Raw genomic sequence first — 57,671 nt, forward strand, 5'->3', positions numbered from 1 at the left:
TGGCAACGGAATTCTTTTTATAAAATTCCTTACTTTTTCAAATGAAAAGCCCTTAAAATTGATTCTTTTAAGTATAAAGAATAATACAGAAAATACAATAACCGCTATAAGTAAACCTTTTAAAATGAGAGGGAAATCAACTTTAATTTTATGGTTAAAAATAAAATAACTGAAACCGATGCATCCCAAAAATAAGGTGATAAACATTTGATAAAAATTACCAACTAAATTTAAACCTACTATTTGTGTTCTGTGTTTTTTATTAAAATACATTGCTTTTGCTCCGTATTCTCCAATTCTATTGGGGGTAACTAAAGAAGTTGTTAAAGAAGAAAGTGATTGTTGTGAGGCTTCTATAAATGAAATATCTTTTACAAAACCGACTAAATATTTCCATTTTAAGATTTCTAAAAACCAATTGAAAACTGTAAAAACTGTTATAAAAAATATGTTTTCGATGGAGAAAAGATCATTTTCAATTAAATTTTTATAAAAGACAGTAAATTTTAACTGTTCGTTATCAACCAGTTTTGCATAAATAAAATATCCGCAACCAATTACAATCGATAGTTTTATTATCAACCAAAAGAATTGTTTAGATTTGTATGAAAGCGAATTATACATGGTTTGCAAAGTAACAAATAATCATCAGTAAGTTTGATGATAAAAACAAAAACAATCTACCACTTTGGCGATAGAAAAAATCATTTTAGGTATTGACCCTGGAACCACAATTATGGGGTTCGGTTTGATAAAAGTTGTTGGTAAAAAGATGGAATTTATTCAAATGAATGAATTAATGTTGCAAAAATACGACGATCATTACCTGAAGTTAAAGCTTATTTTTGAACGAACGATTGAATTGATTGATACGTATCATCCAGATGAAATAGCAATTGAAGCACCTTTTTTTGGGAAGAATGTACAATCGATGTTAAAGTTAGGTAGAGCGCAAGGAGTTGCGATGGCTGCAGGTTTATCAAGAGAAATTCCGATTACAGAGTATTTGCCAAAGAAAATTAAAATGGCAGTTACCGGAAGCGGAAGTGCAAGTAAAGTGCAAGTAGCTTTGATGTTAAAATCTTTATTGAATTTAAAAACTTTACCTAAAAATTTAGATGCTACAGATGGTTTAGCTGCTGCAGTTTGTCACTTTTACAATTCAGGTATAGTTGTTGGTGGAAAAAACTATACAGGTTGGGCTAGTTTTGTAAAACAAAATGAAAAACGGGTTAAAAAATAAATTTTCAATGAACATTTATCAGTAATCAATTATCAGAAATAATGAAATTACCCAATAATCCGTTACAGAATAAATCTTATGACCTTGCATTGTTAATTGTAAAACTTAGCAAGAAGTTAATGGCAGAAAAGAAAGAATACGTTTTGTCAAAACAGATATTAAGAAGCGGAACTTCAGTTGGAGCCAATATCGTTGAAGCTAACGGTGCTATTTCTAAGGCAGATTTTTCTGCTAAAATGTCAATTGCTTATAAAGAATGTTTAGAAACAAAATATTGGTTACATTTATTAAAAGATAGTGACGATTTAGATCTTGTTGATTTTAATATTTTATTTGAAAAAGCTGATGAGATTGGGAGAATTCTTTTTTCAATTTTAAAGACGACTAGAATTAATAAGCAATCGTGATAATTGATAAAAGATAACTGATAACTGAATTTATGTCCGGAATTTATATACACATACCGTTTTGTAAACAAGCATGTTTTTATTGCGACTTTCATTTTTCTACTTCGTTAAAGAAGAAAGAAGATATGATTTTGTCTTTAATTAAAGAGATAGAAATTAGAAAAGACGAGTTAAAAAATACCATTATAGAAAGCATTTATTTTGGAGGAGGAACACCATCTGTTTTAAATACGGAAGAAATTCAAACTTTAATTGATGCTGTTTATAAAAATCATACAGTAGTTGAGAATCCAGAAATTACGCTAGAGGCAAATCCTGATGATTTATCAGAAGAAAAAATTATAGAACTTTCTAAATCACCAATAAATAGACTGAGTATTGGTGTTCAATCTTTTTTTGAGAAAGATTTAAAACTGATGAATCGTGCGCATAATTCATCCGAAGCAAAAAAATGTCTTGAAATAGCGACTCAATATTTTGATAATATTTCTGTCGATTTAATTTACGGAATTCCAGATTGTACAAATGAGGAATGGAGAGAAAATATACAAACGGCGTTGAGTTTCGGAATTCCACATATATCTAGTTATGCCTTAACGGTAGAACCAAAAACGGCTTTAGACACTTTAATTAAAAAAGGTGAAATTAAAAATGTTGATGAAGAAAAAGCGCAAGAGCAATTTTATATTTTAATTGAAGAATTAAAGAAAGCCAATTTTGTGCATTACGAATTATCAAACTTTGGTAAAGAAGGATTTTTTAGTCAAAATAATTCGTCTTATTGGTTGGGTAAATCTTATTTAGGTATTGGTCCTTCTGCACATTCGTTTGATGGAGTTCAAAGGAGTTGGAATGTTAGAAATAACACAAAGTATATTAAATCTATTCAAGAAAATAAACTTCCAATAGAAAGAGAAACATTAACCAAGATGGACGGTTATAATGAATATATTATGACGGGTTTAAGAACCATTTGGGGTGTTTCTTTTGATAAAATAGAAAAGGATTTTGGAGAGAAATATATAAAATATTTAGAAAAACAAGCTGAAAAATATTTGGAAAAAGAATTACTAATTCTTGAAAACCGAGTTTTAAAAACAACTCAAAAAGGGAAGTTTTTATCAGACGGAATTTCTTCAGATTTATTTATGGTTAACTAGTTTTTTAGCTGTTAATTCTTGTTAAATATTAAGATTGAATACTGTTAAAATGCCCAAAACAAATTTAAAAACTTATATTTGATCTTGTGGTAAAAAACTAAAATTTACTAAAATAAGTACGGCAAATATGAAAGCGGTTATAGAGTATAATTCAAGAAAAATAGAAATAAATGTATCGGAACCTATAGATATTTCGATTCCTATAGATGTTACTAAAAAAAATATAAATGCTTGGGGAATTGAAGACCCTAAAATTGGGCCAGCATCTTTTGATGGTTACGAAGTTAGTGTGGCTAATGGCGCGGTTGTAAATTTTAATAATATTCAATTCAACCCGCATTCACATATTACCCATACCGAGTGTGTTGGTCATATTACAAAAGAAGTACACTCTGTAAATCAAAATTTAAAACATTATTTCTTTTTAGCTGAATTGGTAACCGTGGCTCCTGAAAAAATAGGAAATGATTTTGTAATTTCTGAAAAACAGTTAAAAACAGCATTAAAAAATAAAAAGAGAGATGCCATTGTAATAAGAACTTTACCAAATTTATCTGACAAAAAAGAAACCAGATACTTTAATACAAATCCTGCTTATTTATCTAATGAAGCGTCTAGTTATTTAGTAGAAAAAGGAATTAAACACTTATTGATAGATTTACCTTCTGTAGATAAAGAAAAAGATGGCGGAAAATTAGAAGTTCACAATATTTTCTGGAATACTTCTGGTGATTTAAGAATGAATGCTACTATTACAGAGTTTATATTTGTGCCAAATGATGTGGATGACGGTGAATATTTATTAAACTTAATGATTGCACCATTCGAAAATGATGCAACACCTAGTAAGCCTATTTTATATAAAATTATAAAGTAGATTTAGCAAAAAACAGCGATGTTATTAGATGAAAAAAGTTAATTTAAAACTTTTTAAGGTTTTAGGATTATCTGTGTTGTCTTTTGTTTTTTATTTTGTGATATCGAATTCTGACAAGATAAATTCTATTATAAATACACTGCTAAAAAGTAATTCTAGCAAAGGATTTGGAGTTTATATAGTCATTTATTTGGTGAAATGGTTTTTGTTGATTTTCGGTGTAATATCTTTAATTGTAGTTATTTCTAGATTTTTTATTAAAAAAGAGCATTAAAACCACTTTTTACGTTTAAAATACCAAACTGAAACTATGGTTACTAATGCCATAACGCCAAGTAGAATAAAATAACCGTATTTATATTTTAATTCAGGAATATTTTCAAAGTTCATTCCGTAAATTCCTGCTAAGAAAGTTAAAGGTATAAATATAACAGACAAAATAGTAAGTGTTTTCATTACCTCATTTAAACGGTGCCCTTGAATACTAAAAATAAGGTTTATTTTACTCTCTAATTCTTGTAATTCAAAATCTATATTAGACACTAAGTTGTTTGTTTGCTCTTTTAATTCATTAAAGTATTTTATATTAAAATCTTTAATTTCTACCTTTTCTAATTTTATAATAGTGTCTCTTAAACTTAACGTTGCTTTCTTAAAGTTAAATAATTCTTGTTTTCTTTTTTCTACTAAAGAGGTAAACTCTGGTGTTGGTTTTATATGTGTAGAATTTAGTTTATCTGCACTTAAATCGGCATTAACTTCATAAGTGTTTTGGTAATTATCAATTATAGATTCTAGAATCAAATACAGTAAATAATCTGTTTTTTTCTTTCTAACAATGCCTTTATTACCTTCTAAACGCTCACGGATCCAACCAAAATAATCTCCAGATTTTTCTTGAATAGACCATAAAAAATCAGAAGAAACAACAAAAATCATTTGTTCAGAATCTAATTTCTGACTTTGGGTAATTAAAACCCTGGTAGTTACAAATAGTAAATTATCTAATAAAATTACTTTGTTCGGGTGCTCTTCATCCCCTAATAATTTTATTAAAAAATCGTCTAATTTATTCTGATGAATTACTTTTTTATAGGCATCATGAAACTGTATTCCATACGTGTTTAACCATTTAGTGCTAGCCGAATTTTCCGAAAACACAATCTCAGAAATTGCATTGTAGGTTGTTTTTTCGTAGTTCTTTGCAGAATAACTAATTATAGAGGTGTTGTCTAAAAAATCATTTTCAGTCATAAAAAAATTGTAAATTTGGTTTATAAAGATACTTTTTAAATTGTAATAAAAAAGATTATTTTAATAACTAAACGGATGCACATAGAACAATTGAGAGATTTTTGTATTTCTAAAAAAGGGGTAACAGAACATTTTCCTTTTGATGATGTAACGTTAGTTTTTAAAGTGATGGATAAAATGTTTTTATTAACAGGTTTAACTTCTTGGGAAAAAGGCGATCCTAAAGTCAACCTAAAATGCAACCCAGAAAAAGCAATTGCATTAAGAGAAGATTTTGAGGGCATTACAGCAGGGTATCATATGAGTAAAAAACATTGGAACACTGTTTTACTCAATTCGAGTGATATTTCAGACGATTTAGCAAAAGAACTCATTAATCATTCTTATGATTTGGTTGTGCAAGGTCTATCAAAAAAGCTCCAAAAAGAATTAGAAGAATTGTAGATTTCTAAAATGATAAAAATTAAGAAAGAAGAGATTGTAAAAAAGCATTGCTATACAAAGTTGGTTTACGAAAGGATAAACAAGAAATTGAAAACCAATTTTTCTACTGATGAAAGCCAAATACTGATTAAAAAAATATTAGAAGAAACCACTTTAGAAAACTATATTAAAAAAGGAAAGAATTTTTATATTTCTAATAAGCAACATGCAATTAGAGTTACTGTTAATTCGAATACTTTTAGAGTGATAACAGTAGATAGAATTACAAATAAACTTAGATAATTTGTAAAATGAAAAAGCAAGAACTTAGAAAAATTTACAAGCAAAAACGTGCCGACTTAACCCTAGATGAAATTTTAGCATTTCAAGAAAATATCTATGAACAAATTTATGATTTAGATACTTCTGGCGTTAAAAATGTGCATTTGTTTCTGTCGCTAACTAAGTTTAAAGAAATAGATACGCAGCCAATTATTAATTTTTTTAGAAAACGACATAAAAAAATTGTAGTAAGTACCTGTAATTTCAAAGACAATACACTTTCTCATTTCTATTTAGAAGAAGATACCGTTTTAGAATTGAATAAATTTGGAGTTCCAGAACCTGTAAATGCAGTACCAGTTGATGAAAAAGAGCTAGATCTTATTTTTGTTCCGCTTTTAATATCCGATGAATTAAATTACAGAGTTGGTTACGGAAAAGGGTTTTACGATCGGTTTTTATCAAAATGTACAGAAGAAGCACAATTTATTGGTTTAAACTTTTTTAAACCTATTTATCAAATTGAAGATTCAGATGAATTTGATATTCCTTTACACCAAGTAATCTATCCCAAATAAACTTTAAGACACCTATTATTCTTTGTAAATTTGCTTTAGAAACAGAAAGCAAATGATTGTACAAGGAAATATTGTAGACATACAAAACAAACGAATTTACAAAGGAGAAGTAGAGGTTATCAACGGAAAAATTTCTTCTATTAAAGAAGTAAATCACCACCAAGAAAATTACATTCTACCTGGTTTTATAGATGCGCATATCCATATAGAAAGCTCTATGTTGGTGCCATCTGAGTTTGCTAAAATTGCTGTAAAACACGGTACCGTTGCAACTGTTTCCGATCCGCATGAAATTGCCAATGTTTTAGGCGTAAAAGGTGTGGATTTTATGATTGAAAACGGAAAGAAAGTTCCGTTAAAATTCAATTTTGGAGCACCAAGTTGTGTGCCTGCAACTTCTTTTGAAAGTGCTGGTGCAATTATAGATGCAGAAGATATTAAATTGATGATGGAAAACCCAGACATTAAATATTTGGCAGAAATGATGAATTATCCTGGTGTTTTGTTTGATGATGCTGAGGTTTTAAAGAAAATTCAACATGCTAAAAACAATAACAAACCAATTGATGGTCACGCTCCAGGTTTAAGAGGAGATGATGCAACCAAATATATTGCAGCCGGAATTTCTACAGATCACGAGTGTTTTTCTTATGATGAAGCTTTAGAAAAGCTACAAAAAGGAATGAAGGTTATTATTAGAGAAGGTTCTGCAGCCAAAAACTTCGAAGCTTTAATAGATTTATTACCAACACATTTCGAAAACATGATGTTTTGTTCGGATGATAAACATCCAGATGATTTATTGTTAGGTCATATCAATCAACTTTGTGAAAGAGCCGTTGCCAAAGGAATCGATGTTTTTAAAGTATTGCAAGCAGCGTGTATCAACCCTATAAAACATTATAATTTAGATGTTGGTTTCTTACAAAAAGGAGATGATGCCGATTTTATTTTGGTAGATAGTTTAGAAAAATTCAATGTTTTAGAGACTTATATTAATGGAGAATTGGTTGCTAAAAACGGAGAGTCTTTTGTAGAATCTGTTCCTTTTGAAGTTTTAAATAACTTTAATACAGATAAAAAAGAAGTATCAGAGTTTAGGTTTGATTCATCTTCAGAAAAAATTAGAGTTATTGAAGCTTTAGATGGCGAATTAGTAACCAACCAAATAGAAGCAGCTTCTTTAATTGTTGATGGAAATTTAATTTCAAATACAAAAACAGATGTTTTAAAAATGACGGTTGTAAATCGTTATAAAAATGATACGCCTGCAATTGCATTCATCAAAAACTTCGGATTGAAAGAAGGTGCAATAGCAAGTTCTGTTGGGCACGATTCTCATAATATTATTGCCGTTGGAGTTTCTGATGAAGATATATGTAGAGCCGTAAATCTTATTATAGAAAATAGAGGAGGAGTTTGTGCTGTAAATGCAACGGAAGAAAAAATAGTTTCGTTACCAGTTGCCGGAATCATGTCTGATAAGTCTGCTGAGGTTATAGGGGAATCTTATGCAGCCTTAGATACAATGGCTAAACAAATGGGTAGTAAATTAAGAGCACCTTATATGAGTTTATCTTTTATGGCGTTATTAGTCATTCCGTCTTTAAAATTATCCGACAAAGGTTTGTTTGATGGAACTTCTTTTAAATTTACTTCTTTAGAAATAGAGTAATGAACTGTCATTGCGAGTTTACGAAGCAATCTCATTTTATAGATAGCGGTTATTCGTCTATATAAAATGAGATTTCTCAATCGCTAAAAAAGCTCATTTCGAAATGACAATATGTTTACGAACAGGTCTATTCCTGACTGAACCTTTCGCCTTCGCTCAAGTCAAGCTCTCTGTTTGAGCTCTTTTTTTAGTCCCTTTTGGGATAAAAAAAGCGAGTAGTGAAAGCAGGAAATAGCTTCGAGTTAAAATTTTATCAAATTCTTAATTTTTGGAGCACTTCTTTACAAATTAATTAGCATTTTTCAATTAAAAATGTACTTTTGTGCAACAAAAAATATATTATGAGTTTACAACAAGATTTAGAAAATAGAAGTGGAAATAAATGTGAATTATGTACTTCAACAACTAATTTATCAATTTACGACGTAAAACCAACCATAACTGGTGGAGGTGGAGTAGATGGTAGTGTATTGGCTTGTGAAACTTGTATTACTCAAATAGATAATCCAGAAGAAACGGATGCAAACCATTGGCGTTGTTTAAACGACTCTATGTGGAGTGAATATAGAGGTGTAAAGGTAGTTGCTTGGAGAATGTTGTCTCGTTTAAGAGCAGAAGGTTGGCCGCAAGATTTGTTAGATATGATGTATTTAGAAGACGATGATTTACGTTTTGCTAAAGAATCTGGAGATCATTTAGATGATAGCGAAAAGATTATTCATAGAGATGCAAATGGTGCAATTTTAGAAGCAGGAGATTCTGTTGTTTTAATTAAAGATTTAAAGGTAAAAGGATCTAGTATGGTTGCTAAACAAGGAACTGCGGTACGTAGAATTTCTTTAGATCATGAAAATGCAAAATATATAGAAGGTAAAGTAGGGCCAACGCAAATTGTAATTATTACAGATTACGTTAAAAAAATGGCAGAAAAAGAGTAATCTTCTGTTGTTTTTAGCACAGTAGAGTAGTTGGGCGTTCCTTTCAGGTCGCGCTTTACACTATATCTTTTTTCTGAAAAAGAAAAAAGGATGCCGTTTCAATCGCTAACGCGCATTTTTGCTAATAAATAGCGTTTAAGTTTTCTTATTTAGAATTTTTAAGAAATTTGATTTTTACATAAAAAAAACCTCGATATATCGAGGTTTTTTTATGTCTATATTATTCTAACTTTAGTTCTTTTTACTAATTATATATACAGCACCAGATCCATCTTTGTTTTTCTCTACGTTAACCCTTTCTATAGTAGTTGGTTTTATTTGTTCCATTTCTTTTTTAGAAATAATTTTTCCGTCTAAATAATAGATCGGCTCTTTTTTCTTTTTTATAGAAATTGTAGAAGTTCCGTCTTTTTGTTTCATAACGTTTACGCTTTCTATATTTTCAGAATCTACATTATTAATTTCTTCCTTTGTTACCGTTTTTCCGTCTATTGTAAAAGTTGTTTCTTTCTTATTTGTTTTAGAAACAGAAGGTTTAGAAGTAGGTGGTGGAGGTGGAATAATTTTATCAGTTGTACTCTTTTGTAAGTTTTTATACGCATCTGGTGTATTGTCTTTAAATTCAGAAACTATTTCACCGTTATCATACACCTTTGTTATAAATTGTCCTTCTATAATATCGCCTGCATTTACTTGCTGAGATGAAATTACTTTTCCATTTTGGTCTGTTAATTTACCTTCTCTATTATAATATTTGTAATTTTTATCTTTTAAAACATAAAAATACTTTTCTCCTTTTATGATTTTAAAGCCTGTTGTTGGAAAATTACTTTCTGTAGTAATTTCATGTTTACTTACTGATATTTGTTTCTCTTGTGCTTCAACTCTTTTTGCAAAGAGGAAAATAAAAGCTGTTAAAAGCGGAATTACCGCCAGTTTTTTTAACAACATGTTTGTTGGTGAGCTTTGTTTTGTCATCATTTTTAATCTTTTTTTAGTTAATGAATAATTCAAATTACTGGCCAAGTAATATTCGTTGTTCCATGCAGCTTTGTTTACTAAAATGTGCTGATATTGAAACGTGTTATTATGTTGATGATTCACCTTTTCGTCTGCTAAAAATTCGTGATTTAATTGTATTGCTTTTTTTAAGAAGATAAATAATGGGTTTATCCAAAAAATAATTTGAAGCAATTCAATTAATAGAACATCTAAGGTGTGTTTTTGTGTTGCATGTGTTAACTCATGTGTAAAGAGTTCTTCTTCTATTTTCTCTTGCTTATAGTCTTTTTTATTGATGAAAATGTAATTCCAGAAAGTATGAGGTAGTATTTCATCCTTTACTAAAACTAATACTGCTTTTTGATATTTGATAGTTTCGTTTTTTCTTATCTTCTGTATAATTCTAACAAGGTTGACAACAAATCGTACTAAAAATAAGGTTGCTATAATTAGGTAGGTTACCATTAATAATTGACTGTAATTAAAAGTTTCATAGCCTGTTGTTGAGGTTGTGTTTCCCATAAAAATAGGTTCTCCGTTAGTTTCTATTGCATCCTTAGCCTGAATAGTAATGGTTGTTAATGGTACTAAAAAAGAAATGATGATACCTGTTAAAAGATAAAAGCGATTAAAGGTGTGCATTTTTTCTTTTTCTAATATAAAATGATAAAAGAAGAGTAATAATGCTAAACAACTTGCAGATTTAAGTAGGTAGATAATCATTGTTGCTGTTTTTTAATTTGACCATCAATTATCTTTTTTAAATCTTCTAATTCTTCTGTAGAAAGATTGGTTTCTTTTGTGAAAAAAGAAGCAAACTGACTGGCAGAATCGTTGAAGAAATTTTTAATTAATCCGTTAACATGTTTAGAAAAATAATCTGTTTTTTTTATTAACGGGAAGTATTCTCTCGATTTTCCGAATAACTTATAATCTATAAAACCTTTGTCTGCAATTCTTTTTAACAAAGTAGCAACGGTTGTTGTTGCTGGTTTTGGTTCTGGAAAATCTTCTAACAATTCTTTTAAAAATGCTTTTTTACGTTTCCATAAATATTGCATTAATTGTTCTTCTGTTTTAGATAATTGCATCGTTTATGTTTTTTTGCTCTACAAACATAGAATAAAAATATATATTCTACAAATGTAGAGTTGAAATAGTTTTGTTTTGCTGTTTAAATAATGAAAATTAATAGTTCTACTTAGGGTAGGTAAGTATGCTTGCATTAAGGATTGTAGCATTTGTTTGAGCTCTTTTTTGTTTTTACAAAAAAAGCGAGTGCGAAAAGCCTGACGCAATTATTTTTTTCAAATAATTGGGGAATGCCCAAAAAAAAATCCGCTCATTGCTGAACGGATTAATTATTTTATTTAGACATCTCTGTAAAATATTTATAGAAATAAGGAATCGTTTCAATCCCTTTTAGGTAATTCCACACCCCAAAATGTTCGTTTGGTGAGTGAATGGCATCAGAATCTAAACCGAAGCCCATTAAAATAGTCTTGCTTTTTAAATGTTGCTCAAATAAAGCAACAATAGGAATACTACCACCACTTCTTTGAGGAATAGGCGTTTTACCAAAGCTGGTTTCATAGGCTTTGCTAGCTGCTTTGTATGCCGTATTATCTATTGGAGTTACGTACCCTTGTCCGCCATGATGTGGTTTTACAAGTACCGTTACAGATTTAGGAGCTATGCTTTCGAAATGTTTTTTGAAGAGCTCTGTAATCTCTTTCCAATCTTGATTTGGCACTAATCTCATAGATATTTTAGCAAATGCTTTGCTTGCAATTACTGTTTTTGCACCTTCGCCAGTATAACCACCCCAAATTCCGTTTACATCTAAAGTTGGTCTAATTGCATTGCGCTCGTTGGTAGAATAACCTGCCTCTCCGTGAACATCACCTATTTTTAAGGCATCTTTATATTTCTCTAAAGAAAAAGGAGCTTTTGCCATTTCTGCTCTTTCTTCTGTAGATAATTCTTCTACGTTGTCATAAAAACCAGGAATGGTAATGTGGTTGTTCTCGTCGTGTAACGAGGCAATCATTTTGGTTAAAATATTGATAGGGTTTGCAACTGCGCCTCCGTATAAACCTGAATGTAAATCTCTATTTGGTCCTGTAACTTCTACTTCTACATAACTTAAACCACGTAAACCTGTTGTAATAGAAGGGATGTCGTTGGCAATCATACCTGTGTCAGATATTATAATAACATCATTGGCTAATTTTTCTGTATTTCTTGGTACAAACCAAGCTAAACTTTCAGAACCTACTTCTTCTTCACCTTCTATCATAAATTTTACGTTACAAGGTAAGTTTCCGGTAGATGTCATGTATTCTAATGCTTTTACGTGCATATACATTTGTCCTTTATCATCGCAAGCACCACGAGCAAATATTGCTCCTTCTGGATGAATTTCTGTATTTTTAATTACTGGTTCAAATGGTGGAGACGTCCAAAGTTCTATTGGATCTGCCGGTTGTACATCATAATGACCGTAAACTAATACGGTTGGTAAGTTTTTGTCGATGATTTTTTCTCCATAAATAATAGGATATCCTGGAGTTTCACACATTTCTACGTTGTCGCAACCTGCTTTTTTTAAACTTTCTAAAACAAAATCAGCCGTTAGTAAAACGTCTTTCTTATAAGCCGAATCTGCACTAACAGAAGGGATTTTAAGGAGTTCTATGAGTTCGTTTAAGAAGCGTTGTTTGTTGTCTTTTATGTAAGATTGAATGGTATTCATAAGATATATATTTATTTCTACATCAAAAGTAGAAAAATTATTATGAACTGCTTTGCAGTTTGCAAGGATTGTTTATATTTGCAGCCCAATTAAATGGGAAAAGTTGCAGGCGTGGTGGAATTGGTAGACACGCTAGACTTAGGATCTAGTGCCGCGAGGTGTGAGAGTTCGAGTCTCTCCGCCTGTACAATAAGAGAAAACCTCAGCTTTTAGCTGAGGTTTTTTTATTTTTAGGTAAGATGTTAGTGGTATCTTATGGATGATTTTTATTTATCTAGAATTAATGGTGTTCGTACTATATGATTAGTGTAGATATGCAATTTTAGTTGCTAAATTTAAATGTATTTTCATAGAACATAAGTATTCTTCATTTAACTGACATTCATTTTGAATCGTTAAATAGTAAAAATTTATTCATGTAATTTTCTGTTTTAAAAATCAACTGATTTTTAAAATGAGCTTTTGCGGAAGGCTTCATGTATCGCTTGTGCTTATGTCTAAATTAATTTTATTGAAAAAATAACATTGATAAACCTACAACGGGTAAGAATTTTAAAGACAAAATTTTTATTTACTTAACCTAATATTTATATTAAGGTAATCTTAAAAGTATACTCTTGTGGGGTTAAATGTACACTATGACAAGAGTAGTATTATTCTTTTTTTTTATAACATTACAAACTTTTAGTCAACAAATTAAATTTGATAATTTTTCGATATACGAGGGGTTATCTAATAATTCTGTAAAAGATATCGAAAATGATATTAATGGAGGTTTATGGATTGCAACTTGGGATGGCTTAAATTATTTTGATGGTTATACATTTACTTCCTTTAAACATGACATTAACAACAATCATTCGATTGCTGGTAATTACATCAGCAAAGTTAAACAAGATATAAAAGGTACAATTTGGATTATTACAGAAGATACTAAAATAAGCAGGTATTTAGGTAATAAAAAGTTTAAAAATTACACTTTTAAGAACAAACCAATTGATATCTCTGTTACAAAAGATGGTAATATTTTAGTTCACACTAAAAATAACTGTTACGAATTTGTTGCTGGTCAATTTCAAGAAACCAATAGGATAATCTCAAAAACAAACAACAACGCTTTAAACAATATTCTTTTAACAAAATACCCAAACATTATTATTAACGATGTTTTAAAAGATAAAACAGGTAATATTTGGTATGCCACACGTAAAAATGGTTTATTCATCATTAAAAATATATTAGACAAAGCCAATAAATATCATATAGAAAATTACACAAAAGACCCTTATTCTAAAGAAAGTTTTAAAAGTAATGAAGTAGAAACTTTACACGAAGATTATTTTGGAAACATTTGGCTTGGCTTAAAAGATGGTGGAATTAGTATGGCTTACTCCAATTCTGATAAGATAGCATCTATTGTACCTCACCCAATAAATTCTCCAAACATTCCTAATGAAACTTTACGTGCAATAACCAAAGATTTAGAAGGTAAACTGTGGTTAGGTTATTACACAAAAGGACTTTATAATTACAATTCTACTTCTAAAAATTACAAAGAATTTATAATTAAAGAAGCTACCAATGAACCAGATTGGAAACGTATAAGGTCTTTGTTTACTGCTTCTGATGGGACTATTTGGGCAGGAACTTATGCTGGAATAATCAGAATAAAAAAAAATGGAGATTATAACTTATATAATTCTAAGAATAATATAAACATACCTAACAATAGAAATTATTCTATTTATGAAGATAATAATAAACAATTATGGGTTGCTTGTTGGGGTGGGGTTGCTAAATTTAATTTAATCACAAATAATTTTGAGTCTTTTATTGGTCAAGATTTAATTCGTAAATATCATATTAGAAATTTAAAATTTATAGATAACGAGCTTATTCTTGCTACAGAAAATAATGGGCTGCAATTATTAGATATTAGTAAAGGAAAATTAAAAACAATAGAGACCCAAAATAATCTTTCTCATTATCATAAAGAGCAAAAAAGCAACTTAAAATCTAATAATAAAGGTTTAAAATTAATTGATATTAAAAATGGCGAATTACAATCTATAAATACTAATAAAGGCCTTTTAAGTAATAGTATTTACGCTGTTTATAAAGATGAAAAAACAAATTATTATTGGATTGCATCGCTTGGTGGATTAAGTGTTTTTAGTAAAGAAAAAGGTATTATTAAGAATATTACAGAAAAAGAAGGTTTACCTAGCCAATTAATTTACGGTGTTTTAGATCATAAAGAGCAAGTTTGGTTAAGTACCACAAAAGGAATTGTTGTGATTGATAAAAAAAGTTTTGAAGTAAAAACTTTTCATCCAAAAGGAGGTTGGCAGGTTTCTGAATTTTCTGAAGGCGCTTATTATCAGGATGCTAAAGGTGATTTGTTTTTTGGCGGAATTAATGGTTTAAATTATTTTAATCCTAGCAATATTCAGTTTAACAATACTAAAGCAAAAATTAAATTACTGGTTGATGATAATGAAAACTACTCTCCAAAGATTATAAAAAGTCATAATAAAAATCAAATTAGTATTGATTTAATTCCGATTAGATTCCCCAAAAAAACAGAAAAAAATATCTATTATAAATTAGAAGGCTTAGATAGTATTTGGACTTTATTAGATATCAATAACAAGATAAATTATCAAAATTTAACTTCTGGAAATTATAATTTTTTACTTAAAGAAGGAAAAGAAAACGATGAAGAATTATTTTTCTCCTTACAAATAAAAAAAGCTTTCTATAAAACAAACTTATTTTATGTGCTCTTATCAGTATTTATATTAATTACAGCAATAATACTTATCTATCTTAAGAATTTAAGAACAAAATCACTTCAAAAAGACCTAGAAAAAAAGATCTTAATTCGTACAAATGTCATCGAAAATCAAAAAAAAGATTTAGAGGTTATTAACAATCAATTGGATGAAAAAAATAAAGAAATTTTACGTCAAAAAGAGACACTTTTAAAATTACATAACAATCTTAAAAATGAAGATTTTGAAGTCGAAAAATTTAAAACATTTGTTTTATCAGAGTTTCAAGAACCAGTTTCTAAAATTTTAAAAACTGCAAATTGTTTGTCAGAAAATTCTCATGATAAAAAAACTATTTTAGAAGAGACTAACAAAATGGTAAACCTAATTTCTGAATGGAATTATCTAAGCCACGTAAAAGAAATTGGAGCTATTAAGACTTCTGTAATTAATTTGTTTCCGGTTTTAAAAAACAGTATTAATAAGTTAGAAGAATCTTTACAAAACAATAAAGTAGATTTTAATTTTAATATAGACACCTCTATTAATTGGGTAGAAATAGATGTTTTACGTTTTCGTTTAATGCTACAATATTTTTTTAATGACATTAATAAATACTCAGATAATAGCAGTAAGTTAAACTTAAAAATCAATTATAAGAATTCTTTTGTAGTTGTAGAAATTTCTTCCAATAGTGATCTTTTAAAAAATAATTGGTACAGTGTTTTACATTACAGCCCTTATTTTAAAGCATTACAAACTCTTTTGGTTGATTTAAAAGGAAAACTTATCAATTATAATTTAGACAAAGAATTTAAGATAGCATTACAAATACCAATTACCAAAATAAACCCGAAGGATAAGTCTATAGAAACCATTTCTTGGAAACATTTTAATCAACAAGAAAATTTATCTGCAGACAAAAAAAATGTATTAATTTTTAGTGATGAAGAAAATTTTGCGGCTGCAAATCAAATTTTAGAACATAATAATTATAATTTAATCTTTGAAAACTCTGCAAATAACTTAAACTCGATTACCAAACAAATTCAGATACATATTGTTGTAATCTATCAAGTTTCTTTCTCTAAAGATCTTTTATATTTTATTAATAATTCTGATGTAACAAAAAATAAGAAAATTGCTATAATTTATATATCAGAAGAGATTAATTACGAACTAAGAGAACAATCGATTGAGTTTGGTGTAGACACTCTTATTCAGCTTCCTGTAAGTGAATCTTTTATTCTAAAAAAAATAGACTCTTTAATAAATAGAAAAAATATTTCTATTGAAGAAAATAAATTTCAAGAAAAAATATTCGATATTTTAACAGGTAAAGATCTTGTTTTAACGGCTAATGATAAATTATTAAAAAAGAGTTTAGAGGTTATAAAGAAAGAATTACATAACTCTTCTTTTAATGTAGAAATGTTGGTAGATTTATTAGATGTTTCTAGGGTAAAGTGTTATCGATTATTTAAAGAAAGGTTAAAACAATCTCCTTCAGATGTAATTATGTCTCTTAGATTACAAAAAGCAGAAGCTTTGTTAAAAACTAAGAAATTAAACATCTCTGAAATAAGTTTTGAGTGCGGTTATAACGATCCAAAGTATTTTGGAAAAGCATTTAAAAAGTATTTTGGTAAAAGTCCTAAAGAATTTAAAGATCAATTTAGCTAAGTTGTTTGTTGCTGTAGGATTTTCTTAACGTTAGCTAATTGTTATTGTAACAAAACTACACCTAATCTGCTTCTTTTTCATCCCAATTTGAGTGATTAATACTCTTTGATGAAACAAAAACACCCTAAGCAACACTTTCTGTAAATTAGTTTTACCACAATTTAAAAATCAAACTAGATGAAAAAATATTATTTAATTTTAATACTTGCATTAGGCTTTACTTCCTATTCAATTGCGCAAGTTAACGTGTCTGGAACCGTAGTTTCTGATGCAGATGGAATACCAATACCTAATGTTTCTGTTGTTTTAAAAGGACAGATTAATACAGGAACTGTAACAGATTTTGATGGAGTTTTCTCTATCAATTTAAATGATGAAAATGGCGTTTTAATATTTTCATATTTAGGTTATGAGACTAAAGAAGTTCTTTATTCTGGAAACCAAAAATTAAATATTATTTTAAAAGAAGAAGCAAATTCTTTGGATGAAGTTGTTATAGTAGGTTATGGATCCCAAAAAAGATCTGATGTAACTGGAGCAATTTCTTCTGTAAAAAGTGAAGATTTTAATCAAGGAGTTGTTGCAAATGCTGGTCAACTTTTACAAGGTAAAGTTGCTGGTGTAAACGTATCTTCTTCTAGTGGTGAGCCTGGTGCTACACAAGATGTTGTTATTAGAGGTGTTGGTAGCTTACGTTCTGGTACAACTCCGCTTTATATTGTAGATGGTTTTGCTTTAGATAATTCTGGTAATGGTATTGCTACTAATCCATTAAACTTTATAAACCCACAAGATATAGAAAGTATAGAAGTTTTAAAAGACGCTTCTTCAACTGCAATTTATGGTTCTAGAGCAGCCAATGGTGTTATTGTAATTACTACTAAAAAAGGAAAAAAAGGAAGAAACAAAGTAAACATAAACGTCTCTAGTGGTTTTTCTACGTTAGCAAATAAAGTTGATGTTTTTACTGCTGATGAATTTAGAGCTAATGTAACTGCCGTAAATGGTACTTTAATTGATGGAGGAGCATCTACAAATTGGCAAGATGAATTAACAAGAACTGCGGTGTCAAAAAACATTAACTTTTCTATGAGTGGAGGTACAGAAAATTCTTCTTATGCAGCTTCTGTAGGTGTCGATGATCAAGAGGGTATTTTAAGAAACAGTAACTTAAAACGTTATTCTGGTCGTTTAAATTTAACTCAAAAAGCAATTGACGATAAATTTAATGTTACTTTTAATTTAACAGCTACTAAATTAGACAATACTAGACCTAATTCTGGCAGTGTTGTAAGTGATATGTTAAGTCTTAATCCAACAGACTCTCCTTATGAAAATGGTGAATTAAAAGGAAATTTAAGTAACGATATTTTAAATCCTTTTATTGGAGAAATAATTTATGGAGATTACACAAATAACAACCGTATTTTGGCTAATATTTCTCCTTCTTATAAAATTGCAAAAGGTTTAACTTATAAATTAAATGTTGGTGTAGATTATTCTATTACAGAAAGAGATGTGCAATACATGCCTTATGCAACAGAAACAAATACAACTTTAGGTAGCTTAAATACAGCTACAACTAAAAACAATAATACTCTTATAGAGAATACATTAACATATAATTTTTATAAAAAATTAAGTAGTTTTACTTTTCTATTGGGATATACCTACCAACAAACTGAAGTAAATCAAAAACAATTTTATTTAGAAGGTTTTCCAGATAACGGAGTAGAGCCAAGATATCAAATAGAAACGGCAAACCAGCAAACAACTCAGTCTGCTTACGCTACTAAAAATGAGTTACAATCTTTCTTTGGTAGAGTAAATTATACTTTTAATGATAAATATTTAATGACTGCAACAATGCGTGCAGATGGTTCTTCTAAATTTGGAGAAAATAATAAATACGGATATTTTCCTTCTGTTGCCTTAGGATGGAACATTAATAAAGAAGGTTTCTTAAAAGATTCTGAAAACATCAACAACTTAAAATTAAGAGCAAGTTGGGGGCAAACTGGTAGTCAAGAAATTCCTTCTAAAATAACGCAAGCAAGTTATACAGAAAGTAATACTGACAACAACACATATCCATTAGACTCTAGTGCTTCTGATCTAGGTGGTTACCCTTACGGATCTATATTTACACGTTTGGCAAACCCAGATATTCAGTGGGAAGTTTCTACACAAACCAATATTGGTTTAGATTTTGGTTTATTTCGTAACAAGTTAACAGGTACTGTAGATTATTTTAGTAAAGTTACAGACAATATTTTATTAGAGGTTTCTCCTACAGACCCTATTGTTCCAGTTTCTAGTTATTGGACTAACATTCCTAATATGGAAATTAGAAACAACGGAGTTGAAATTGCCTTAGATTACAACAATACTATCAATAAAGACTTCTCTTATAATATTGGAGGTAACATTTCTATTACTAAAAACGAAGTTGTAAATTCTCCTTATCAAATATTAACAACAGGAGCCGCACAAGGTTCAGGACAAACAGGAGCTACAATTAATGGTGTTTTAAACGGAGAAGCTATTGGTACTTTTTACGTTCAAGAGTTTATCGGAATTGGAGAGGATGGTTTAAATCAATTTACAGACATTAATAATGATGGTGAAATTTTAGATGATGATCGTATTGTAGCAGGTAATGCCTTGCCAGATTATATTTATGCATTCTACTTAAATTTTAACTACAAAAAATTCGATTTAGGTTTAAACTTTAATGGAGCTGGTGGTAATAAAATTTACAACCACGTTGCTATGTCTTCTTTTAACAAAGGGAATTTAGCCAATTCTTTTAACACAACAGGTAGAGCTGTAGAATATTTAGATGAATCAGCAACAAATTCTAACTTAGTTTCTACAAGATATTTAGAAGACGGAGATTTTTTAAGATTAAACAATGCAACTTTAGCATACAATTTTACACCAGAAGCATTAGGTCTTGGAGATAATATTAAAAATCTTCGTTTATCAATTACAGGTCAAAATTTATTTGTGATAACAGATTACAGTGGTTTCGATCCAGAAATTAATACAGGAAGTCCTGTTGGAGGTATTCAAACTTTTGGTATTGACTATTACAGTTACCCAAAAAGTAGAACTATCCTTTTAAGTCTAAATGTAGAATTTTAATAAGACAAAAATGAAAAACATAATAAAAAACACAGTATTTGCAATTAGCATTCTATTAATGTCTAGCTGTAGTGATTTAAAAGAAGAAGTTTTAGATGAATCTTTAACAGGTGCTGGACAAGCAGAAGCAATTAGTGGAGCAATTGCACCTGCGTACGGACAGATTGCTTGGACTTGGAGACACACAAACTATTACGGTTTACAATTAATACCAAGTGATGAGGCAATTTTACCTTACAGAGGAGGAACAGACTGGTATGATGGTGGTAAATTTTTAGCAGCTCATTCTCATTCTATAACTTCTACAAATGATTTGGTAAAAAGTGCTTGGACAGAACTTACAATAAATATTTCTAGAACATTAACAGCTATAGAAGTTCTTACACCAATGGCTGAAGAAGGAAATACAGAAGCAGAAAGTGCACTTTACGAAATGAAAGCGCTTAGAGCTTATTTAAATATGTTAACTTTAGATAGTTGGGGACTTGCATTTAAAAAAGAATCTTCTAGTGAAAATTCAGAAATTCTTAGAGGACAAGATGCAATAGATTATATAGAAAGCGAATTGTTATCTGTTGTTGATGTGATAAATACTGATAAAGGTTCTGGTAGAATGACACAATCTGCCGTTTGGGGATTTTTAGCAAGATTAAATCTAAATGCTGCTGTATATAGAGATCCTTACGGAACTCCTAATTTTACAACTGAAGACATGGATAAAGTGGTAGAATATACAGATAACATTATCAATTCTGGTAAATTTTCTTTATCTCCAGAATATTTCGAATTATTTAATGATAGTAATAGTGATAATGCAGAATTAATTTTTGCTTTAGATCAACGTGGCGTTTTAAAGAATGAACACAGTCGTTGGGCTTATTGGTCTTTACCCGGTTCTATGTTTCCTAGACCAGAATTTACAAGTGCAGATGGTACAGATGGACCTGCAATTACATCAGATTTTTATCAAACTTGGGTAGATGCTTATGGTAGTGTAGATCCTGCTGATGCAGATCCTAGATTTCTTCAAAAAAACACCCAAGAAGTTGCTTATGGTATAGATGATCTTACAGGTCTTTCTCCTTTAAATGATGAGGATAATTACTATTGTGTAGAAGCAGAAGATTTTGAAATAGACAGAGGTATTTTACGAGGCGTAACTTGGGCAGCCAGAAAAGATGAAAATGGTGCATTTTACACTTGTGATGATGGCTACAGAATTTATCCTGTAAAACAAATTAAAGGAAATGGTGTAGATAAAAACGTAGATTATGTAGACCTTACTTTACAAGTAGATTTTACAAATGAAGGTAGAGCACATCATGCTGGTTATCGAGTTTCTAAGTATCAATTTAGTCACACTTCTAATAACGGAAATAATTACAGTAGTGTAGATTTAGTATTAATGCGTTATGCAGAAATTTACATGATGCGTGCAGAAGCAAAATTGAGAAAAGGAGACGCAGCAGCAGCTTTAGCAGATGTAAATATTGTTAAAACTTCAAGAACTGCTCGTGAGCCAATTCCTAGTGCACTTTCATCAATAGATTTAGATGTTTTATACAGAGAGCTTGGTTTCGAATTTTATTGGGAAGGTTTAAGGAGAACAAATCAAATCCGTTTTAGTCATTATGAAGATTCGTGGACAGAAAAAACAGATACAGATGTAAATAATAGGTTATTTCCTATTCCGCAAGTAGCTATAGATGGAGCTTCTAACACGCCAGGGTATTTAGAACAAAATAAAGGATATTAGTTGTTTATTGTTTTATTTTAAGGGAGCTCTTCTAGAAAAATAGCTCCCTTTTTCTATTTTAATATTAATAAAAATATACTTTCAAATTTTTTGAAAAATGAAGAAAATTATAATACTGAGTTTAATTTCTATGTTTTACATAGGATGTGAAAAAAAATCAGAAAAAAGAAACCAAGAAGAACCGTTAAATATCATTTTTATGATTGGTGACGGTATGGGACTTGCCCAAATTTCTACTGCTTTTTATTTTGGAAAAGAAACGCCTAATTTTGAGCAATTTAAAAATATTGGTTTTATAAAAACACCAAGTACAAGTCATACAATTACAGATTCTGCAGCAGGTGCTACTGCTTTTTCAACAGGAGAAAAAACATATAAAAGAGCCATTGGTATGTCTAAAGATAGTTTGCCTTTGCCTACAATTTTAGAAACTTTACAAAAAAAAGATTATCAGACTGGTTTTGTAACTTTAACACCAGTTACACATGCAACTCCTGCTTCTTTTTATGCACATGTAAAAGATAGAGACTTACATGAAGACATCGCTTTAGATTTAGTAAAATCTAATGTAGATTTTTTTGTTGGTGGAGGTTTAAAATACTTAAAACGTAGAACTGATAAAAAAGATTTATATACAGCGTTAATTGCAAAAAACTACAAATTAGATTCTGTGAGTTTATCAAAGTTTGATGTAAACAAAAAGAACGGATATTTACTAGCCGAAGAAGGTTTGCCTTCTAAAACAGAGGGTAGAAAAAGTTTTTTACAAGATGCAACTCAATTAGGTTTAGATTATTTTACTAAGAAAGGAAAACCATTCTTTTTTATGATAGAAGGTTCTTATATAGATTGGGGAGGGCATGCAATGGATGCAGAGTTATTAAAACAAGAAGTCTTAGATTTTGACAAAACAATTGGTGTGGTTTTAAGATACATAAAAAAACATCCAAATACACTTTTAGTGGTTACTGCAGATCATGAAACAGGAGGTGTTAGTATTGGTAAATCTTATATGATAGATGAAGAAACCGGAGAAAAATCTGAAGAAGTAGATAATGTTTCTATTAATTTTAACAACGATCAACATAGTGGAACTTTAATTCCTGTTTTTGCAAAAGGGAAAGGTTCAGAAAACTTTCAAGGTATTTATGAAAATAATGAAATTTACCATAAAATGTTTAAAGCAATCAATAATAAATAACTTAAAATGAAATTAAATATAAAAACGTTATTACTTGTAATTGCAGTCTTTTTGGGAGTAAAAAATAAAAGTATTGCTCAAAATAATGCAATTATTCATTCTCACAACGATTACAATCAATCAGTACCTTTTTGGAATGCTTTTGCAAACGGAGCAACTTCTTTTGAAGCTGACATTTTTCTAAAAGACAACGATTTGTTTGTTGCTCATAATTATGAAGATATTTCCCCATCAAAAACATTAGAAGCTTTATATCTAAAGCCATTAGAAACTGTTTTTAATATGGAGTACAAAAAGGAAGCACAATTAATCCTTTTGATTGATATTAAATCTGATGCTATTAAAACCTTAGAAAAACTTATAGAAGTTCTAAAAAAACATACTTCTATAATTAACAATAAGCAGATTAAAATTGTTGTTTCTGGAAACAGACCAAAAGCTAAAGATTATGTCAACTATCCTGATTTTATCTTTTTTGATTATCAAGAATTAGAAACTTCGGTTTCATCAGAAATTTGGAAAAAAATTGCTATGGTTAGTTTAGATTTTAAACAATTTTCTGAATGGAATGGAAAAGGAAGGTTAACACATGGTGATGAAAATCGAATTGTAGAGGTTTTAGAAAAAGCAAATAAAACGAATAAGCCTTTTCGTTTTTGGGGAAGTCCAGATTCTAAAAGAGCATGGAGAACTTTATCTGAAATGGGAGTTTCAATCATAAATACAGATCATCCCTTTAAATGTGTTAATTATTTTAAATCTTTACCAAGCAGATTGGTAACTTCAACTACTTTTTCTGAAGTTTACAAGCCAAGTTTTAACAACGATCAAAAAGACTTACCTGTTAAAAACATTATTTTATTAATTGGAGATGGAAATGGTTTGGCTCAAATTTCATCAACAGCACTTGCAAATAATGGCGAATTAACTTTAACTCAATTAAAAAGTATTGGTTTTATAAAAACACAAGCTGCAGACGATTTTACAACAGATTCTGCTGCTGCAGGTACTGCTTTAGCAACCGGAGTTAAAACAAATAACAGAGCAATTGGTACAGGAGTAAATGGAGAGCCTTTAAAAAATATTACAGAAATTTTAAGCGAACAGGGTTTTTCTACAGCATGTATTACTACAGATAATATTTTAGGAGCAACACCTGCTTCATTTTACGCACATGCAAAAGATAGGTCTGATGATTCTACAATTTCTAAAGATTTAATCAATAGTAGACTGAATCTTTTTATTGGAGGTGGAGCTTCTGCTTTTAAAAAGACAAACCTTACTGATAACTTTAAAATAGTTTCATCTTTTAATGATTTAAAAAATACTACGGATGACAAAGTAGGTTTTTTTATGTCTAAACACGGTATGAAATGGATTACAGAAGGAAGAGGTAGTGTTTTAGCTGATGCAACTAAAACGGGGCTTAATTTTTTAAGGAAAAAACAAAAACCTTTCTTTTTGATGATTGAAGCTGCAAAGATAGATCACGCAGGTCATTCTAACGATACAGCAGGAATTTTAGCGGAATCGATAGATTTTGATAAAGCAATTACAGAAGCTTTAATATTTGCAGATAACAACCCAGAAACTTTGGTTATTATAACTGCAGACCACGAAACATCTGGTTTTAGTATTTCGCGAGGAGATATAAAAACACACCAAATTGAAGGTTATTTTGCTTCTTATGATCACACAGCAATTATGGTACCTATTTTTGCTTACGGGGCAAAATCGAACGAGTTTCAAGGAGTTTATGAAAATAACGAAGTGTTTTCTAAAATTCTTAAAGTTTTAAAATAGATAAAATTAATAGCAAATATTTTGGATAAGCTGCTTAGTAGTAATCTTTATGCAAAATAGATTGTCACATAATTATGTATAGCTATAGGTGTATTAAATACATCTATAGCTTTATAAATGCTCCATTTTTTTCTTCCAAAGAATCCTTTTTTTATTTTCTAAATTACTTGCTTTATGTGTATAATTTATCTTTTCTGCCAGATTTAAAGGTTACATGAGGTTTGTCAGTCATTATTTTATGAAGATTATGAGAGTTTATTCATGATATTTCTTCGTGCGATATAATGACAGTTTATAAATAATGGGTTTTGTAACATATTAAAATTAAAAAATCACCTAAAAATTGCTTTTTAGATGATTTCCTTTATTTCTATAAGTCTATAATTCCTACAAACAATCTTTTATCATTTTTACCGCTTGTTCTGCAGTTATATCTCTTTGTGGAGTTCCAAACATTTCGTAACCAACCATAAATTTCTTTACAGATGCACTTCTTAATAAAGGCGGATAAAAACTCATGTGGAAATGCCAATGCTTGTTTTCGTTACCATCTGTTGGTGCTTGATGAATACCGCTAGAATATGGGAAAGAAGTGTTAAAAATCTTATCGTATGCTTTGGTTAATACAGAAATTGCTTCTCCGTATTGTAACGTTTCTGCTTCCGTCATTTCTAAGATATTAGCCAAAGGTCTTTTAGGAACAATCATTGCTTCGAAAGGCCAAATTGCCCAAAAAGGAACTAATACTACAAAACCATCATTTTCAAAAATAATACGTTCTTGCTTTTCTAATTCTTGTGCTAAATAATCTCCCAATAAACTACTATTGTTGTTATTAAAGTAGTTTAATTGTTGTGTGTTTTTTTTATCAACTTCGTTTGGTAAAGAAGATTGACTCCAAATTTGTCCGTGAGGATGTGGATTACTACAACCCATTACAGCACCTTTGTTTTCGAATATTTGAACGTAGTTGATGTTTGGATTTTCAGACAATTCTTTAAATTCTCTTTGCCATGCAAAAACAACTTTCTGAATTTCTGTAGCCGACATGTCTGCCAAACTTTTTGAGTGATCTGGACTAAAACAAATTACCTTACAAATACCCGTTTCACTCTGTGCTTTTAAAAGTCCGTCGTTTACATTAAATGTTGGCGAATCATTTTGTAAAGCAGCAAAATCATTTGTAAAAACAAACACATCTTTATATTCTGGGTTTACTTCTCCGTTAATTCTTGTGTTTCCAGCACATAAATAACAAGATTCATCATGCGTTGGTCTTTTTTCGTTATTAACCTCTTCATTTTGTCCTTGCCAAGGTCTTTTAGCTCTATGAGGTGAAACTAACACCCATTCTCCTGTAAGAATATTAAATCGCTTGTGCGAATAATCTTGTAAATTTGTATTGCTCATTTTCTTGTGTTGTAATTATTGTTTTACGATATGTGTACCTTCAGAAAGTTCAATAAAATATACTGAACATTCATTGTTAAATTCATTTTTATAGGCTTTAGAAGCCGTTTCTGCAAAAGCTTTTGCTTCGCTTTTATCAATTAAATTAATAGTGCAACCACCAAAACCTCCACCCATCATTCTTGCGCCAAGAACGTGTTTGTTTTTCTTAGCTTGTGCTACTAAAAAGTCTAATTCATCACAACTTACTTTGTATTGGTTAGACAAACCTTCGTGAGATTGGTAAATTAAAGCTCCTAATAATTCTAAATCATTATCTTCAATAGCTTTTGCTGCTTTTATAGTTCTGTTATTTTCTTGAATAACAAACAATGCTTTTTGATAATTAGAAGGCGTAACTTTATCTACAATCGTTTCTAAATCTGCTTCTGTAGCATCTCTTAAAGCTTTTATGTTTAATAATTCAGATACGCTTTCACATGCGGAACGTCTGTCATTATAAGCACTGTCTGATAAACTATGTTTAACATTGGTGTTTATCAACATTAATTGATGATTTTCGAAATCTATTTTATAAGGATTCGATGCTACCGTTCTGCAATCTAAATGCAGTGCGTGGTCTTTAATACCAAACATACTTGCATATTGATCCATAATTCCGCAGTTTACACCTACATAATTATGTTCTGCTTTTTGCGATATTAAAATCATTTCGTGTTTGGTTAAACCTAAATCAAACAATTCATTTAAACCAAAAACAACACTATTTTCTAAAGCTGCAGAAGAAGACATACCTGCTCCACCAGGAATATTTCCTTTAAAAATGATATTAAAATCGTCAATAACTTTATTCTTATTCTGAATTTCGGCAACAACACCAAAAACATAGTTTTCCCAACTTCCTTCTTTAGAAGGTTTAATTTTATCTAATTCAAATTTTATGGTACTGTCTAAATCTAAGGCGATGGCTGTAGAGTTACCAGATTCACTTTTTTGAATAGCGGCTGCAATACCTTTATTTACTGCTGCAGGAAAAACAAAACCATCATTATAATCTGTATGTTCTCCAATAATATTGATTCTTCCTGGAGAAAAAATTAATAGTGGTTCCGTTTTAAATTCTTTGATGAATGTTTCTTTAACATCCTTAATTAGTGTTGCACTCATAATTTGCTTCGTTAATTGTTAATTATGTTTATTTTCCAAACAATGGAATATTTGTCATTAGGGTCTAATGTTTGTAATCCTATTTTATTATTAAAGCTATTAGAAACACCTGTTGTAGGTTCTATTGCAATAGTGTTTAATCTTGGAGGAGTATAAGCTTGTAAGAAATTATCTTTAACGGATGATTGAAAGTTTAATTGATATTTAGGTGTTTTAAACTGAACTTTGTCTGAGTTTAATCCCCAACAATCATCTAATTGTTTTTTCTCGATATCTAAATTTATGATAGAATTTACGGTTTCTGATCCTGTGGTAATATTTCGATCACCAATTATTAATTTTTGATCACAATCAAAATTCAGAGAACTTTCTGCTAAATTATCACTGATAAAATAAGGGTGCCACCCTAAAGTAAACGGAAAAGTTTTAGCGTCGGTATTTCTTACAGTAACAGATAAATCTAGCCCATCATTTGTAAAAATATACGTAACTTGAATAGAATATGTATACGGAAAACCATCATTTCGTAGATTTTCATTATACTCTAAAGTTATTTTAGCATTAGTTGCAGATGCTTCTTTATCAATTACTTTAAACGTTTTATTATACACAAAACCATGTAATGCATTTTGCTCTTCTTTCTGATTTTTTTCTAATTGAAAATCTTCATTATTAAAAGAATATTTTCCATCTTTAATTCTATTAGCAAACGGAAATAAAATTGATGAAGCATACGTAGAATCGTAGGTTAATGGATGCAAGTCTTGAATGATGGCATTTCCGCCCAAAGTTAATTCTTGCAAACTAGCTCCTTCGTTTAGGTAAATTTTACCAAAAACTGTGTTTTCAGTATTTTTTACTTCTAAAATATTTGTTTCTGTGTTATGGTTTATAGTATACAATGTGCTGTTATATTGAGTTTCTAATAATTAATTTATTCAGATTTTCTATCTTATCTTGTTCTTTGTTTAATATCATTTTAGCCAACCTTTTTCCCATTTCGTTAAAATCTGTAGTAATGGTTGTAATGCCTCCTTCTACTATTTCTTTAAGTAAAGTATCATTATAAGAGATGACTCCAATATCATTAACTAAAGTCATATTCTGACTTTTCATTTTCTTGATAATTCTCAATAAGCTAATATCATCGAGCAATATGTAAAGTTCTCCTTTTATTAAAGGTTCTTCTTTTACGGCACTTAAAACTTCAAAAGAAATGAAGTTTTTCTCACAAAATTGTATAAACCCTTTAAGTATTCCTTTAGGCTGTTTTTGCTCAGAAAAGATAAGATTAATTTTATTATATTTTGAAATCAATGGTAAAGCCTTATGTAGGTTTTCATAGATTGCTTTTTCAAAATTTTGATAAATTGATGGGTATTCGATTAAGTCTTCGGGAACCTGATCTAAAATATAGACTTTATCATTCGGTAATAATTGAATGCTTTTATTTGTGTTTTCTAAATTGGCCGGCATTATTACATAATAGTTATAACTACCTGCATTGTCTTTTATTAATTTTTGAAAAATAGACTCGTTAAAATGATGAAAGAAAATATCTACTTGAATCGTATCTTCTAGATTTTCCAAAAAAGAATTATATAAATCTTCTTTAAACGAATTTAATTCATCAAAAAGTAAAAATATTTTTTGATGCACATTAATGTCTTCGCTTAAAACATAATATCCTTTCCCTACAATAGATTCTATAATACCTCTGTTTTTTAATTCATTAAAAGCCATTAAAACAGTGTCTCTAGAAAGCTTGTTGTTGTTTTTAATAGTATTAATAGAAGGCAGTTGATCTCCTTTTTTTAATAAACCATTTTCTATAGCATTTTCTATAGCACTAATGATTTGCTTATATTTAGGAATCCCTATTTTTTTTTTAATTTCTATCATAATTGATTACAAATATATAATTTTTTCAACAAAAAAACCTACCTGACCCTACTAGTTGATAAAAATGTACTCAGAGGCACATTTCTTTGGGCTTACAGATACATTTTCTTAAATTATATACATATATTTGACTTGTATAAATAATTAACTAAAACAAAAATAATAATTATGAAAGCAGGTTTTGAAATGTGGGACTATATAGTCTTCATAGCGTATGCCATTTTAATTTTGGGTGTAGGTTTATGGGTTTCTCGAGATAAGAAGGGACACCAAAAAAATGCAGAAGATTACTTCTTGGCAAGTAAATCTTTGCCTTGGTGGGCAATTGGTACTTCTTTAATTGCTGCAAATATTTCTGCAGAACAATTTATTGGTATGTCTGGTTCTGGTTTTGCACTAGGTATTGCAATTGCTTCTTATGAATGGATGGCAGCCTTAACTTTAATAATTGTTGGTAAATATTTCTTACCTATTTTTATTGAAAAAGGATTGTATACCATTCCAGAATTTGTTGAAAAACGTTTTTCTACTAACCTTAAAACCATTTTAGCTGTATTTTGGTTAGGTTTATACATATTTGTTAATCTTGCTTCTGTTTTATATTTAGGAGGTTTGGCTATTGAAACCATTATGGGCGTAGATATGATGTATGCAATTATTGGTTTGGCGTTATTTGCGGCTGCGTACTCTTTGTATGGTGGTTTGTCTGCAGTAGCTTGGACAGATGTTATACAAGTAGTATTTTTAGTGTTAGGTGGTTTGGTTACTACTTATTTAGCTTTAAATACGGTTTCTGGAGGAGAAGGAATGTTAGCTGGTTTTTCTAAAGTATTGGATGCGGCACCAGAAAAGTTTCATATGATATTGGATGAATCTAATGATAACTATGTAAACTTACCTGGTATTTGGGTATTAGTTGGTGGTTTATGGGTTGCAAACTTGTACTATTGGGGTTTCAACCAATATATTATTCAAAGAACTTTAGCAGCTAAATCTTTAAAAGAATCTCAAAAAGGGATTTTATTAGCAGCATTTTTAAAATTGATTATTCCTTTAATTGTTGTAATTCCTGGTATTGCAGCGTATGTAATGGTAAACGACCCAGCTATTATGGCTAATTTAGGAGAAGTAGGTATGTTAAATGTGCCTTCTGCAGAACAAGCTGATAAAGCATATCCTTGGTTACTACAATTTCTACCTACAGGTCTTAAAGGTGTTGCTTTTGCAGCTTTAGCTGCTGCAATTGTTTCTTCTTTAGCTTCGATGTTGAATTCTACATCTACCATTTTTACAATGGATATTTATAAGCAATATATTAACAAAAATGCAAATGATAAAACAACGGTAAATGTGGGTAGAATTTCTGCTGCAGTTGCATTAATAATTGCTGTTATTGTTGCGCCACTTTTAGGGGGTATCGATCAAGCATTTCAATTTATTCAAGAATACACAGGTATTGTAAGTCCAGGTATTTTAGCCGTATTTATCTTAGGTTTGTTTTATAAGAAAACAACTAATAATGCAGCGATTTGGGGAGCTATTTTATCTATTCCAATTGCATTAGCATTGAAATTTATTCCTATTCCTGTATTTGAGCCTTGGATGCATCAAATGGGAATTACAGCTGTCTTAACGCTTATTATCATTATGGTTATGAGTAATATTCAAAACAAAGGGAAAGATGATCCTAAAGGGATTGATTTTGGAACAGATTTATTTAAAACAACTCCGTTATTTAACTTAGGTTCTATTGCCGTTTGTATTTTAGTAACTGTACTATATTGTTTATTCTGGTAAGAGATTATTAAACATAATTTTAACAAAAAAAATCGTCTAAAGAAATTTAGACGATTTTTTTTGTACTAGCTTTTAAAAGTTCTTCTTTTACATTAGAGCGATTATGAATCAAACTGATACTGTTATTAATTTAATTTTGTTAATATCGATTCCTGCTTTTAAGGAATGACAAAATAAATTATAATTTAGGTTCTAGTAAGAGCTATTTCTTCAAAATCTTCACTTTTTATTGCACTGTCAAATAAGCATTGTGCTTCTGCAGGAGGTATGGTTAGTTTTCTTTTAGTTAAATCTATCCAAGCTCCATATACCTTTATAATTGCAGATAACTGACCAGCTTCATTAAAAACTTGATGTGTAATTTTCCAGCGTTCCTTATTTTTAGACAAACCAGAAATTTTAAAATCTACGGAAATGTTTTCACCTAAGTGAATTTCTTTTCTAAAAGAAGTTTCTTCTGTAAATAGAATAGGACCAAGGTTGTGTTTTGTAAATTGTTCTATAGAAAAACCTTGTTCTTTAAAAAAACGCACTCTTACTTCTGCGGCATAATCATTATATGCAGTATGTCGCATGTGTCTATTCGGATCAAAGTCAGACCATTTTGTGTGAAATGTTACTTTAAAGCTCATTTTATATTTATTTAAAAAAGCCTGATAATATTATCAGGCTTTTTGTTGTTATTATTGTTTAAAAGATTATTAATATTTTACTATTTCGTTTTTAGTATTCATTTTTAATTCACTTAAAACGTTTATAGCTTCAAAAACATACACATCTTTAGATAAGTTTTTGTGCCATGCCAATCGTTTATCTGCTAAAGCTGTATCTTTTTTAATTAATGAAAGTTCATAATTTGGTGAATTAAAAGTCAAATTAGATTTATAATCAAAAACAGATTTAAATTTTTCAGCATCTTTTTCATTGGCCACATTACTTTCTTCAAAAAGTTTATAGTTTAAAGAGTAAGAAGTGTCATCTTGTTTCTTTTTTAACCATTTTGCGTATTCATTTATCAACTTAAATTTAGAATCGGTAGCAATTCTTTGTTTGCTATTATTAACAACATCATTAAAGTTTTGGTACGAATTTGTTTGCACATAATCTGCTTGCTTAACCTTGTCCCAAACGAGTGCGCCATCTAAATCTCTTTCTCCAAATTTCATATAACTATATCTGTCTGGCATAGCTATGTCTGAATATACTCCTTCAATTTGAGTAGAACCACCGTTAACTCTGTAGAATTTTTGAATGGTCATTTTTAGTGCTCCTAAATCTTTATCATATTTTGTAAATTGATTAATTGGCAATACACTTTGTACGGTTCCTTTACCATAGGTTTGGTTACCGCCCATAATTACCGCTCTTTTATAATCTTGCATTGCTGCGGCAAAAATTTCTGAAGCAGAAGCAGAAAATTCGTTTACTAAAACAACGACTGCTCCTTCCCATTGAATTTTTGGGTCAATATCTTTTTTTATGATTGGATTTTCACCTCTATATTTTACTTGTACAATTGGGCCTTCATTAATAAATAAGCCACTAATTTCTATTGCTGTTTTTAAAGAGCCACCTCCATTGTTTCTTAAATCTACAATTAAACCACTAACTCCTTCGCTTTTAAGGCGTTCTATTTCTTGTTCCATATCTTTAGCAGAGTCTCTATAGCTTTCCTCGTTAAAATCTATATAGAACTTAGGTAAATCTATAATTCCGAATTTTTTACCATCCTTTTCTACAATACTAGATTTTACAAAAGTTTCTTCTAGTTCTACAACATCTCTAGTAATAGAAATAACTTTGTTTGTACCGTCTAATTTTTTCTTAACTGTTAATTTAACTTCAGTACCTTTCTTTCCTTTTATAAATTTTATAGCATCATCTAAACGCATTCCAACAATATCTAAAGGCTCTTCGTTTCCTTGAGCAACTTCTAAAATAATATCACCAGGTTCTAAGCTACCTTCTTTCCAAGCAGGTCCACCAGAAACTAATTCAAAAATTTCTGTGTAAATTCCTTTTTTTACTAAACGTGCTCCAATACCTTCTAATTTACCAGACATGTCTTGGTCAAAACGTTCTTTTATACTTGGGGCCATATAGGTTGTGTGTGGGTCAAAAGCACCAACAACACTGTTTAAAAAAGTAGAAAACCAATCTTCATGTTCTAATTCTTCAATTCTAACATATAAATCGTCCATGTTTTTAAGCACTTCTGCACGAGCTTCTTTTTCGAATTCGTCAAAACTTTTCGTTTTGTGATTTTTGTCTTTAAGTACGTCTGCTTTTTGTTTATCTAACTTATCTTGAATTCTAATTAAAGTACTTAATTTTAGCTGCTTGCGCCAGTAGTCTATTAGCTCATTTTCATTTTTAGCAAACGGAACTTTTTCATAATCTACATCAATCGTTTCATTCTTTTTAAAGTTGAACGGTTGTTTTAACAAGTCTCCGTAATACGATTTTGCATTTTTAATTTTACTAGAAAAACGATCATAAACCAAGTTATAAAAAGAGACATCTTCTTTTAAAAGTTGATTGTCAATTTCATATTTAAACTTAGAGAAATCTTTCATGTCTTTTTGAGTAAAATACCTTTTACTTGGGTCTAAGCCATCAATAAATTCAGTAAAAACATATTCAGAGAAATCATCATTCATGTCTTTTACAACAAAATGGCTCCTAGTTAGAATATTTCTAAGAATGTATACTAAAATTTTATCTTTCTCAGGATCTGAATTGGTATCCGTATTAGCGGCTTGAGTTTGCAAGCTAGTTGCAAATAGAAGTATTGCTAATAAAAATGTGGTGATTTTATATTTTGTCTTCATATTTAGGTATGTCGTTTTTTTAATTCTAAAATTACTAGTTGTGCTTTGCTAAACTACTAAAATAATGCCAAAATTATTTAGTAACTACTAGTCTTATTCGTTTTTGTGAATGGATTAAACACTATTTCTTCTTTTGGTTCAATTTTTAAATCTCAAAATAGCTTTCGTTTCTACAATATTACGTAAAAAAGAGAAATTGTATTCTTTACAAAATGTTAAAAAAGAATCGTATAAAATCAATTATATTTGCTTAAAATAATTTAGAATTTAAAGTTCAATATTTAAATTGAAAACTACCTTTAATTCTAAATTTTGAACTTTAAACAATGATGATGCAAAACAAACCATTAATTTTAATTACGAATGATGATGGAATTACGGCTCCTGGTTTAAGAGCTTTAATTACAATAATGAATAAAATTGGAGAAGTGGTTGTTGTAGCTCCTGATAGTCCGCAAAGCGGAATGGGGCATGCCATTACTGTTGATAATGTTTTAACTTGTAATGCTATAACTATAGATGATGGACCGCAATTAGAATACACTTGTTCTGGTACACCTGCAGATTGTGTAAAAATGGCGGTAAATGAAATTTTAAATAGAAAACCAGACTTATGTGTTTCTGGTATTAATCATGGCTCTAATGCTTCTATTAGTGTTATTTATTCTGGTACTATGAGTGCTGCAATAGAAGCAGGAATAGAAGGAATACCTGCTATTGGTTTTTCTCTATTAGATTTTAAATGGCATGCAGATTTTAAACAATCTGAAGATTTTATAAAAAACATTACATTAAATGCGTTGTTAAACGGTATTCCAGAAGGAATTGTTTTAAACGTAAATATTCCAAAATTAAAAAAGGAAGAAATAAAGGGAGTTAAAATTTGTAGACAGGCAAATGGATATTGGAAAGAAATTTTTGATAAACGAAAAAATCCAATGGGTAAAGAGTACTATTGGCTTTCTGGTGAGTTTATAAATAAAGATAAAGGCCAAGATACAGATCTTTATGCATTAGAAAGTGGCTATATTTCTGTAGTACCTGTACAATTCGATATGACTGCACATCACATGATTCAAAAATTAAACGCTTGGGAACTGTAAAAAAACATATTTTAATAGGAGTCTTAGTTTCATTATTTGCAACTTTTGGAGGTATATTTTTATATTTAGAATATATTTCGAAATTTGGTTTTTACGAAACTATCGATTTAATTAAAGAAGGAGAATTGTACGGTAAAGTATTGTCTTTAGCAGCAATTCCTAATTTATTTGTATTTTTTGTTTTTATCAAAAAGAAACAAGATCATAAAGCTAAAGGAGTATTATTGGCCACTATTTTATTGGCACTGACTACTTTGGTTTTAAAGTTTATTTAATAGAGATAATGTCTCCTCGAGCGCAGTCGAGAGGTTTAATAAGGTCTCGACTGCGCTCGACCAGACAAGTAAAAACTTATGAAATATTATATTATTGCTGGTGAAGCTTCAGGAGATTTACATGGTTCTAACCTAATGAAAGCTTTGTACAAAGAAGATGCAAACGCAGATATTAGGTTTTGGGGTGGAGATTTAATGGAAAGTGTTGGTGGCACTTTGGTTAGCCATTATAAAGAAAGAGCCTTTATGGGCTTTTTTGAGGTTATAATGAATCTTTCTAAGGTATTGGGTTTTATTAAATTCTGTAAAAAAGATATTGCACAATTTAAACCAGATGTACTTATTCTTATAGACAATTCAGGTTTTAATTTACGTGTTGCCAAATGGGCAAAAGAACAAGGTTTTAAAACGAATTATTATATTTCTCCTCAAGTTTGGGCAAGTAGAGCAAGTAGAGTTAAAGATATTAAAAGAGATATCGATACAATGTTTGTAATTCTTCCTTTTGAAAAGGAATTTTACGAAAAATACGACTATAAAGTAACTTTTGTTGGGCATCCCTTGATTGATGGAATTGCAGGTAGAAAACAAGTAGAAGAAGTTGCTTTTAGAAAAGAGTATGACTTAACAGATAAGCCTATTATTGCATTGTTGCCCGGAAGTAGAAAGCAAGAAATTACTAAAATGCTTTCTGTAATGTTGTCTTTAATTGATGATTTTTCAGATTATCAGTTTGTAATTGCTGGGGCTCCAAGTCAAGATTTTAGTTTTTATCAAAGTATTATTGGTAATAGAAAAGTAAGTTTTATTAGCAATAAAACGTATGATTTGTTGAGTGTTTCTTATGCTGCATTAGTTGGGTCTGGTACTGCAACTTTAGAAACAGCTTTGTTTAACGTTCCGCAAGTAGTTTGTTATAAAGGTGGCAATATTTCTTATCAGATAGCAAAAAGAATCATCACTTTAAAATTTATTTCTTTGGTAAATTTAATCATGGATAGAGAAGTGGTAAAAGAGTTGATTCAGAATGATTTTAATGAGAAGAATTTAAAAATAGAATTGACTAAGATTTTAGACGATACATATAGAGAAAAATTATTTTTAGAATATCTTGACTTAGTAAAGAAATTGGGAGGAAAAGGTGCTTCAGAAAAAGTTGCTAAACAAATTGTAAGTGATTTAAAAAAGGAAGTAAACTAGCTTATATATTATGAATTATAATAATAAGAAATTTAGAGTAGTTCAAAATACCGAGAATGGAGAAACATCAGAAGAAACTATTTTTGAATATAAGCAAAAGGATACTATTCTTACTTGTGAATATAAAGGAGGGAAAATAGTAAAAGGTCATTTAATAGGTCTTGTAGACAAAGATGGAAATATAGAAATGCGTTATCATCAGGTGAATCTTAAAGGAGAACTAATGACAGGTATTTGCAGCTCTAAGCCTAAAATGGAGTCTAATGGAAAAATAAGACTCTATGAAGAGTGGCAATGGACTTCTGGTGATCAAACAAGTGGGAAATCAGTTTTAGAAGAAGTTTAATTGCAGGGCGATAGCCAATAATTTAATTCGCAAAGGCTTGCTTTGAAAGAAAAAACATGTTTAGGAAGCATACCTCGTATCATTGGGACTAAGTTGTTGGTTTAAGTGTATCAATCATCAGTAAAAGAATATTTAATATGAAGAAATGTTTTTTTTTAATAGTTGTATTTTCTTTTGTATTAAGTTCTTGTTCCTCTACTAAAACCGTTGTTAAAAAGACAACAAAACCAACTACAAAAGTAGATAGAATTGTTTCAAATGCTTTAGAATACAAAGGAGTTCGTTATAAATTTGGAGGAACAACTAATAGAGGAATGGATTGTTCTGGGGTTGTTTATGTTGCCTTTGGAAGCGAAAATGTACAATTGCCAAGAATTTCTAGAGATATGGCAAAGAGAGGAAAGAAAATCTCTTTAAGTAAAGTAAAAAAAGGAGATTTATTATTCTTTAGAACCAGTAAAAGTAGACGAAGCATCAATCATGTTGGTTTGGTGGTTTCTCATATAAAAGGACAAATTAGGTTTGTTCACGCAACAACATCTAGAGGTGTTATTGTTTCTACTTTATCAGAAAAATATTGGAATAAAGCATTTGTAAAAGCAACAACTATCTTATAATTAGTTATTAACGTTTTTTTTAGTAACTTTAGCTTGCTATGAAAAGGTTGTACCATTATATACCCTTGCACTTTGTTGTGTTTTTAATTATTGGAATTTGTTTCCAGTTTTTCACTCAATTTTGGAAGTCAGATTTTTTAAAAATTTTATTGTTTTTAGGGGTTCTTGCAATGCTTGTTTTTTTGATAAAGAACAAAGTTATAAGAACCTGTATTGCTTTTGTTCTATTTTTTTTTGTTGGTGTTTCATCGGTTTATTTAAATGATGATAGAAATTACGATTCTTATTATCAACATCATTTAAAGGATAATTTTACGGTTGTTTTACAGATTCATAAAATATTAAAACCAGGGAATTATTATCAAAAATATGAGGCGACTATTATTAAGGTTGATGATCTGAAGACTTTGGGTACGGTACTTTTAAATGTTAAAAATGATAGTATTTCAAATCCTTTAAAAGTTGATGATCGGCTATTTTTAAAACCTATTTTAAAAGAGTTAATTCCGCCTTTAAATCCGCATCAATTTAATTATAAATCTTATTTAGCCAAACAGGGCATTCATCATCAGATATTTATTGATGAAAATAAATTTTTAAGGTTGAATACCAAAGCAAAGACCGTATTTGGTTTGTCGGCTACATTTAGAAATTTAATTCAGAAAGGTTTAGAAAAATATCATTTTAAGCCAGACGAATTAGCAGTGATAAATGCTTTGTTATTGGGGCAGCGACAAGATATTTCTAAAGAATTAATTGTAGATTATCAAAGAGCGGGAGCTATACATATTTTAGCTGTTTCTGGGTTGCATGTAGGTGTTATTTTGTGGATTCTATCTTTTATCTTTAAACCTGTAGAAAGAATAAAATACGGAAAGTTTATAAAAACAGTTATTATTGTTTCTTTACTTTGGATGTTTGCTTTTATAGCTGGTCTATCGGCTTCGGTTGTTAGAGCTGTAACTATGTTTACTTTTTTAGCAATCGGATTGTCTTTTCGTAGAAAAAATGTAGTAGAGTTTTCCTTCATTTCTTCCATGCTTTTTTTATTGTTGATAAAGCCAATGTTTCTTTTCGATGTAGGTTTTCAGTTAAGTTATTTAGCTGTTTTTGGGATACTTTGGACACAACCTAAAATTTATGGAATATGGAAACCTAAGTACAAGATTGTAAATTTTTTCTGGCAATTGTTAACCGTTTCATTAGCCGCTCAAGTAGGGATTTTGCCTTTAAGTATTTATTATTTTCAACAATTTCCAGGGTTGTTTTTAGCATCGAACTTAGTCATCATCCCTTTTTTAGGGGCAATTTTAATAGGCGGAATTTTAGTTATTATAACAGCAGTCTTAGATGTTTTACCTCAATTTTTAGCAGATATTTACGGAGTTGTTATTTCTTGGATGAATGGTTTTGTAAGTTGGGTTTCTCATCAAGAAGAATTCTTGTTTAAAGAAATTTCAATTTCATTTAGCAGCATGCTATTTTGGTATGTATTTCTGTTTTTAGCAGTGTCTTTCTTTTTAAAAAAGTCGTCTAAAGGACTTATTTACTTTTTAATTTCAATTTTATTTTTGCAGAGTGTTTTTCTATTTGAATCGAACGAAAATAAATCTAAAAAAGAATTGATTGTATTTCATAAAAGTAGGTTCTCTATGATTGGAAAAAGAGTAGGAGGTCAGCTATTTATAGAACACAACTTAGATATCGTAAGATTCGAAAATGAAAATAGTATTAAAACGTATCGAATTACAGAAGGTATTGATGAGGTTAAAAAGACCAATTTTAAGAATTTTATTCAATTTTCTAAAAAGAATATTTTATTGATTGATAGTTTAGGTGTTTACAATGTTTTGGGTATGAAAGAACCCGTTGTTGTATTGCAGTATTCACCAAAAATTAATCTAACAAGAATGATAGCAAGCATAAAACCATCACAAATTATTGCAGATGGTTCTAATTATAAAAGTGATGTTATCCTTTGGGAAAAGACTTGTTTAAAACATCAAATTCCTTTTCATTATACAGGTCAAAACGGGGCGTTTATTATTGATTAAAAAAACGTGTAGGTGTTTATGTCTACAAGAGTGTTATTTTAAATTACTTTTAAAATCATTATCAAAGTCTTCCCATTTTTTAGTTTTGTAAAGTTCATCAGAAAAATAGACCAATATTTTTTCCATAATTTCTTTGTCTAAATAACCAGGGATTTTATCTAATAACTGTACATCTTCCGACAAAAAGAGGGTAGTTGGGTAAGATAATTTACCATCCATTAAAGAAGCTGCAAGTTGGTGGTAACCACGTCTACCTTCTTTTTGAAATTTAAACGTATGATCATTAAAAATGATATCCTCTTTGCCTTCACCATCTAGTTTAACAGCGTAAAAGTTTTTATTGATATAATCACCTATTGTTTTATTAGAATAGGTGTTTAAATCCATTTTTTTACAATAGCCACACCAATCTGTATATATATCAACTAAAATAGGTTTTGGGTTTGCTTTGTTTAATTCGATAGCCTCTTCAAAACCAAGCCATTTAATGTTTTCTTGCCCATTTGTATTTATATAAAATAGGGAAACAGCAATAAGTAATATCAGTTTTTTCATAATTATTGAGTCGTAATATTTAGGTCTAATTTACAAAAAAAAAGAGCCTTTAAAAAAGCTCTTTTTTTATTTATTTGGATGAAGTTTATTTTACTCCGTGCATTAGTTTTTTTAATAAAGGCGTTAAGCTCATAATTAAAAGACCTGCAATGATAGGTACAAAAGTGAAAATTAAAAAGAAAGTACTCATAGAGTATTCTGTTGTTATTTTATCAATCATTCCTCCCATCAATCCTGCTAATTTATTTCCCATACCAACTGCAATATACCAAAGACCAAACATCATTGCAATCATTTTTCCTGGTACTAATTTAGATACGTAAGACAATCCTACCGGAGATAAACTTAATTCACCTAGAGTATGAAGTAAATAGGCTAAAATAAGCCAAATAACACTTACAGATGCTGTTTGTGCACCTTGAGGTATACTTGCAGAACCATAGGCCAAAACTAAGAATCCTAGTCCTAATAATATTAATCCAACACCAAATTTTACGGTTGCAGGTGGATTGAATTTGCTTTCCCAAATTTTAGAAAATAAAGGCGCAAATGTTATAATAAAGAATGAATTTAAAATTCCAAACCAAGAAGCAGGTATTTCTGTAGAAACTTCACTAAACTGGTTTTTTAACATGATGATTACTATGATCCAAATTACCGCAAAACTGATTCCTAAGAAAAGATTAGATAATGCATATTTTTTAAAAGTAATTTTAAATAAACTAATTAAAACATAGGTAATAATCATTAAAGGTACAACAGTAAGTAGTGTATTTGCTATTCTAAAAATATTTGCAGCGTTACCTTCTAATACTCTATTGGTATAATCTTTAGCAAAAATAGTCATAGAACCACCTGCTTGTTCAAATGCGGCCCAAAAGAAAATAGTAAAAAATGCTAAAATACCAACAACAATATATCTGTCTCTCTGTACATTGCTTGGTACATCGTCATAACTCTTTTCTTCTTTGCTAGCAACTGCATCAGATAAATCAACAACTTTACTTGGTTTTGTACCAACTTTACCAAAAATGCTTTGAGCAAAATAGAATTGTAACATTCCGAAAAACATAAAAATACCAGCTAAACCAAAACCAAAATGCCAACCATAGGTTTCACCAACATAACCACAAAGCATAATACCTAAAAAAGCACCAGCATTTACACCCATATAAAAAATAGTAAATGCACCATCTTTTTTTTCTTGAGCGTTTTTGTAAACACCATTAATAATTGAAGTAATATTAGGTTTAAAGAAACCATTTCCTGCAATTAATAAACCAATACCAACATATAATGCCCAAGGAGTATCAAATGCCATTGCTGCGTGCCCAAGTGTCATTAATAAAGCACCTATAACAACTGCATTTCTGTAGCCTAAAAACCTGTCGGCTAAAATACCTCCAATAATAGGAGTAAAGTACACTAACATTGTGTAGGTGCCGTATAAACTTAAAGCATCTTCACGACTCCAAGCCCAACCACCATCAGTTAATGATGAAATTAAAAAAATAACTAATAATGCACGCATTCCATAGTATGAAAAACGTTCCCACATTTCTGTGAAAAATAAAATAAATAAACCTGCTGGATGTCCTAGCAATAATTTATTGTTCATTTCTGAACCTTCAAATCTGTACTTAGTGGTATTCATGTATAAAAGTTAAAATTATTTAATTATTACAAACCTCATTAAGGTAAATTTTATAAGGTTGTTATTCTGTTTTTTTACTGATTCGGAATTCAAAACCTTCGGTCTCATCACTTTTAGTTTCTGTTCTATCTTCTGCACCATGCGTCAACCTTTTTAGAGGTTTTAGAATTGCAATCAATAATAAACCAAAAATAGTACATGTTATTGCAATTCCTGTAAACACTTCAAAATCTCCAGCATCTTCAGATAGACCTCCAATAAAACCAGCAACTTTGTTACCTAGACCAGTTGCAGCAAAATAAGCACCCATCATTAAAGAAGCGTATTTTAATGGCGCTAACTTAGTTATAAATGACAATGCAACAGGAGAAGCACAAAGCTCACCAATTGTATGAAAAAGGTATGCCAATATTAACCAAATCATTGCAGATTTTTCTGCTACTTCATCTCCATTCATTACTACCTCAGAGGCAGCTTTACTCATAAAGAAGAAACCAAAAGCCATAATAATTACACCTACTGCCATCTTAAATATAGAAGAAGCTTCTCTTCCTTTACTTTTCCATTTATACCAAAATCCACCAACAGCAGTTCCTAATACAATGATAAAGAATGCATTTACTGATTGAAATACAGCGGCTGGAATTTCATTTCCAATTAAAGGTAAAGAGAAAGATAAAATTCTATTTGTTTTTTGTTCGGTATATAAACTCATTAATCCACCGGCTTGTTCAAAAGCACCCCAAAAAACAATAATTATTAAGAAAGAAAGAAACATTACTAACATTCTATCTTTTTCAATTTTAGTTAAAGGCTTTTTTAGTAATTCTTTATCAGGTGAATCTGCATTACCGATAAAATTTCCAACGCTACCTAAATATTTTAAGCCATACATATATACAATTTGACCAAGTCCCATACCAATACCCGCTAGACCAAAACCATAATGCCATCCATATTTAGCGGCAACTGCACCAACTAAAATAGCTCCTAAGAAAGCTCCTAAGTTAATTCCTATGTAGAAAACATAAAAACCTTTGTCTCGTCTCTCATCTCCTTGTTTGTATAGACCTCCAACCATTGTAGATATGTTTGGCTTTAAGAAACCAACACCAATTACAATAAAAATAAGCCCTGTAAAGAATGCCCATTGCGCATCAATTGCTAAAATTCCGTGACCGATACACAATAAGATTCCTCCGAGCATTACTGCTTTCTTTTGTCCTATAAATTTATCAGCAATCCAACCTCCAGGAATGGATGTTAAATAGACAAACATGGTATATGTTCCGTAAAAAGATAAAGTCTCACCATTAGTCCAACCAAAACCAGATTGTGGATCTCCCATAATAATTGGAGCAGCAAGATATAACGTTAAAATTGCTCGCATTCCATAATAAGAAAAACGTTCCCACATTTCCACAAAAAATAATACGTACAACCCTACAGGATGCCCAAATAACTCTTTTTCATGTGGTTCTTTTATTAAATTACTCATAGTTTATCCTTTTATTTAGTTGATTCTTTATTTAAATTTTCGTCGATAAAGTTAGTCATTTTTGTGTACAAATTTAAACGCATATTTCTTCCTTTATAAATTCCGTGTGCTCTGTCTGGTACAATAAACATATCAAATTGTTTATTAGCTTCAATTAAAGAATTTATCATTCTGTAAGAGTTTTGTACATGCACGTTGTCATCACCAGTTCCATGAACCAATAAATAGTTTCCTTTTAATTTGTCTGCATAATTAAATGGTGAGTTATCATCATAACCGCTTGCATTTTCTTGTGGAGTTTGCATATAACGTTCCGTGTAAACAGAATCGTAAAAACGCCAAGAAGTAACCGGAGCAACTGCAATTGCTGTAGTAAAAATGTCATTTCCTTTTAAAATACAATTTGTGCTCATAAAACCACCATAAGACCATCCCCAAATACCAACATTATTATTGTCGATGTAAGAACGTTCTACTAATTTTTTTGCTGCTGCAATTTGATCTTCTACTTCGTATTTACCCAATTCTTTCTGAGTTACCTTTTTAAAATCGGCACCTTTAAAACCAGTTCCACGTCCATCAATACAAACTACAATAATCCCTTTTTGAGCCAACATGTTATGCCAGTAATCATTACTTCCGTTCCAAGTATTCCCAACTTGTTGAGAACCTGGACCAGAATATTGAAACATTAATAATGGATATTTCTTGTTTTCATCAAAATCTAAAGGCTTAATCATCCACATATTTAAGTCGTTTCCGTTAATGTTAATTGTAGAAAACTCTTTAGGACTCATTTTATATGCCGATAATCTTTCTTTTAAAGCATCATTATTTTTGATCACCTTTAACATTTGTCCTTTAGCTGTGTATAAAGAATAAATAGGTGGTGTTTCTGCTGATGAATATGTGTTGATAAAGTAGTTTAAGTTTTTACTGAATGACGCATTATTTTGTCCGCTTTCATTACTTAATAACTGTTTCTTTTTTCCTTTTATGTTGATAGAATACACACCTCTATTGATAGATCCGTTTTCTACAGATTGATAATAGATAGTTTTCTTTTTTTCGTTAAAACCGTAGTAGTTGGTTACTTCCCAATCTCCTTTTGTAATTTGATTGATTAATTTTCCATTAAAATCATAATGATAAATATGGTTGTAACCATCCTTTTCGCTTGTCCAAATAAAACTGTTATCAGCTAAAAAAGTAAGATTGTCTGTAATATCTACATACGCTTTATCAGTTTCATTTAATAATAAAGAAGCAGTAGTATTTTGAGAATTAACTTTGTGTAGGTTTAAGTTATTTTGATGACGGTTTAAAGTCGTTGCAACTAAAATATCTGAATCATTAGACCATTTTATTCTAGGAATATATTCATAATCTCCCAAAGAAATTGTTTCTGTATTTTTAGATGAAAGCGTATACATATGTAAAGTCACATCTGCATTTTTCTCACCTGCTTTAGGATACTTAAAAACTTGTTGTGTTGGGTATAATTCTGTACCAACAACATCCATAGAAAAAGTAGGAACGTTGGTTTCATCAAAACGTAAAAATGCTAAATGCGTTCCGGTTTTATTCCATTCAAAAGCTCTTACAAAGGCAAATTCTTCTTCGTAAACCCAGTCTGTAATACCGTTAATTACTTCATTTATTTTACCATCGTTTGTAACTTGAGTAATTTTGTTTGATGCTACATTTTTAATGAAAATGTTATTGTTTTTTGCATAAGCAACATTTTTATTATCTGGAGAAAAAATAGGTTCTTGAATAGCTTCTCCAATTAAAGTCAGTTCTTTGGTAGCAATATCGTAGGCATAGTAAGTACCTTTTTTAGAATGACGATAAATTTGCTCAAAGTTAGTACCTAAAATAAGTTTGGTTTCATCATTGTTAAAACTGTAAGAAGAAAAGTTATTTAAGCCTTTTAAATTGGCACTATTTACAATCGTTTCTACTTTTTCTAATGTTTTATAGCTGTATTTGTCTACAGAAACCGATCTGGTTTGTCTATCATAGTCTAAAACAGCATAAAAATCACCATTCATAGAGTTTAAAGAATTCATTCTTTCTGCAGAAAACGTTCCGTTCCAGATTTCTTCTAGTGTAATTTCTTTTAAATTTGATGTTTGTTTTGAGTTTGTTTGTGCTAAAGATATGTAACTAGTTAATAATATAATAGTTACAAAAAAGATTCCTTTTTTCATTGTAGACCTTGGGATTTGATAAAAGTTTGCCAAGTTTACGGAAAAATCCATAAAAAATATCTTAAAAAATCAGAAAACTTGAATATCTCCTAATGTTTTAACAGTTTGACTTATCTTTGTTCTCGATACTTTTATACCCAAATGAATGAGCAAACTTATTTCAGGTTTTTCTAAGTTAACTAAAGATGAAAAGATTACGTGGTTAACAGAAAATTATTTCCATAATCAATCAGAAACTAAAGCTATTATTAAGCAGTATTGGAACGACAATAAAGATTTACAACAACTGCATGATGATTTTATAGAAAACACAATTTCTAACTTTTACATGCCTTTTGGTATAGCACCAAATTTTGTAATTAATAATAGAACCTATGTAATACCTATGGTTGTAGAAGAAAGCTCTGTGGTTGCAGCAGCTTCTTTGGTGGGGAAATTTTGGAGTACAAGAGGTGGTTTTAAAACAATGGTTATTGGTACTACAAAAATTGGGCAAGTCCATTTTATGTATGCTGGCGATAAAACTGAAATTGAAACCTATTTCAATAAAAACAAAACAGAATTATTTGCAGCTACGGCTTCCATCACTAAAAATATGGAAAAACGTGGCGGCGGAATTTTAGATATTAAATTAGTTGATAAAACTGATAAACTAGAAAACTATTATCAATTACATGTAACCTTTGAAACGAAAGATTCAATGGGCGCAAACTTTATCAATTCTTGTTTAGAGGCAATTGCTAAAAAGTTTGAAAAAGACGATATAGAAATTGTAATGAGTATTTTATCTAATTACGTTCCAGAATGTGTGGTTAGAGCAGAAGTGAGTTGTAAAATAGAAGAATTAGGAGGAGAGAATCCTCAAAAATTTGCAGAGAAATTTTATCAAGCTGTAAAAATTGCAGAAATAGAACCTTACAGAGCGGTGACGCATAATAAGGGAATTATGAATGGCGTTGATGCCGTTGTTTTAGCAACTGGTAATGATTTTAGAGCAGTAGAAGCAGGTGCGCATGCGTACGCGTCTAGATCAGGACAATATTCAAGTTTATCTCATTGTTCTATTGATGATGGAGTTTTTAAATTTTGGATAGAAATTCCTTTAGCTTTAGGTACGGTTGGTGGTTTAACAGGTTTACATCCTTTAGCAAAGTTATCTTTAGAAATGTTGCAAAAACCATCTGCAAGAACATTAATGCAAGTTATGGCTGCAGCAGGATTGGCTCAAAATTTTGCAGCTTTAAGGGCGTTAACAACTAAAGGAATTCAGCACGGACACATGAAAATGCACTTGCAGAATATCTTAAATCAATTTAATGCAACAGAAGAAGAAAAAGAGATAGTTACTGCTTTTTTTGATAAGAAAACAGTGACACATTCTGCGGTAGTAGAAAAGATAGATGCCTTAAGAAAACCAAACATTAATTGGATTGATTTTTTGGATAAAAATTTAGTGAGTTCTAAGTTGTATAAGATTGATAAAAATTCAAAACCTATTTTTGGAAAGATGAATGGACAACAAATGATAGAACATTTAAGTTTTTTACTTCAGATTTCTAACGGAAAAGTAGCTGCAGATTATTATGTTTCTGATGAGAAATCTGCAAGAAGAAAACCTTTTTTAAATACAGAAGGTGAATTACAAGTTGGTTTTAAAGCGCCTTTGTTGTCTGAAGAACCAAATGATTTAAAATTTAATTCCGTTGGTGAAGCTATAAATGATTTATTTATTCAAATTGATAATTTTAAAACTCATTTTGAAACAGCGAATGCTGAAAATCATCCTTTTTTTGGGGAATTAGATTATGCTTATTGGCAGAAATTTCATGTAAAACATTTTACACATCATTTTAAACAATTCGGATTGGTTTAAATTTGAATTGCAATGATTGATAAATATATTTTGGCTAATGCCATTTGTATGTAATTTGTTTATGTAATCCAGCTAAAGCTGGATGCAATTGATAAAAGATAATAATGAAGAACTATTATTCCAACGGAAAACTTTTACTAACAGGAGAATACCTGGTTTTAGATGGTGCTAAATCTTTAGCAATACCCACTAAATTTGGACAAGATTTAAGTGTTGAAAAAATAAAAGAACCTCAGATTATTTGGGGAAGTTTTACGCATACAGGAGAATGTTGGTTCGAAGCCGTTTTCGATTTACAAAAACTACGTTTGGTAAATTGTACATTTAATTCTGATAAAGAAGGAAATGCTGATGTAATAGCGGAAACGTTGTTAAGTATTTTGGTAGAAGCAAAAAGCTTAAATCCAGATTTTTTAAAATCAGAAAATGGGTTCATGGTAAAAACAAACCTTACATTTCCAAGAAATTGGGGATTAGGTACATCATCAACTTTAATAAACTCTATTGCTGCTTGGGCAAAAGTAGATGCTTTTCAATTACTTTGGAATTCTTTTAAAGGAAGTGGTTATGATATTGCTTGTGCTCAGAATAATACACCCGTTTTTTATCAAATAGAAAATAAAAAACCTGTTGTAGCACCTGTTGAATTCAACCCAAGTTTTAAAGAGAATTTGTTTTTTGTACATCTAAATCAGAAACAAGATTCTAAAGAAGGAATTGCAAAATTTAGAGAAAGTGATATCAGTTTTAATAAAGAAATAAAAAGAATTTCAGAGATTTCTGATGACTTTTTAAAAGTTGAATTCTTAGAGGAATTTGAGGATTTAATTGTAGAACATGAGCAAATTATTAGTTCTATTATCAAACTAAAACCGGTAAAAGAAAAATTATTTCCAGATTATTTTGGAGCCATAAAAAGTTTAGGCGCTTGGGGAGGAGATTTTGTACTAGTAACAGGAAATACTGAAACACCAACGTATTTTAAAAATAAAGGATTTACAACCATTCTTAGGTATAAAGAAATGGTTTTATAATAAAATTTTAGGTCTCGACTGCGCTCGACCTGACTACTAATATTCTAAATGTCTCATCGAGCGCAGTCGAGAGGTTTTATACAAGTTAAAAAATGAGTAAAGTAATAATTATTGGAGGTGGAGCAGCAGGATATTTTACAGCGATAAACGCAAAAGAAAATAACCCTGAATTAGATATTACGATTCTCGAAAAAGGGAAAGACGTTTTACAAAAAGTAAAAATTTCTGGAGGTGGAAGATGTAATGTAACACATGCTTGTTTTGAACCTAAAGAATTGGTGAAATTTTATCCAAGAGGAGAAAAAGAATTGCTAGGACCTTTTCATCAATTTATGACAGGTGATACTTTTGAGTGGTTCGAAAACAGAGGCGTTCCTTTAAAAATTGAAGATGATAATCGTGTTTTTCCAGAAGCAAATAAGAGTCAGGCTATTATAGATTGTTTTCAGAATGCTGTTGATAACTTAGGTATTAAAGTGTTCACAAACTGTGGTGTAAATTCAGTTTCTCAACAAGATAACAAATGGGTTATCAACACAAAAGAACAAGTTTTTGAAGCTGATAAATTAGTAATTGCAGCAGGAAGTTCTAAAAAAGTGTGGGAATTGTGCGAAACTTTAGACCATGATGTTATAGAACCTGTTCCGTCTTTATTTACCTTTAATATCAATGATAAACGTTTGGTAGATTTATTGGGAACTTCAGTACCAAACGCTACTGTAACGATTGCTGGAACAAAATTAGAAGCATCCGGACCTTTGTTAATTACGCATTGGGGAATGAGTGGACCTGCAGTTTTAAAATTATCAGCCTTTGGCGCAAGAATTTTAGCGGATAAAAATTATCAATACAACGTAGAAGTAAATTGGTTGTCTAGACCAACAGATAAAGTATTAAATGTTCTTTTAAATTTAAAAAAGAAAGAACCTAGAAAAACAGCTATTTTAAAATCTCCATTTGCTGAGGTTTCTAAAAGATTGTGGGAACGTTTTGTAATTGCAGCAGGAATTAAAGCGACTCAGAATTGGGCGGATTTAAATACTGCGCAATTAGAAGGTTTAGCAAATCAGTTAACAAAAGGAGTTTTTAATGCCAACGGAAGAACTACTTTTAAAGATGAATTTGTTACTGCCGGTGGAGTAGATTTAAAAGAAATTAATTTTAAACGTTTTGAAAGTAGAAAGCATAAAAACCTCTTTTTTGTAGGTGAAGTTTTAAATATCGATGCAGTTACTGGAGGATTTAACTTTCAGAATGCCTGGACAGGTGGTTTTATCTGTGCAAATGCTTTGGCAGAGGATTAAAATATAAAAAATGTCATTGCGAGGAATGAAGCAATCTCTTGGTTAAACAACAGATTGCTTCGTAACCTCGCAATGACAAATCAAAAGATAATTATTATGGCAAGAACAGAATCTAACGAGTTTAAAAACGGAACAAAAGCACCAAATTTTACTTTATTAAATACAGTTGATGATTCTTTGGTTTCTTTAAACGAAGCAAAAGGAGAAAAAGGAACAGTAATTATGTTTATTTGTAATCATTGTCCGTTTGTAATTCATGTAAATAGTGAGTTGGTAAAAATGGCAAATGACTATCAGCAAAAAGGAATTGGATTTATAGCGATAAGCTCTAATGATGTTGATAATTATCCGCAAGATTCGCCTGAATTGATGAGGCAATTGGCTAAAGAAGAAAACTATCTTTTTCCGTATTTGTATGATGAAACTCAGGAAGTAGCAAAAGCGTATGATGCTGCTTGTACACCAGATTTTTATGTGTTTGATGCCGATTTAAAAGCGGTTTATCACGGACAATTAGATGCTTCTAGACCAGGAAACGGAAAACCAGTTACAGGTATCGATTTAAGAACTTCTTTGGATTTTTTATTAGAAAATAAATCTGCTTTAGAAAACCAAAAACCAAGTATGGGTTGTGGTATAAAGTGGAAATAGTTTTTTTATTGATGAATTAAATATCATTGTTTACTTCAATCCAATATCCATTTGGGTCTTGAAAATACACTTGTTTAATACCATCTTTTCTAATATAATCTTTATTAGCTGTACCAAGCCAATCGGAATACTCAATTTTTAGTTCTTTTAGATAGCTTACAAATGAATCTATATCTGAAGTAGTTAAAGCAAAATGAACGGCTTTATTTGTTTTTACCTCAAAATCTGGACGCGGAATTATATGAAGTTGTTTGCTTTCTCCAAGTGATAACCATCTCGTTTTTGAGTTAGAAGAAGTATTTTCAATTTCTTTAAGATGAAGTACTTTCTGATAAAATGCTATAGATTCATCTACGTCTTTAACAGAAAGGGCAATATGATTGAATAAAAAAGTACGCATTTATAAAGTTTTATGAGGAGTTTACTTTTCCTAACAACAAAACTAATAAAGAATATTTAACTTCAATTGACGTACCTCTTTTATTTTAATCAAATTCAATATAGTTTTTTATGTCAATTTTAGGAAAACATCAATGAACTATTTGGTGTTGAGTGCTATATAAATAATAACGAACCTTATTTTGTATATATAAATTAGTAAGATCCGTTATTATTTTAAGGGTATTATGCAGCTTTATTTTGTTGCTGATTTTGAAGTAATGAATTAATTATTTTGTTCCATTTTTCTATAGAATCGAACTCGTTAACAGGTTGAAAGCTAATATCTGAATTAAAGAATTCTAGAGTAATACTAGGTTTATTTTTACCGATAACATTCAATTTTAAATTTAATTTATCAAGTGTTGTTTCGTTCTTTCCTAAAGACTTACTGATGTTGTTTATTTCACAGTTTTTAATTGTGTTAAGCTCTATAAATTGAAGGTCAACATTTTCTTTTGTTTTTTGTAAGAAAGAAATAGTGCGTTTTGTTTCGTCTAAACCAATAGCGTAAGATTCGCTAATTTCATAGTCTGTAATTTCAGAATTATGTTGTTTTGCAAAGTCTTTTAGCGAGTTTAATAATTCTTTTTCTTTATTTTTTTTGTTTTTATTTGTTAATACAAAAGGTAATGCACATAATGCAATACATATTACTCCTATTATTATTGTACCTAAATCCATTTTATGTTTTTTAATTTTTTTGATATACTGATTTTTATATGAAACGGTCATCCGTAACATATCAGTGTTTTATTATAACGACCTATTAAAGGTTGTTGTTAGTAAATAAAATAAAGGGTTACCAAAAATTATGGAAAGGAAAAATAAGATCAGACTTTCGCTGTCTAATTAGGGTGTTACTTAAGTAATTCTTATACTGTTTAAACTTAGAATTAAACTCAAGTTTAGTTGTATATGAAATTGCTAATAAATCGTCTGAAGACAATTTAAAATTGGGTAATGAAAATTCTAATACTTCAGAAACTAAGTTTTCTGACTGTTGTGTATGTGCATGAAACACTTTAGAAGCAGTAACTAAATACGCAAGCTGTTCTGTATCTTGTTTAGCATTTTGTTTGCTAAAATAAGATGTAGTATTTGCAGAAAGGTACATCCCAGAACAATAAATTGAAATGAGTAATAGTACTTTTAGTATTTGATGTTTTTGCTTCATTATTTTTTGTCATACAAGTTATGACACTACAAAATTAGTTAATTTTATAATAGGATTAATAAAAATGTTTATTTGTTGTAAAATATTTAACTATTATAAAATGAAACCAGATTACCCAACTTCACCTCGATGAGGTTTTAAGGCATCTCTATAGGTTTTCATGTCTTTTTCATCAACAGTAATAAAAGCAGCAAACAACCTTGGGTTCTTTTCTTCAATATCAATTTCATGAAAAGTTAAGTTTTCTAAAGCTGCAAATTCTTTTAAATGAATGGTATGATGTTTTGCGGTTTCTTGTGCATCAGGACCTCTAAAATCCCATAATAATTTTATTTTTCTACTCATTTTTTTTGTTTTTAATGGTTGATGAAAATGAATAATTCTCCGCTTTCAAAAGTAATTTTTATATCGTTTGTAATTGCCTTGTTTCTTGTGCCAATTCTTTCTCCGAAAGTTAAATCTTCCTTATCTAAAGGATATTGCAATCCTAAAGTACTAATGTTTTTTGTTTTAGGAAAAGGAACTAAAGAAATCGTTTTACCTGCAGAATTAGAAATAGTAGTGCTTTTATCCGCTAAAAAATAACGACTATGATTATCGAAAAAAGTAAGCTTTAATTTGTTTTTCCACTGAATTGTTGTGTGCAGGTTTCCTAAAAAATGGTCTTGTTCTTTTCCGCTTGCACCAAAAACATCAACGTTTTTAAAACCTTTATCGAAAAGAATCTGAAGGATTTTATCAAAATCTGTAAAATCCTGATTTGGAGTATGAATTACTTCAATATTTTCTGGAATGTTTTCTGGAATGTTTTCTATAGAATCAAAATCTCCGCTAATAAAATTGGGCTTGATTTTATTCTTTTCTAAAAATTGATAAGCGCCATCTGTAGCACAAATAATTTCATATTCCTCTAAATTAGGAATTGCTATTGGAGGTTCTCCGTTTAGAAGTAGAAAAACTTTTTTTGTATGCATAGAATGCAAAAATACCCATTTCAGAATTAATGCTACTTTGGTTGTAGATAATCTGTTGTCACTATATCAAAATTCATACAAAAGACACGGTTTTAGTAACTAGAGAAACGATTAGTAATTTAGAAATGAAATTGCCTTCTCAACAATTTTTAAGAATTCATAGGTCTTATATTATCAATTTAAGTAAAACAGATTCTTATACGAATGAATTTATTGAAATTGAAAAAAATGCAATTCCTATAAGTAGAACGTACAAAGAAAATGTACTTAAAAAGTTAAACGGAAATTCTTTGAAATAGTTTTATCTTTGATGTAAATTTTATACGTTTGGATACAGCACAATTTATTTCAAAATCAAAGAACAATTCAGTAGAAAAAGCAAGCTTTACTTGGCAAACACCAAGTAATATTGCATTGGTAAAATATTGGGGAAAGAGTAATCCGCAAATACCAAAAAATGCTTCTATTAGTTTTACTTTAAACAATTGTCATACCATTACTACAATTGATTTCGAGAAAAAAGAAACATCAGAAAAAGTAGATTTCGATTTGTTTTTTGAAGGAAAACAGAAAGATGCTTTTAAACCAAAAATTGCAGAATTCTTTACTAGAATACAAGAATATTGTCCGTATATTTTTGACTATAAAATGACCATTAATTCAGAGAATTCTTTTCCGCATTCTAGTGGTATTGCATCTTCCGCAAGCGGATTAAGTGCCATTGCTATGTGTTTAATGAGTTTAGAATCTGCCTTAAATCCTGATTTGTCAGCAGAGAAAATAAATAAAAAAGCTTCTTTCTTAGCGCGTTTAGGTTCTGGAAGCGCAAGTAGAAGTATAGAAGGACCAATGGTTGTTTGGGGAAAACATCCAGAAATAGAAGGCAGTTCAGATTTATTTGGTGTAAAATTTCCTTACAAAGTACATTCGATTTTCGAGAATTATCAAGATGCTATTCTATTGGTAGACAAAGGCGAAAAGCAAGTTTCTAGTACGGTTGGTCATAATTTAATGCACAATCATCCGTATGCAGAAAGTCGTTTTGCTCAGGCGAATGATAATTTATCTAAGATTTCAGAGATACTACAAAATGGAGACATAAAAGCTTTTATCGGTTTGGTGGAAAGTGAAGCATTAACATTGCACGCAATGATGATGACGAGCAACCCATATTTTATTTTGATGAAACCAAACACGTTAGAGATTATCAATAGTATTTGGGAATACAGAAATGAAAACGATAGTAATATCTGTTTTACCTTAGATGCTGGTGCAAACGTACATGTTTTGTATCCGGAGAATGAAAAAAAAGCTGTAAATCAATTTATAGAAAAAGAACTTTCTAAATACTGTCAAAAAAATCAGTATATTTATGATTCTGTGGGGTTTGGAGCAAGTAAAAAATAGGGTATTAGAATTAAAATAATTTAAATGAAAGTTTTTATAAAGTTACTATCAATTTTATTTTTCTTTTTTACAATAACTATTTCTGCACAAAAAATCACATGGTTAGATTCTGATTTAAAAGAAACAAATAAAACCAATTCTTCTTTTTATAAAGTAGTTTCTACGGATGAAAATGATGTAAAATACTACTACAAAAGTGGTAACATTTTTAGAAAAATAGGCTATTCTAAAGGCAAGTATGACGGCGTTTTTTCTGAATTTTATGAATCGGGTGAATTAAGAACTTCTGGAAGCTATGAAAATGGATTACAAGAAGGTGTTTGGAAGACGTATTATAGAAACGGAAAAAATAAGGAAAAAGGAAAATACGTTAAAGGTGAAAAAGTTGGTGTTTGGAAAACTTTTTACAAGAATATTTAATATTTCTACCTTAATATAATAAGTTGTATTTTTGCAGTACTATAAAAAAGAAAAATGAAAGGACCATTATTTTATGCTAAAATCCTTCTCTTTGGAGAATACGGAATCATCAAAGATTCCAAAGGTTTAGCAATTCCATTTAACGCGTATAGAGGCGCTTTAAAAACTTCGTCTAATTTATCTGGAAACCGCAAGGTGTCAAATGAAAATTTAGAGCGTTTTTACAATCATTTATCTGCTTTAGAAACAGATTTAGTTACTTTTAATTTAATCGATTTAAAGATAGATATAGATAATGGAATGTACTTTGATTCTTCTATACCACAAGGTTATGGAGTAGGGAGTTCTGGTGCTTTAGTAGCTTCTATTTATGATAAATATGCCGCTGATAAAATAACGGTATTAGAAAACTTAACAAGAGAAAAGCTGTTAAAGTTAAAACAGGTTTTTTCTTTAATGGAATCTTTTTTTCATGGTAAAAGTTCTGGTTTAGATCCTTTAAACAGTTATCTGAGCTTGCCCATTTTAATCAATTCTAAAGACAATGTAGAGCCAGCAGGTATTCCTTCTCAAAAACAAGGAAAAGGTGCCGTTTTCTTGTTAGATTCTGAGCAAATTGGTGAAACTGAACCTATGGTAAACATCTTTATGAATAAGATGAAAAACGAAGGTTTTAGAAAAATGATAAGTGAAGAGTTTGCAACTACAACAGACGCTTGTATAGAAGATTTCTTAGGCGGTAACGTAAAATCTTTGTTTGGTAATGTAAAGTCATTATCTAAAATAGTTTTAAAGAATTTTAAACCGATGATTCCAGATGCTTTTCATAAAGTTTGGGAAAACGGAATTAAAACAAATGATTATTATCTGAAACTTTGTGGTTCTGGTGGTGGTGGTTACATTTTAGGTTTTACTGAAGATTATGAAAAAGCTCAAAAAAGTCTTAAAGACTACAAGTTAGAGCTGGTTTATAGATTCTAAATGTATGCTTAGTTTTAAGGTCAAAAAAAATATTTTTAAACTTTTAAGCTTAGTTTCTGTTATCAGGGGGTATAATATCCTTGTTTTAGTTTTAGCGCAATATTTAGCGGCTATCTTTGTTTTTTCGCCTTCAAAATCTCTTAGAAACATTATTTTTGATATAGACTTGCTACATATTGTTTTAGCAAGTATATGTGTTGTGGCGTCTGGTTATATTATTAATAATTTTTATGATGCAAAAGTAGACCGTATCAACCGTCCTTTAAAAGCGGGGTTAGATAATTATGTAAAGCAGTCTACTAAATTAAAACTATATTTTACTTTAAATTTTTTAGGTTTTATTTTTGGCTATTTAATATCTGTTAGAGCCGCTTTATTTTTTGCTATTTATATTTTTGCTATTTGGTTTTACTCTCACAAGCTTAAAAAATATCCTTTTACGGGCTTAGTTTCTGCTACAGTACTTACTATTCTTCCCTTCTTTGCGGTATTTGTGCATTTTCAGAATTTTTCTAAAATCATTTTTGCGCATGCAGTTTTCTTATTTTTAGTCCTTATGGTAAGAGAATTACTAAAAGATTTGCAGAGTATGAAAGGGGCAATAGTAAATAATTATGATACATTTCCTGTAGTTTACGGAGAGGTAAAAACAAAACAATTATCAATATTCTTATTAGTTTTAACGCTGTTTCCTATTGTAGTTTTGTTTAGTTATCCGGCATTAAGTTATATGAGATATTATTTTTATTTTGCCTTGTTTGTTCTAATTTTTCTAGGTTTTTATTTATGGAACTCTTCAGAAGTAAAACAATATAGATTGATGCATAATGTTTTGAAAGTCTTACTTTTAATAGGTGTTTTCTCTTTAATTTTTATTGATACCTCTCTAATTGTAGAAAAAGTAATAGACCGATTGAATTAGGTTTTTTTTTGCTTATTTTTGCAAAAAATATTTTAAGTAATGAATTCAAATAAAAACTCGTCGAGAGGACGACAAGAAGGTAAAAAAAGTACTCCTTTAAGTAGAAAAAGCAAACCTTTAGCTAGAAAAACTCCGAAGAAAACTTTTACCAAAATTAAAGAAACTCCAAAAGCTAATAATGATGCTTCAGGTATCCGTTTAAACAAATACATTGCAAATTCAGGAGTATGTTCTCGTAGAGAAGCAGATACTTATATTGAGCATGGTAGTGTAGAGGTAAATGGAAAGTTAGTTACAGAAATGGGGTATAAAGTTCAACCAGACGATATTGTTCGTTTCGATGGAACTTCTATTACACCAGAACAAAAAAGATATATTTTACTGAATAAGCCTAAGAACTACATTACCACAATGGATGATGATAGAGGTAGAAAAACAGTAATGGAGTTAATTGCAAATGCTTCAAAAGAAAGAATTTACCCTGTAGGTAGGTTAGATAGAAACACAACAGGTTTATTGTTGTTTACTAATGATGGTGATCTAGCAAAAAAATTAACACACCCAAAACATAACGTTCGTAAACTATATCACGCGTCTCTAGATAGAAAATTAGAGTTAAGAGATTTAGAGAAATTACGAGGAGAAGTTATTATTGAAGGTAGAAAAGTATTTATTGATGCTGTTTCTTATGTAGATGGTCAGCCAAAATCAGAAATTGGTATTGAAATTCATTCTGGTAGAAATAGAATTGTTCGTAAAATATTTGAACACGTTGGTTATAAAGTAAGCAAACTTGATAGAGTTGTTTTTGCTGAATTAACTAAGAAAAACTTACCGAGAGGTAGATGGAGAGAGTTAACTAATTTAGAAGTTACCAATCTTCAGATAATGAAATAGAATCATTAAAAAT

General features: G+C 29.9%; 51 protein-coding genes, 1 tRNA gene and 1 pseudogene (1 of these 53 running past the window's edge). 33 read left to right on the forward strand and 20 right to left on the reverse strand.

The window, feature by feature from the left end:
• A protein-coding gene (locus tag WG945_RS12570; protein WP_231874626.1) for a lysylphosphatidylglycerol synthase domain-containing protein crosses the window boundary here: on the reverse strand, positions 1-582 show its 5' portion. The gene continues 336 nt to the left of window position 1, outside the view; the window shows 582 of its 918 coding nt (coding positions 1-582); the start codon lies at positions 580-582; the stop codon falls past the left edge of the window.
• Between the two features lie 106 nt (positions 583-688).
• Here WG945_RS12570 and ruvC point away from each other — a divergent pair, with 106 nt between their 5' ends.
• From ruvC to WG945_RS12590, 4 genes are all read left to right on the forward strand, one after another.
• A complete protein-coding gene (gene ruvC / locus WG945_RS12575; RefSeq protein ID WP_068449524.1) occupies positions 689-1,243 on the forward strand; it encodes a crossover junction endodeoxyribonuclease RuvC in 555 nt (184 codons plus the stop codon).
• Between the two features lie 41 nt (positions 1,244-1,284).
• Positions 1,285-1,650: a four helix bundle protein gene (locus WG945_RS12580; RefSeq protein ID WP_068449523.1), complete on the forward strand. Its 366-nt coding sequence runs from the start codon at positions 1,285-1,287 to the stop codon at positions 1,648-1,650.
• A 32-nt stretch (positions 1,651-1,682) separates the two neighbouring features.
• Positions 1,683-2,810, forward strand: coding sequence for a radical SAM family heme chaperone HemW (gene hemW, locus WG945_RS12585; protein ID WP_068449522.1), 1,128 nt, complete (start codon positions 1,683-1,685; stop codon positions 2,808-2,810).
• A 127-nt stretch (positions 2,811-2,937) separates the two neighbouring features.
• Positions 2,938-3,687, forward strand: a complete 750-nt coding sequence (locus WG945_RS12590; RefSeq protein WP_068449521.1) for a cyclase family protein — start codon at positions 2,938-2,940, stop codon at positions 3,685-3,687.
• A 270-nt stretch (positions 3,688-3,957) separates the two neighbouring features.
• On the opposite strand, the gene WG945_RS12595 is transcribed toward WG945_RS12590, so the two are convergent.
• Positions 3,958-4,941: a magnesium and cobalt transport protein CorA gene (locus tag WG945_RS12595; RefSeq protein ID WP_068449519.1), complete on the reverse strand. Its 984-nt coding sequence runs from the start codon at positions 4,939-4,941 to the stop codon at positions 3,958-3,960.
• Positions 4,942-5,016: 75 nt separating this feature from the next.
• On the opposite strand from WG945_RS12595, the gene WG945_RS12600 reads away from it, so the two are divergent.
• The 5 genes from WG945_RS12600 (at position 5,017) to WG945_RS12620 (ending at position 8,837) form a co-directional block, all read left to right on the forward strand.
• Positions 5,017-5,385, forward strand: coding sequence for an MmcQ/YjbR family DNA-binding protein (locus WG945_RS12600; RefSeq protein ID WP_068449518.1), 369 nt, complete (start codon positions 5,017-5,019; stop codon positions 5,383-5,385).
• A 9-nt stretch (positions 5,386-5,394) separates the two neighbouring features.
• Complete coding sequence (locus tag WG945_RS12605; RefSeq protein ID WP_082864221.1) at positions 5,395-5,667, forward strand: DUF3781 domain-containing protein; 273 nt, start codon at positions 5,395-5,397, stop codon at positions 5,665-5,667.
• An 8-nt stretch (positions 5,668-5,675) separates the two neighbouring features.
• Positions 5,676-6,224: a 5-formyltetrahydrofolate cyclo-ligase gene (locus WG945_RS12610; RefSeq protein WP_068449517.1), complete on the forward strand. Its 549-nt coding sequence runs from the start codon at positions 5,676-5,678 to the stop codon at positions 6,222-6,224.
• 52 nt (positions 6,225-6,276) lie between these two features.
• Entirely contained in the window at positions 6,277-7,899 is a 1,623-nt protein-coding gene (ade, locus tag WG945_RS12615) for an adenine deaminase (RefSeq protein ID WP_068449516.1), read from the forward strand.
• Between the two features lie 341 nt (positions 7,900-8,240).
• Positions 8,241-8,837, forward strand: a complete 597-nt coding sequence (locus tag WG945_RS12620; protein WP_068449515.1) for a PhnA domain-containing protein — start codon at positions 8,241-8,243, stop codon at positions 8,835-8,837.
• A gap of 231 nt (positions 8,838-9,068) precedes the next feature.
• On the opposite strand, the gene WG945_RS12625 is transcribed toward WG945_RS12620, so the two are convergent.
• The 3 genes from WG945_RS12625 to WG945_RS12635 form a co-directional block, all read right to left on the reverse strand.
• On the reverse strand, positions 9,069-10,562 hold the full coding sequence (locus WG945_RS12625; protein ID WP_068449514.1) for a M56 family metallopeptidase: 1,494 nt from the start codon (positions 10,560-10,562) through the stop codon (positions 9,069-9,071).
• A complete protein-coding gene (locus WG945_RS12630; RefSeq protein ID WP_068449513.1) occupies positions 10,559-10,930 on the reverse strand; it encodes a BlaI/MecI/CopY family transcriptional regulator in 372 nt (123 codons plus the stop codon). Before WG945_RS12630 ends, WG945_RS12625 begins: the two co-directional genes overlap by 4 nt.
• Before the next feature lie 275 nt (positions 10,931-11,205).
• Positions 11,206-12,594 carry a dipeptidase gene (locus tag WG945_RS12635; protein ID WP_068449512.1) on the reverse strand — a complete coding sequence of 463 codons (1,389 nt, stop codon included), beginning with the start codon at positions 12,592-12,594 and terminating at the stop codon, positions 11,206-11,208.
• 105 nt (positions 12,595-12,699) lie between these two features.
• Between WG945_RS12635 and WG945_RS12640 the strand changes: the two genes are divergently transcribed.
• From WG945_RS12640 to WG945_RS12665, 6 genes are all read left to right on the forward strand, one after another.
• Positions 12,700-12,781, forward strand: a tRNA-Leu gene (locus WG945_RS12640).
• Between the two features lie 451 nt (positions 12,782-13,232).
• Positions 13,233-17,051 carry a two-component regulator propeller domain-containing protein gene (locus tag WG945_RS12645; protein WP_068449511.1) on the forward strand — a complete coding sequence of 1,273 codons (3,819 nt, stop codon included), beginning with the start codon at positions 13,233-13,235 and terminating at the stop codon, positions 17,049-17,051.
• A 177-nt stretch (positions 17,052-17,228) separates the two neighbouring features.
• On the forward strand, positions 17,229-20,198 hold the full coding sequence (locus WG945_RS12650; protein ID WP_068449510.1) for a SusC/RagA family TonB-linked outer membrane protein: 2,970 nt from the start codon (positions 17,229-17,231) through the stop codon (positions 20,196-20,198).
• Between the two features lie 10 nt (positions 20,199-20,208).
• On the forward strand, positions 20,209-21,954 hold the full coding sequence (locus WG945_RS12655) for a RagB/SusD family nutrient uptake outer membrane protein (RefSeq protein WP_068449509.1): 1,746 nt from the start codon (positions 20,209-20,211) through the stop codon (positions 21,952-21,954).
• 97 nt (positions 21,955-22,051) lie between these two features.
• Positions 22,052-23,155 carry an alkaline phosphatase gene (locus WG945_RS12660; protein ID WP_068449508.1) on the forward strand — a complete coding sequence of 368 codons (1,104 nt, stop codon included), beginning with the start codon at positions 22,052-22,054 and terminating at the stop codon, positions 23,153-23,155.
• A gap of 6 nt (positions 23,156-23,161) precedes the next feature.
• Complete coding sequence (locus WG945_RS12665; RefSeq protein WP_082864219.1) at positions 23,162-24,958, forward strand: alkaline phosphatase; 1,797 nt, start codon at positions 23,162-23,164, stop codon at positions 24,956-24,958.
• 387 nt (positions 24,959-25,345) lie between these two features.
• On the opposite strand, the gene WG945_RS12670 is transcribed toward WG945_RS12665, so the two are convergent.
• Genes WG945_RS12670 through WG945_RS12685 form a run of 4 tightly spaced genes read right to left on the reverse strand, consistent with a single transcriptional unit; the run spans position 25,346 to position 29,437 of the window.
• The gene (locus WG945_RS12670) at positions 25,346-26,368 is read right to left on the reverse strand and encodes a UDP-glucose--hexose-1-phosphate uridylyltransferase (protein ID WP_068449507.1); all 1,023 of its coding nucleotides are present in this window, start codon (positions 26,366-26,368) and stop codon (positions 25,346-25,348) included.
• Between the two features lie 15 nt (positions 26,369-26,383).
• Positions 26,384-27,535 carry a galactokinase gene (gene galK / locus WG945_RS12675; protein WP_068449506.1) on the reverse strand — a complete coding sequence of 384 codons (1,152 nt, stop codon included), beginning with the start codon at positions 27,533-27,535 and terminating at the stop codon, positions 26,384-26,386.
• Positions 27,536-27,546: 11 nt separating this feature from the next.
• Positions 27,547-28,437 carry an aldose 1-epimerase gene (locus WG945_RS12680; RefSeq protein WP_068449505.1) on the reverse strand — a complete coding sequence of 297 codons (891 nt, stop codon included), beginning with the start codon at positions 28,435-28,437 and terminating at the stop codon, positions 27,547-27,549.
• Positions 28,438-28,444: 7 nt separating this feature from the next.
• Entirely contained in the window at positions 28,445-29,437 is a 993-nt protein-coding gene (locus WG945_RS12685) for a GntR family transcriptional regulator (protein ID WP_068449504.1), read from the reverse strand.
• A gap of 168 nt (positions 29,438-29,605) precedes the next feature.
• Between WG945_RS12685 and WG945_RS12690 the strand changes: the two genes are divergently transcribed.
• Positions 29,606-31,234: a sodium/sugar symporter gene (locus WG945_RS12690; RefSeq protein WP_068449503.1), complete on the forward strand. Its 1,629-nt coding sequence runs from the start codon at positions 29,606-29,608 to the stop codon at positions 31,232-31,234.
• A gap of 185 nt (positions 31,235-31,419) precedes the next feature.
• Here WG945_RS12690 and WG945_RS12695 read toward each other — a convergent pair whose 3' ends face one another.
• Positions 31,420-31,866 (reverse strand): acyl-CoA thioesterase, encoded by a 447-nt coding sequence (locus WG945_RS12695; protein ID WP_068449502.1) that lies wholly within the window; start codon positions 31,864-31,866, stop codon positions 31,420-31,422.
• Positions 31,867-31,935: 69 nt separating this feature from the next.
• Positions 31,936-34,065 (reverse strand): carboxy terminal-processing peptidase, encoded by a 2,130-nt coding sequence (locus WG945_RS12700; RefSeq protein ID WP_068449501.1) that lies wholly within the window; start codon positions 34,063-34,065, stop codon positions 31,936-31,938.
• 332 nt (positions 34,066-34,397) lie between these two features.
• On the opposite strand from WG945_RS12700, the gene surE reads away from it, so the two are divergent.
• The 6 genes from surE (at position 34,398) to WG945_RS12730 (ending at position 39,660) form a co-directional block, all read left to right on the forward strand.
• Positions 34,398-35,168 (forward strand): 5'/3'-nucleotidase SurE, encoded by a 771-nt coding sequence (surE, locus tag WG945_RS12705; RefSeq protein WP_068449589.1) that lies wholly within the window; start codon positions 34,398-34,400, stop codon positions 35,166-35,168.
• On the forward strand, positions 35,156-35,443 hold the full coding sequence (locus tag WG945_RS12710; protein WP_068449500.1) for a hypothetical protein: 288 nt from the start codon (positions 35,156-35,158) through the stop codon (positions 35,441-35,443). Before surE ends, WG945_RS12710 begins: the two co-directional genes overlap by 13 nt.
• 78 nt (positions 35,444-35,521) lie before the next feature.
• Entirely contained in the window at positions 35,522-36,643 is a 1,122-nt protein-coding gene (gene lpxB / locus WG945_RS12715) for a lipid-A-disaccharide synthase (protein WP_068449499.1), read from the forward strand.
• A gap of 10 nt (positions 36,644-36,653) precedes the next feature.
• Positions 36,654-36,989, forward strand: a complete 336-nt coding sequence (locus WG945_RS12720; RefSeq protein ID WP_231874625.1) for a n-acetylglutamate synthase — start codon at positions 36,654-36,656, stop codon at positions 36,987-36,989.
• Between the two features lie 137 nt (positions 36,990-37,126).
• A complete protein-coding gene (locus tag WG945_RS12725) occupies positions 37,127-37,606 on the forward strand; it encodes a C40 family peptidase (RefSeq protein ID WP_068449497.1) in 480 nt (159 codons plus the stop codon).
• Positions 37,607-37,644: 38 nt separating this feature from the next.
• Entirely contained in the window at positions 37,645-39,660 is a 2,016-nt protein-coding gene (locus WG945_RS12730) for a ComEC/Rec2 family competence protein (protein WP_068449496.1), read from the forward strand.
• 33 nt (positions 39,661-39,693) lie between these two features.
• Here WG945_RS12730 and WG945_RS12735 read toward each other — a convergent pair whose 3' ends face one another.
• The 4 genes from WG945_RS12735 to WG945_RS12750 all read right to left on the reverse strand — a co-directional run bounded on the left by WG945_RS12735 (position 39,694) and on the right by WG945_RS12750 (position 45,580).
• On the reverse strand, positions 39,694-40,215 hold the full coding sequence (locus WG945_RS12735; protein WP_068449495.1) for a thioredoxin family protein: 522 nt from the start codon (positions 40,213-40,215) through the stop codon (positions 39,694-39,696).
• A gap of 85 nt (positions 40,216-40,300) precedes the next feature.
• Positions 40,301-41,869, reverse strand: a complete 1,569-nt coding sequence (locus tag WG945_RS12740) for a peptide MFS transporter (RefSeq protein ID WP_068449494.1) — start codon at positions 41,867-41,869, stop codon at positions 40,301-40,303.
• Positions 41,870-41,930: 61 nt separating this feature from the next.
• Positions 41,931-43,367 carry a peptide MFS transporter gene (locus WG945_RS12745; RefSeq protein WP_068449493.1) on the reverse strand — a complete coding sequence of 479 codons (1,437 nt, stop codon included), beginning with the start codon at positions 43,365-43,367 and terminating at the stop codon, positions 41,931-41,933.
• Between the two features lie 11 nt (positions 43,368-43,378).
• On the reverse strand, positions 43,379-45,580 hold the full coding sequence (locus WG945_RS12750; RefSeq protein ID WP_082864224.1) for a S9 family peptidase: 2,202 nt from the start codon (positions 45,578-45,580) through the stop codon (positions 43,379-43,381).
• A 145-nt stretch (positions 45,581-45,725) separates the two neighbouring features.
• Between WG945_RS12750 and WG945_RS12755 the strand changes: the two are divergent.
• The 5 genes and pseudogenes from WG945_RS12755 to WG945_RS12775 all read left to right on the forward strand — a co-directional run.
• Positions 45,726-46,994, forward strand: a pseudogene (locus WG945_RS12755) (hydroxymethylglutaryl-CoA reductase, degradative); the annotation flags it as partial.
• Positions 46,995-47,102: 108 nt separating this feature from the next.
• Positions 47,103-47,453, forward strand: coding sequence for a DUF1569 domain-containing protein (locus WG945_RS12760; RefSeq protein WP_231874628.1), 351 nt, complete (start codon positions 47,103-47,105; stop codon positions 47,451-47,453).
• Positions 47,454-47,557: 104 nt separating this feature from the next.
• Positions 47,558-48,487: a GYDIA family GHMP kinase gene (locus WG945_RS12765; protein ID WP_068449491.1), complete on the forward strand. Its 930-nt coding sequence runs from the start codon at positions 47,558-47,560 to the stop codon at positions 48,485-48,487.
• A 92-nt stretch (positions 48,488-48,579) separates the two neighbouring features.
• Positions 48,580-49,791 (forward strand): NAD(P)/FAD-dependent oxidoreductase, encoded by a 1,212-nt coding sequence (locus WG945_RS12770; protein WP_068449490.1) that lies wholly within the window; start codon positions 48,580-48,582, stop codon positions 49,789-49,791.
• A 96-nt stretch (positions 49,792-49,887) separates the two neighbouring features.
• Complete coding sequence (locus WG945_RS12775) at positions 49,888-50,442, forward strand: thioredoxin family protein (RefSeq protein ID WP_068449489.1); 555 nt, start codon at positions 49,888-49,890, stop codon at positions 50,440-50,442.
• A 16-nt stretch (positions 50,443-50,458) separates the two neighbouring features.
• Here WG945_RS12775 and WG945_RS12780 read toward each other — a convergent pair whose 3' ends face one another.
• From WG945_RS12780 to WG945_RS12800, 5 genes are all read right to left on the reverse strand, one after another.
• Positions 50,459-50,842: a VOC family protein gene (locus tag WG945_RS12780; RefSeq protein WP_068449488.1), complete on the reverse strand. Its 384-nt coding sequence runs from the start codon at positions 50,840-50,842 to the stop codon at positions 50,459-50,461.
• A 224-nt stretch (positions 50,843-51,066) separates the two neighbouring features.
• Complete coding sequence (locus tag WG945_RS12785) at positions 51,067-51,564, reverse strand: hypothetical protein (RefSeq protein ID WP_157603597.1); 498 nt, start codon at positions 51,562-51,564, stop codon at positions 51,067-51,069.
• Positions 51,565-51,682: 118 nt separating this feature from the next.
• Entirely contained in the window at positions 51,683-52,057 is a 375-nt protein-coding gene (locus WG945_RS12790; protein WP_068449486.1) for a hypothetical protein, read from the reverse strand.
• Between the two features lie 111 nt (positions 52,058-52,168).
• On the reverse strand, positions 52,169-52,402 hold the full coding sequence (locus WG945_RS12795) for a hypothetical protein (protein WP_068449485.1): 234 nt from the start codon (positions 52,400-52,402) through the stop codon (positions 52,169-52,171).
• 11 nt (positions 52,403-52,413) lie between these two features.
• Positions 52,414-53,031 (reverse strand): thiamine diphosphokinase, encoded by a 618-nt coding sequence (locus tag WG945_RS12800; protein WP_068449484.1) that lies wholly within the window; start codon positions 53,029-53,031, stop codon positions 52,414-52,416.
• 71 nt (positions 53,032-53,102) lie between these two features.
• Here WG945_RS12800 and WG945_RS12805 point away from each other — a divergent pair, with 71 nt between their 5' ends.
• Genes WG945_RS12805 through WG945_RS12830 form a run of 6 tightly spaced genes read left to right on the forward strand, consistent with a single transcriptional unit; the run spans position 53,103 to position 57,658 of the window.
• A complete protein-coding gene (locus WG945_RS12805) occupies positions 53,103-53,330 on the forward strand; it encodes a LytR/AlgR family response regulator transcription factor (RefSeq protein ID WP_262501943.1) in 228 nt (75 codons plus the stop codon).
• Positions 53,331-53,358: 28 nt separating this feature from the next.
• A complete protein-coding gene (locus tag WG945_RS12810; protein ID WP_068449483.1) occupies positions 53,359-54,438 on the forward strand; it encodes a diphosphomevalonate/mevalonate 3,5-bisphosphate decarboxylase family protein in 1,080 nt (359 codons plus the stop codon).
• Between the two features lie 24 nt (positions 54,439-54,462).
• The gene (locus tag WG945_RS12815) at positions 54,463-54,858 is read left to right on the forward strand and encodes a toxin-antitoxin system YwqK family antitoxin (RefSeq protein ID WP_068449482.1); all 396 of its coding nucleotides are present in this window, start codon (positions 54,463-54,465) and stop codon (positions 54,856-54,858) included.
• A gap of 54 nt (positions 54,859-54,912) precedes the next feature.
• Positions 54,913-55,839: a mevalonate kinase family protein gene (locus tag WG945_RS12820; RefSeq protein ID WP_068449481.1), complete on the forward strand. Its 927-nt coding sequence runs from the start codon at positions 54,913-54,915 to the stop codon at positions 55,837-55,839.
• A gap of 4 nt (positions 55,840-55,843) precedes the next feature.
• Entirely contained in the window at positions 55,844-56,761 is a 918-nt protein-coding gene (locus WG945_RS12825; protein ID WP_068449480.1) for a geranylgeranylglycerol-phosphate geranylgeranyltransferase, read from the forward strand.
• A 39-nt stretch (positions 56,762-56,800) separates the two neighbouring features.
• Positions 56,801-57,658 carry a pseudouridine synthase gene (locus WG945_RS12830; protein WP_068449479.1) on the forward strand — a complete coding sequence of 286 codons (858 nt, stop codon included), beginning with the start codon at positions 56,801-56,803 and terminating at the stop codon, positions 57,656-57,658.
• The last annotated feature ends 13 nt before the right edge of the window (positions 57,659-57,671 follow it).

The organism is Polaribacter atrinae, from assembly GCF_038023995.1.
GTDB classification, from domain to species: Bacteria; Bacteroidota; Bacteroidia; order Flavobacteriales; family Flavobacteriaceae; genus Polaribacter; species Polaribacter atrinae.

Coding starts and splice junctions, on each gene's coding strand:
- WG945_RS12580 (WP_068449523.1), top strand. CDS start 1,285: ATGAAATTACCCAATAATCCGTTACAGAATAAATCTTATGACCTTGCA.
- hemW (WP_068449522.1), top strand. CDS start 1,683: ATGTCCGGAATTTATATACACATACCGTTTTGTAAACAAGCATGTTTT.
- WG945_RS12590 (WP_068449521.1), top strand. CDS start 2,938: ATGAAAGCGGTTATAGAGTATAATTCAAGAAAAATAGAAATAAATGTA.
- WG945_RS12595 (WP_068449519.1), bottom strand. CDS start 4,941: ATGACTGAAAATGATTTTTTAGACAACACCTCTATAATTAGTTATTCT.
- WG945_RS12600 (WP_068449518.1), top strand. CDS start 5,017: ATGCACATAGAACAATTGAGAGATTTTTGTATTTCTAAAAAAGGGGTA.
- WG945_RS12605 (WP_082864221.1), top strand. CDS start 5,395: ATGATAAAAATTAAGAAAGAAGAGATTGTAAAAAAGCATTGCTATACA.
- WG945_RS12610 (WP_068449517.1), top strand. CDS start 5,676: ATGAAAAAGCAAGAACTTAGAAAAATTTACAAGCAAAAACGTGCCGAC.
- ade (WP_068449516.1), top strand. CDS start 6,277: ATGATTGTACAAGGAAATATTGTAGACATACAAAACAAACGAATTTAC.
- WG945_RS12620 (WP_068449515.1), top strand. CDS start 8,241: ATGAGTTTACAACAAGATTTAGAAAATAGAAGTGGAAATAAATGTGAA.
- WG945_RS12625 (WP_068449514.1), bottom strand. CDS start 10,562: ATGATTATCTACCTACTTAAATCTGCAAGTTGTTTAGCATTATTACTC.
- WG945_RS12630 (WP_068449513.1), bottom strand. CDS start 10,930: ATGCAATTATCTAAAACAGAAGAACAATTAATGCAATATTTATGGAAA.
- WG945_RS12635 (WP_068449512.1), bottom strand. CDS start 12,594: ATGAATACCATTCAATCTTACATAAAAGACAACAAACAACGCTTCTTA.
- WG945_RS12645 (WP_068449511.1), top strand. CDS start 13,233: ATGACAAGAGTAGTATTATTCTTTTTTTTTATAACATTACAAACTTTT.
- WG945_RS12650 (WP_068449510.1), top strand. CDS start 17,229: ATGAAAAAATATTATTTAATTTTAATACTTGCATTAGGCTTTACTTCC.
- WG945_RS12655 (WP_068449509.1), top strand. CDS start 20,209: ATGAAAAACATAATAAAAAACACAGTATTTGCAATTAGCATTCTATTA.
- WG945_RS12660 (WP_068449508.1), top strand. CDS start 22,052: ATGAAGAAAATTATAATACTGAGTTTAATTTCTATGTTTTACATAGGA.
- WG945_RS12665 (WP_082864219.1), top strand. CDS start 23,162: ATGAAATTAAATATAAAAACGTTATTACTTGTAATTGCAGTCTTTTTG.
- WG945_RS12670 (WP_068449507.1), bottom strand. CDS start 26,368: ATGAGCAATACAAATTTACAAGATTATTCGCACAAGCGATTTAATATT.
- galK (WP_068449506.1), bottom strand. CDS start 27,535: ATGAGTGCAACACTAATTAAGGATGTTAAAGAAACATTCATCAAAGAA.
- WG945_RS12685 (WP_068449504.1), bottom strand. CDS start 29,437: ATGATAGAAATTAAAAAAAAAATAGGGATTCCTAAATATAAGCAAATC.
- WG945_RS12690 (WP_068449503.1), top strand. CDS start 29,606: ATGAAAGCAGGTTTTGAAATGTGGGACTATATAGTCTTCATAGCGTAT.
- WG945_RS12695 (WP_068449502.1), bottom strand. CDS start 31,866: ATGAGCTTTAAAGTAACATTTCACACAAAATGGTCTGACTTTGATCCG.
- WG945_RS12700 (WP_068449501.1), bottom strand. CDS start 34,065: ATGAAGACAAAATATAAAATCACCACATTTTTATTAGCAATACTTCTA.
- surE (WP_068449589.1), top strand. CDS start 34,398: ATGCAAAACAAACCATTAATTTTAATTACGAATGATGATGGAATTACG.
- lpxB (WP_068449499.1), top strand. CDS start 35,522: ATGAAATATTATATTATTGCTGGTGAAGCTTCAGGAGATTTACATGGT.
- WG945_RS12720 (WP_231874625.1), top strand. CDS start 36,654: ATGAATTATAATAATAAGAAATTTAGAGTAGTTCAAAATACCGAGAAT.
- WG945_RS12725 (WP_068449497.1), top strand. CDS start 37,127: ATGAAGAAATGTTTTTTTTTAATAGTTGTATTTTCTTTTGTATTAAGT.
- WG945_RS12730 (WP_068449496.1), top strand. CDS start 37,645: ATGAAAAGGTTGTACCATTATATACCCTTGCACTTTGTTGTGTTTTTA.
- WG945_RS12735 (WP_068449495.1), bottom strand. CDS start 40,215: ATGAAAAAACTGATATTACTTATTGCTGTTTCCCTATTTTATATAAAT.
- WG945_RS12740 (WP_068449494.1), bottom strand. CDS start 41,869: ATGAATACCACTAAGTACAGATTTGAAGGTTCAGAAATGAACAATAAA.
- WG945_RS12745 (WP_068449493.1), bottom strand. CDS start 43,367: ATGAGTAATTTAATAAAAGAACCACATGAAAAAGAGTTATTTGGGCAT.
- WG945_RS12750 (WP_082864224.1), bottom strand. CDS start 45,580: ATGAAAAAAGGAATCTTTTTTGTAACTATTATATTATTAACTAGTTAC.
- WG945_RS12760 (WP_231874628.1), top strand. CDS start 47,103: ATGATAGAACATTTAAGTTTTTTACTTCAGATTTCTAACGGAAAAGTA.
- WG945_RS12765 (WP_068449491.1), top strand. CDS start 47,558: ATGAAGAACTATTATTCCAACGGAAAACTTTTACTAACAGGAGAATAC.
- WG945_RS12770 (WP_068449490.1), top strand. CDS start 48,580: ATGAGTAAAGTAATAATTATTGGAGGTGGAGCAGCAGGATATTTTACA.
- WG945_RS12775 (WP_068449489.1), top strand. CDS start 49,888: ATGGCAAGAACAGAATCTAACGAGTTTAAAAACGGAACAAAAGCACCA.
- WG945_RS12780 (WP_068449488.1), bottom strand. CDS start 50,842: ATGCGTACTTTTTTATTCAATCATATTGCCCTTTCTGTTAAAGACGTA.
- WG945_RS12785 (WP_157603597.1), bottom strand. CDS start 51,564: ATGGATTTAGGTACAATAATAATAGGAGTAATATGTATTGCATTATGT.
- WG945_RS12790 (WP_068449486.1), bottom strand. CDS start 52,057: ATGAAGCAAAAACATCAAATACTAAAAGTACTATTACTCATTTCAATT.
- WG945_RS12795 (WP_068449485.1), bottom strand. CDS start 52,402: ATGAGTAGAAAAATAAAATTATTATGGGATTTTAGAGGTCCTGATGCA.
- WG945_RS12800 (WP_068449484.1), bottom strand. CDS start 53,031: ATGCATACAAAAAAAGTTTTTCTACTTCTAAACGGAGAACCTCCAATA.
- WG945_RS12815 (WP_068449482.1), top strand. CDS start 54,463: ATGAAAGTTTTTATAAAGTTACTATCAATTTTATTTTTCTTTTTTACA.
- WG945_RS12820 (WP_068449481.1), top strand. CDS start 54,913: ATGAAAGGACCATTATTTTATGCTAAAATCCTTCTCTTTGGAGAATAC.
- WG945_RS12825 (WP_068449480.1), top strand. CDS start 55,844: ATGCTTAGTTTTAAGGTCAAAAAAAATATTTTTAAACTTTTAAGCTTA.
- WG945_RS12830 (WP_068449479.1), top strand. CDS start 56,801: ATGAATTCAAATAAAAACTCGTCGAGAGGACGACAAGAAGGTAAAAAA.